The sequence below is a fragment of the Parachlamydia acanthamoebae genome (assembly GCF_000875975.1).
GTDB classification, from domain to species: domain Bacteria; phylum Chlamydiota; class Chlamydiia; order Chlamydiales; family Parachlamydiaceae; genus Parachlamydia; species Parachlamydia acanthamoebae.
Genome location: NZ_BAWW01000007.1, coordinates 1 through 57,671 on the forward strand (window position 1 = coordinate 1; position 57,671 = coordinate 57,671).

General features: G+C 38.1%; 44 protein-coding genes and 3 tRNA genes. 20 read left to right on the top strand and 27 right to left on the bottom strand.

Annotated features, from left to right (window positions below; all coding sequences use genetic code 11):
- Positions 1–523: 523 nt before the first annotated feature.
- Together AOM43_RS03505 and AOM43_RS03515 are read left to right on the top strand one after the other, a co-directional pair.
- Complete coding sequence (locus tag AOM43_RS03505; RefSeq protein ID WP_226987377.1) at positions 524–7,762, top strand: ankyrin repeat domain-containing protein; 7,239 nt, start codon at positions 524–526, stop codon at positions 7,760–7,762.
- Between the two features lie 542 nt (positions 7,763–8,304).
- Positions 8,305–9,108 (top strand): hypothetical protein, encoded by an 804-nt coding sequence (locus AOM43_RS03515; RefSeq protein ID WP_226987378.1) that lies wholly within the window; start codon positions 8,305–8,307, stop codon positions 9,106–9,108.
- Positions 9,109–9,270: 162 nt separating this feature from the next.
- On the opposite strand, the gene AOM43_RS14070 is transcribed toward AOM43_RS03515, so the two are convergent.
- From AOM43_RS14070 to AOM43_RS03525, 3 genes are all read right to left on the bottom strand, one after another.
- Complete coding sequence (locus AOM43_RS14070; protein WP_079978233.1) at positions 9,271–9,408, bottom strand: transposase; 138 nt, start codon at positions 9,406–9,408, stop codon at positions 9,271–9,273.
- Between the two features lie 315 nt (positions 9,409–9,723).
- Positions 9,724–10,632 carry a TIGR01459 family HAD-type hydrolase gene (locus AOM43_RS03520; protein ID WP_006341582.1) on the bottom strand — a complete coding sequence of 303 codons (909 nt, stop codon included), beginning with the start codon at positions 10,630–10,632 and terminating at the stop codon, positions 9,724–9,726.
- Positions 10,633–10,696: 64 nt separating this feature from the next.
- Complete coding sequence (locus AOM43_RS03525; protein WP_059359082.1) at positions 10,697–11,518, bottom strand: hypothetical protein; 822 nt, start codon at positions 11,516–11,518, stop codon at positions 10,697–10,699.
- A gap of 151 nt (positions 11,519–11,669) precedes the next feature.
- On the opposite strand from AOM43_RS03525, the gene AOM43_RS03530 reads away from it, so the two are divergent.
- From AOM43_RS03530 to AOM43_RS03540, 3 genes are read left to right on the top strand one after another with little or no spacing between them, the layout of a single operon-like run.
- Complete coding sequence (locus AOM43_RS03530; RefSeq protein ID WP_006341584.1) at positions 11,670–13,172, top strand: serine hydrolase; 1,503 nt, start codon at positions 11,670–11,672, stop codon at positions 13,170–13,172.
- A gap of 41 nt (positions 13,173–13,213) precedes the next feature.
- On the top strand, positions 13,214–14,149 hold the full coding sequence (locus AOM43_RS03535; RefSeq protein WP_006341585.1) for a M48 family metallopeptidase: 936 nt from the start codon (positions 13,214–13,216) through the stop codon (positions 14,147–14,149).
- Between the two features lie 6 nt (positions 14,150–14,155).
- The gene (locus tag AOM43_RS03540) at positions 14,156–15,415 is read left to right on the top strand and encodes a replication-associated recombination protein A (protein WP_059359084.1); all 1,260 of its coding nucleotides are present in this window, start codon (positions 14,156–14,158) and stop codon (positions 15,413–15,415) included.
- On the opposite strand, the gene AOM43_RS03545 is transcribed toward AOM43_RS03540, so the two are convergent.
- The 8 genes from AOM43_RS03545 to folK all read right to left on the bottom strand — a co-directional run bounded on the left by AOM43_RS03545 (position 15,412) and on the right by folK (position 24,511).
- Entirely contained in the window at positions 15,412–16,398 is a 987-nt protein-coding gene (locus AOM43_RS03545; RefSeq protein ID WP_226987379.1) for a class I SAM-dependent methyltransferase, read from the bottom strand. The two genes, AOM43_RS03540 and AOM43_RS03545, sit on opposite strands and share 4 nt — an antisense overlap.
- Positions 16,399–16,500: 102 nt before the next feature.
- Positions 16,501–17,898, bottom strand: a complete 1,398-nt coding sequence (locus tag AOM43_RS03550; RefSeq protein WP_226987380.1) for an F-box protein — start codon at positions 17,896–17,898, stop codon at positions 16,501–16,503.
- 286 nt (positions 17,899–18,184) lie between these two features.
- Positions 18,185–19,768 (bottom strand): hypothetical protein, encoded by a 1,584-nt coding sequence (locus tag AOM43_RS03555; protein WP_226987381.1) that lies wholly within the window; start codon positions 19,766–19,768, stop codon positions 18,185–18,187.
- Positions 19,769–20,245: 477 nt separating this feature from the next.
- Positions 20,246–20,974: an LPS export ABC transporter ATP-binding protein gene (gene lptB, locus AOM43_RS03560; protein WP_006341590.1), complete on the bottom strand. Its 729-nt coding sequence runs from the start codon at positions 20,972–20,974 to the stop codon at positions 20,246–20,248.
- 10 nt (positions 20,975–20,984) lie between these two features.
- Positions 20,985–22,427 (bottom strand): hypothetical protein, encoded by a 1,443-nt coding sequence (locus tag AOM43_RS03565; RefSeq protein WP_006341591.1) that lies wholly within the window; start codon positions 22,425–22,427, stop codon positions 20,985–20,987.
- Positions 22,427–23,140 (bottom strand): hypothetical protein, encoded by a 714-nt coding sequence (locus AOM43_RS03570; protein WP_006341592.1) that lies wholly within the window; start codon positions 23,138–23,140, stop codon positions 22,427–22,429. Before AOM43_RS03570 ends, AOM43_RS03565 begins: the two co-directional genes overlap by 1 nt.
- Positions 23,133–23,933: a 3-deoxy-8-phosphooctulonate synthase gene (kdsA, locus tag AOM43_RS03575; RefSeq protein WP_408633523.1), complete on the bottom strand. Its 801-nt coding sequence runs from the start codon at positions 23,931–23,933 to the stop codon at positions 23,133–23,135. The genes AOM43_RS03570 and kdsA overlap by 8 nt, the downstream gene beginning before the upstream one ends.
- Positions 23,934–23,986: 53 nt before the next feature.
- Positions 23,987–24,511, bottom strand: a complete 525-nt coding sequence (gene folK / locus AOM43_RS03580) for a 2-amino-4-hydroxy-6-hydroxymethyldihydropteridine diphosphokinase (protein WP_006341594.1) — start codon at positions 24,509–24,511, stop codon at positions 23,987–23,989.
- Between the two features lie 209 nt (positions 24,512–24,720).
- On the opposite strand from folK, the gene AOM43_RS03585 reads away from it, so the two are divergent.
- Complete coding sequence (locus AOM43_RS03585) at positions 24,721–25,005, top strand: hypothetical protein (RefSeq protein WP_013924736.1); 285 nt, start codon at positions 24,721–24,723, stop codon at positions 25,003–25,005.
- A gap of 158 nt (positions 25,006–25,163) precedes the next feature.
- Here AOM43_RS03585 and ligD read toward each other — a convergent pair whose 3' ends face one another.
- The 4 genes from ligD to AOM43_RS03605 all read right to left on the bottom strand — a co-directional run bounded on the left by ligD (position 25,164) and on the right by AOM43_RS03605 (position 29,863).
- On the bottom strand, positions 25,164–27,548 hold the full coding sequence (ligD, locus tag AOM43_RS03590; protein WP_059359093.1) for a DNA ligase D: 2,385 nt from the start codon (positions 27,546–27,548) through the stop codon (positions 25,164–25,166).
- Positions 27,549–27,551: 3 nt separating this feature from the next.
- A complete protein-coding gene (gene ku, locus AOM43_RS03595; protein ID WP_006341597.1) occupies positions 27,552–28,364 on the bottom strand; it encodes a non-homologous end joining protein Ku in 813 nt (270 codons plus the stop codon).
- Between the two features lie 3 nt (positions 28,365–28,367).
- Entirely contained in the window at positions 28,368–28,895 is a 528-nt protein-coding gene (locus AOM43_RS03600; protein ID WP_006341598.1) for a type 1 glutamine amidotransferase domain-containing protein, read from the bottom strand.
- Between the two features lie 62 nt (positions 28,896–28,957).
- Positions 28,958–29,863, bottom strand: a complete 906-nt coding sequence (locus AOM43_RS03605) for a GNAT family N-acetyltransferase (protein ID WP_006341599.1) — start codon at positions 29,861–29,863, stop codon at positions 28,958–28,960.
- A gap of 125 nt (positions 29,864–29,988) precedes the next feature.
- On the opposite strand from AOM43_RS03605, the gene AOM43_RS03610 reads away from it, so the two are divergent.
- Complete coding sequence (locus tag AOM43_RS03610; RefSeq protein WP_006341600.1) at positions 29,989–30,552, top strand: histidine phosphatase family protein; 564 nt, start codon at positions 29,989–29,991, stop codon at positions 30,550–30,552.
- Positions 30,553–30,593: 41 nt separating this feature from the next.
- Here AOM43_RS03610 and clpX read toward each other — a convergent pair whose 3' ends face one another.
- The 6 genes from clpX to AOM43_RS03640 form a co-directional block, all read right to left on the bottom strand.
- Entirely contained in the window at positions 30,594–31,841 is a 1,248-nt protein-coding gene (clpX, locus tag AOM43_RS03615) for an ATP-dependent Clp protease ATP-binding subunit ClpX (RefSeq protein WP_006341601.1), read from the bottom strand.
- A gap of 36 nt (positions 31,842–31,877) precedes the next feature.
- Entirely contained in the window at positions 31,878–32,486 is a 609-nt protein-coding gene (locus tag AOM43_RS03620; protein WP_006341602.1) for an ATP-dependent Clp protease proteolytic subunit, read from the bottom strand.
- Positions 32,487–32,602: 116 nt separating this feature from the next.
- Complete coding sequence (tig, locus tag AOM43_RS03625; RefSeq protein ID WP_100067522.1) at positions 32,603–33,889, bottom strand: trigger factor; 1,287 nt, start codon at positions 33,887–33,889, stop codon at positions 32,603–32,605.
- A gap of 71 nt (positions 33,890–33,960) precedes the next feature.
- Positions 33,961–34,032, bottom strand: a tRNA-Gly gene (locus AOM43_RS03630).
- Between the two features lie 16 nt (positions 34,033–34,048).
- Positions 34,049–34,120: transfer RNA gene (locus AOM43_RS03635), tRNA-Gly, on the bottom strand.
- 37 nt (positions 34,121–34,157) lie between these two features.
- Positions 34,158–34,230 (bottom strand) — tRNA-Gly (locus AOM43_RS03640).
- A gap of 665 nt (positions 34,231–34,895) precedes the next feature.
- Between AOM43_RS03640 and AOM43_RS03645 the strand changes: the two genes are divergently transcribed.
- The 5 genes from AOM43_RS03645 to AOM43_RS03665 all read left to right on the top strand — a co-directional run bounded on the left by AOM43_RS03645 (position 34,896) and on the right by AOM43_RS03665 (position 44,703).
- A complete protein-coding gene (locus tag AOM43_RS03645; protein ID WP_059359095.1) occupies positions 34,896–38,396 on the top strand; it encodes a DEAD/DEAH box helicase in 3,501 nt (1,166 codons plus the stop codon).
- Positions 38,397–38,471: 75 nt separating this feature from the next.
- A complete protein-coding gene (locus tag AOM43_RS03650) occupies positions 38,472–39,527 on the top strand; it encodes a rod shape-determining protein (protein ID WP_050784570.1) in 1,056 nt (351 codons plus the stop codon).
- Positions 39,528–39,570: 43 nt separating this feature from the next.
- A complete protein-coding gene (locus AOM43_RS03655; protein WP_059359097.1) occupies positions 39,571–41,388 on the top strand; it encodes a phosphoenolpyruvate carboxykinase (GTP) in 1,818 nt (605 codons plus the stop codon).
- A gap of 30 nt (positions 41,389–41,418) precedes the next feature.
- The gene (locus tag AOM43_RS03660; RefSeq protein ID WP_059359153.1) at positions 41,419–42,768 is read left to right on the top strand and encodes a LysM peptidoglycan-binding domain-containing protein; all 1,350 of its coding nucleotides are present in this window, start codon (positions 41,419–41,421) and stop codon (positions 42,766–42,768) included.
- Positions 42,769–42,945: 177 nt separating this feature from the next.
- Positions 42,946–44,703 carry a hypothetical protein gene (locus tag AOM43_RS03665; RefSeq protein WP_059359099.1) on the top strand — a complete coding sequence of 586 codons (1,758 nt, stop codon included), beginning with the start codon at positions 42,946–42,948 and terminating at the stop codon, positions 44,701–44,703.
- Here AOM43_RS03665 and AOM43_RS03670 read toward each other — a convergent pair.
- The gene (locus AOM43_RS03670) at positions 44,700–45,464 is read right to left on the bottom strand and encodes a hypothetical protein (protein ID WP_059359102.1); all 765 of its coding nucleotides are present in this window, start codon (positions 45,462–45,464) and stop codon (positions 44,700–44,702) included. The two genes, AOM43_RS03665 and AOM43_RS03670, sit on opposite strands and share 4 nt — an antisense overlap.
- Before the next feature lie 82 nt (positions 45,465–45,546).
- On the opposite strand from AOM43_RS03670, the gene AOM43_RS03675 reads away from it, so the two are divergent.
- Complete coding sequence (locus tag AOM43_RS03675) at positions 45,547–47,478, top strand: hypothetical protein (protein ID WP_013924728.1); 1,932 nt, start codon at positions 45,547–45,549, stop codon at positions 47,476–47,478.
- On the opposite strand, the gene AOM43_RS03680 is transcribed toward AOM43_RS03675, so the two are convergent.
- On the bottom strand, positions 47,475–48,008 hold the full coding sequence (locus AOM43_RS03680; RefSeq protein ID WP_006341613.1) for an F-box protein: 534 nt from the start codon (positions 48,006–48,008) through the stop codon (positions 47,475–47,477). The two genes, AOM43_RS03675 and AOM43_RS03680, sit on opposite strands and share 4 nt — an antisense overlap.
- 194 nt (positions 48,009–48,202) lie before the next feature.
- Between AOM43_RS03680 and AOM43_RS03685 the strand changes: the two genes are divergently transcribed.
- Positions 48,203–49,279 (top strand): hypothetical protein, encoded by a 1,077-nt coding sequence (locus tag AOM43_RS03685; protein ID WP_013924727.1) that lies wholly within the window; start codon positions 48,203–48,205, stop codon positions 49,277–49,279.
- A 29-nt stretch (positions 49,280–49,308) separates the two neighbouring features.
- Here AOM43_RS03685 and AOM43_RS03690 read toward each other — a convergent pair whose 3' ends face one another.
- Positions 49,309–50,055 carry an adenylate kinase gene (locus AOM43_RS03690; protein ID WP_013924726.1) on the bottom strand — a complete coding sequence of 249 codons (747 nt, stop codon included), beginning with the start codon at positions 50,053–50,055 and terminating at the stop codon, positions 49,309–49,311.
- Positions 50,056–50,204: 149 nt separating this feature from the next.
- Here AOM43_RS03690 and AOM43_RS03695 point away from each other — a divergent pair, with 149 nt between their 5' ends.
- Together AOM43_RS03695 and AOM43_RS03700 are read left to right on the top strand one after the other, a co-directional pair.
- The gene (locus AOM43_RS03695; protein ID WP_059359104.1) at positions 50,205–51,881 is read left to right on the top strand and encodes a hypothetical protein; all 1,677 of its coding nucleotides are present in this window, start codon (positions 50,205–50,207) and stop codon (positions 51,879–51,881) included.
- Positions 51,882–51,950: 69 nt separating this feature from the next.
- Entirely contained in the window at positions 51,951–52,694 is a 744-nt protein-coding gene (locus AOM43_RS03700; RefSeq protein ID WP_059359106.1) for a hypothetical protein, read from the top strand.
- Here the strand turns inward: AOM43_RS03700 and AOM43_RS03705 are convergent.
- From AOM43_RS03705 to AOM43_RS03715, 3 genes are read right to left on the bottom strand one after another with little or no spacing between them, the layout of a single operon-like run.
- A complete protein-coding gene (locus AOM43_RS03705) occupies positions 52,691–52,927 on the bottom strand; it encodes a hypothetical protein (protein ID WP_059359108.1) in 237 nt (78 codons plus the stop codon). The genes AOM43_RS03700 and AOM43_RS03705 overlap by 4 nt on opposite strands.
- Positions 52,908–53,438, bottom strand: a complete 531-nt coding sequence (gene tadA / locus AOM43_RS03710; protein ID WP_059359111.1) for a tRNA adenosine(34) deaminase TadA — start codon at positions 53,436–53,438, stop codon at positions 52,908–52,910. Before tadA ends, AOM43_RS03705 begins: the two co-directional genes overlap by 20 nt.
- 6 nt (positions 53,439–53,444) lie before the next feature.
- Positions 53,445–54,128, bottom strand: coding sequence for a hypothetical protein (locus tag AOM43_RS03715; RefSeq protein ID WP_006341621.1), 684 nt, complete (start codon positions 54,126–54,128; stop codon positions 53,445–53,447).
- Positions 54,129–54,202: 74 nt separating this feature from the next.
- On the opposite strand from AOM43_RS03715, the gene AOM43_RS03720 reads away from it, so the two are divergent.
- The 4 genes from AOM43_RS03720 (at position 54,203) to AOM43_RS12955 (ending at position 57,545) form a co-directional block, all read left to right on the top strand.
- The gene (locus AOM43_RS03720; protein WP_006341622.1) at positions 54,203–54,457 is read left to right on the top strand and encodes a hypothetical protein; all 255 of its coding nucleotides are present in this window, start codon (positions 54,203–54,205) and stop codon (positions 54,455–54,457) included.
- A 121-nt stretch (positions 54,458–54,578) separates the two neighbouring features.
- Positions 54,579–57,017 carry a tetratricopeptide repeat protein gene (locus tag AOM43_RS03725; RefSeq protein ID WP_059359113.1) on the top strand — a complete coding sequence of 813 codons (2,439 nt, stop codon included), beginning with the start codon at positions 54,579–54,581 and terminating at the stop codon, positions 57,015–57,017.
- 157 nt (positions 57,018–57,174) lie between these two features.
- The gene (locus AOM43_RS13500) at positions 57,175–57,348 is read left to right on the top strand and encodes a hypothetical protein (RefSeq protein WP_006341624.1); all 174 of its coding nucleotides are present in this window, start codon (positions 57,175–57,177) and stop codon (positions 57,346–57,348) included.
- Between the two features lie 35 nt (positions 57,349–57,383).
- Positions 57,384–57,545 carry a small basic protein gene (locus AOM43_RS12955; RefSeq protein ID WP_006341625.1) on the top strand — a complete coding sequence of 54 codons (162 nt, stop codon included), beginning with the start codon at positions 57,384–57,386 and terminating at the stop codon, positions 57,543–57,545.
- Positions 57,546–57,671: the final 126 nt, after the last annotated feature.

Genomic DNA, 57,671 nt, shown 5'->3' on the forward strand with positions numbered 1-57,671 from the left:
GGGAAGAAGTCTTTAACGTGAAATACACAGCTTAATTTTTAAAAAATTGGATGCGCTATTAGATGCTCAAAACACAACATTTGACAATATCTCTGAAAAATATCGGAAGAGGATTTATTGAAATAGTTCCTGGTATGGGATTCCTCATGTACTTCATTGATAATTCGCGAGTCCGACAGATTCAAAAAAAGATCATAAAACAAATAGATAACAATAGAAACTACTACAATAATTACCATGTAGTTTTTTATAATGGAGAACTCCATTCTTTAACACGTATTATTACCATATAAAATTTAATTCCCTAGCTTTTGTTAAATTCACAGTCGATAGAGTTTTGGCTTGCCCATAATCTAGGCAAAGCACACTCTATTTAAATCTCATTTAATTCATATTTTAATCAAATCATTAATTACATTTTTTAAAAAATAGTTTCAGCATTTGATATCTAATCCATCCATTCCTATAATTAAAAATATATCTATAAGACCAATTTTGACCCCGCTTATTATAGGATATGCAAATGACTTCTCCGATTGGCAAAAATCCTCCCTATTCTTGTCATTGGGTTAAACAAAACTCAGATGAAATAATTATTAAAGAAATAACCGACTCTCCTAAAATCTTAAAAAAAATTGCTAAAGACTTATTAATACATACAGACGAAATACACACATTTCAACGAGTTATGTCCTGTATCAAGCAATCTGAAATAGTAGAAATAGATCAAAAAATAGCACATTTATTTTTAAATTTTGCTAAACAACAAAAACTAATTCCCAAAGTTGAAAGTTTGGTTAATTTAAAAAAAATCATCCCTGCGCAATTTGAAAATTCTCTATCATATCTATCGCTAAAATATGACGAAATTACAGAGATTCTTCTGTATGCCACAGCTGAAACTATCCACGAACTATCAAAAAATGATTTATTTAATGATCCATTCCTTGTCGATAAATCGCTGATTTTTCTCTGCTCTAATCCTTCTAGCAATCCGGATCTAATCAAACATTTTATCTCGCGGCAAGGAAATGTCAACTATTCAAATGGACTCATACAAGGCATTAATCAAACGCCTTTATTATTCGCCTGCAAAAATAATCCGGCTCTTATTCCCACTCTTTTAGAAAACAAAGCGGAAGCAAATTTTTATCATTATATTTTGGCTTGCGGCCACCCGAAAACGCTTCCCAAAACATTAGCAAGCTTAATAAAAGAATTAGAAAAAGAATGTCCCAACAAAAATTTCATTAATTTTTTCGATCGGAATGGAATGACGGGTTTGCATTATGCCTGTCAGTCAAATCCTGCACTTATTGCGGTCTTACTTCAAAAAAAAGCGAGTCCTTTTATCAAAAACAAAGAGGGGCTGCTTCCTATTCATCTCCTTTGCTTACAAAACTTTTGCACAGAAGATCACTTAGTAAAGCTAATTGAGGCCGGTGCCGATATCAACCAAAAAGATTCTAGAGGCTTCACGCCTTTAATCCACGCATGCAACACACAGCCGCTCAATCTCCCATTAATAAACATATTGATCAAATTGGGAGCCGATGTAGAAGTAAGAGACAGTGAAGCAAATACTATTCTACATCATTTATGCAATAACTCTTCCGCAAAACCAGAAGTTGTTGAAGCGATCCTCGAAAAGGTTCAAAATAAGAAAAATTTCATTAATTATCTTAATAAGTTTAAAGAGAACGCTCTTCATCGCGCATGCCAAAGCAAAATACATCCTTCCATCCTCGAATTACTGCTGAGTGAAGGATGCGATTTTCATGCATTTGACTCGTCAAAACGCCTTCCAATTACTTATGCTTGCTCAAATCCCTCATTCTCTGCACAAACCATTCAATCCCTCTTCCAATATTTGGACACCTCCTATATCAATTACCAAGATTCTCAGGGACAAACGTTATTGCACCACGTTTGTTCGGCCAACAATGTCCGCCTCAGCGCAATTGCAATTCTCCTTCTGAAGAACGCAAGCGTATTTATTGTCGATCAAACAAACCAATCCCCACTTTATGTTGCTTGTGCCAATCCAAGAGCCTCTTTAGCATCGATAGAAATCTTAGCAGAAGCAGCTGCAGAGCAGGGAGATTTAAAAGTCTACCTCAATCAAAAAAAAATAGGCTCCAATACACCCGCTATTTTTGAGGCATGCTTAGCAAACCATGATGCAAACGTGATTGATTACTTAATTTCTCAGGGGGCCAATGCGACCTTTATTCATTCTAAATATGGCTCTCTTTTACATATCCTGTGCCTTCACCAAAATGTTTCTGAAGACTCGATCCGAAGAATCATCCAAGCTCTCAAAGAAGAAGGTAAAGATCTACAAGCTTTCCTCAATCTGAGAGCAGAAGGAAAAACTGCTCTGGAAATTGCTTGTGAATCCAAAGTAGGTCAACAAATAATCGAAATGTTAATCGATTGTGGAACAAGAATTGATTCGCACAACATGCCCTTTTTTCAGCGCATTTGTGAAAATCCCAGCATAATCTCTTTAGTTTTACAAAAATTCATCGAGGTAGCGCGAAATGGAATGGCAATTCAAGACTATATCAACCAAGCGGCATCCGATGGAGAAACGGCCATCGAAAGGGCGTGTAAGGTCAATCCTTTAAATTCAGACACCATCATCACCTTAGTCAAACTTGGAGCAAAGCCACGTAATGGCTCCGTTTTGCATCACCTATGCAAAAATACCAGTCTCACACCCGATCTCTTGCAAAAAGTGATCGAACATGAATTGGATGTCAATCTAACGAATGATGAAGGTCTAACTGCAACTCAAATCGCTTGTGCTTGCAAACCACCTCAATCTGCCGTCATTCAAACTTTGATCCATTATCGAGCAGATATCATCTGGAACAACACATCCATTCTGCATGCCTTATGCTCAAATCCCAGCCTAACTCCGGAACTTTTAAAAGTTTTTTTAGAAGAAATACATCCATCTAGTGATTTAACCCATGCATTAAACCTAAAAAATTCTTTAGGAGAAACACCTCTAGCAGCCTATGTAAAAATTTCCCATAATCCCGAAATCGTACAGCTCTTATTCGATTATGGGGCAACTGTCGAACATGCAGATCTTCTACCACTTCACTTAGCCTGCCAAAATTCTCAAATGCTTCCGGAGACCTTACAACTGATCGTGGAAGCAGGAATGCATGAATTAGAGGCTGGTGAATATGTGAGCTTACTAGGAGAAGACGGAACAAATGCAATTGAAAAGGCTTGCCTTGTATACCCTTTGAATGGAGAACTTATTAAGCTTTTAATCAAGCTTGGTGCGCGGACAAATGATGGATGTGTGCTTCACCATCTATGCCAAAATACAAGCTTAACGCCTGAATTACTAGTCGATTTGATCAAAGACTGCTCTTTAGAAGAAGACATCCATCTATTAAACAACGATCGCTTAACAGTTATTCAAGTTGCATGTACGTGTCGCCCGATTAATCCAGCAATCATCAAAATCTTGTACCAACTCAACGCATCTCTTTATTTTCAGGAAGGAGAGACGATCACATCGATCCTTCACACAATTTGCACCAATCCAGATGTGACCCCCAAGACATTACAGGCTGTCATCGACATGATGGCGTCAGATGAAGATGTTAAAGACTTCATCGACTTACAGAATGAATTTGGCGAAACGGCTTTAGCCATGCATGTACAAAATGGAGGGAATCCCATCATCATAGAACTTTTAACCGATTACAACGCAAATATTTTGCTCCCTAATATGGAAAACAATACACCTCTTCATCTCGCCTGTATGCATGAAACTGTAAATCCTGAAATTTTGAGACATTTAATCAGTGCTGCCTTATTACAAAATTCCAATGATTACGTGAATCAGCAAAATGAAATTGGGCAAACCGCCCTGCATATTCTTTTAAATGCACATAATCTACATGAAGAAGCGATTCAACTCTTACTTGAATCTCATAGTGATGTTCGTTTAGGGGACATGAATCAACAAACACCTCTTCACATTGCTTGCATAAATCCTTTTATCACAATTACATGTCTCAATCATTTATTTGAGACTGCTTTTCGTCAAAACGAAATAGCTCCATTTGTAAACATGCGTGATAGACACAAGCGAACCGCTCTTCATTATTTTTGCCTCTATGGAAAACTAGAACACGCTATTTTTAATCTCCTCATTAGTGAGGGAAGTCGAGTGGATGATTTGGACGCTGATTCAAACTCTACCCTTCATCTGGCCTGTCAAAATCCTTTCGTTACCCCCACAATCATTCACTCTATTCTTACACAAAATTCAAGGCCCCATCGATTCATCAACCTTCCTAATCAAAGAGGAGAAACAGCCCTTCACCAGGTCTGTTTAGCCAATGATCTAAAAATAGATCTCATCGAAACTTTAATTAAAAAAAATGCAGATGTCGGAGCTTTAGATAAAAACAAAAAAAACACTTTGCATTTCATTTGCGAGCATCCTCAGGCATCGGTCGAAATCCTCCTTCTCCTAATCGACAATGTGGAACATAGAAAAAACTATATCGATCAAAAAGATACAGATGGCTGCGTAGCGATTCAAATTGCATGTTCCACAACACTTCTAAATGAACGACTCATAGCCGCTCTCATTGATTTAGGAGCCGATTTAACTGTCGAAGACAAAAAAGGTGATTCGCTTTTACACCTAGTAAGCAACCATTCAACTGTTTCATTAAGAATTTTGGAAAAAATTGTCGCAAAATCGCCTTTACAAATTTCTCAAATTAATCAGAAAGGGTTGACTCCTCTGCATTATTGTATAGCCAATGGGTGCCATCCGAAAACGCTTAAATTCTTTGTCGAAAATGGCGCTGATATTATGCAACAGGATAAATCTCACCGTTCATGTTTAGAATATCTGATTATGCATGCAGATACCACCTCCAAACGCCTATACAAATTTCTATCAAAAGAAGACCTTAAAAAATTTGGACAACTCAAATTCCATGGAAACAATACCCTTCTTCACATCGCCTGCTTATATAACACCCCTCTTGTAAAAAGTTTTTTGGAATTAGAATATGACGTCGAAGCCCTTAATCTCGATCAAATGAGTCCCCTTCATTTTCTGTGCCTTAATTCTCGAGCTTCCCCTAAAAATTTCGAACAGTTAACCGCCAAACTTACCCACTTAATGATATACGAGTACGTCAATCAAGAGACTTCTAATGGAGATTCACCGCTAAAAATTGCAGCTGCACATAACCCTCATCTAGTCAAAATTTTGATTTTGAATGGTGCGAAAGCCATATCTCTTCACGAAGCTTGCAAAAATAAAGAAATGAAGCTGGACACTTTTAATTTGCTCATTCAGCAACTGATCGAATACAAAAGGTCTCTGGATGAAAGAAATGACAAAAATCAAACAGCTCTACACATTGCCTGTGCTGTTCATCCACAGTTCATTGCAACTTTAGTTAAGCATAAGGCCCGCAGAGACCTATTGGATCATAACGGACAAACACCTCTCCATCTTGCATGCCGAAATCAAGAAATCACAGTAAGTGCGATAAAAAGCCTGATTGAAAATGAAGGAATCCAACTGATCAATCAAGAAGATGAAAATGGAGTCACCCCTTTTTTATTGGCATGCCAATTTGCCCGTTTTGAGATTATTCAAAAACTTCTGCCCCATGCAAACCTCCATCTAAAAGATGCTAAAAAAAGATCACCTCTACTCTATTTATGTAAGAATACACATCTTGATCTGAAAATGCTTCACACAATTATTCAAGCAGGGATTCCTCTAGAATCATTCAACCACTCTGAATTTACTCTCACTACATTTTTAGCCCTCATAATCGAATTCAGAGACCACAAATTGCTTGTTGGAGCTATTCAAAATGGATTAAGCATTGGAGAAGTACATGAAATCCTGAACACATCAGAGTGTTTTTTTCACAATGTTTATTTTCTCCTCATTAAAAAGCATTTGATAAGCTTACTAAAAACAGATGTTGTGAATCTGGAAGAAATTGAAAGCGAACTCGAATTTAAAAAAGTACTTAAAACGCATGTCTCCCGTATTTTCAAAAATGCTCAGTTTTCAGGAAACCCATTAGAAATTCCTCTTCTTCTTCAAGATCGACAATTGCTACGCTTTTTTGAAAGGGAAATCCGTGCACTGTGGGGTAAAGAGAGACTTCAATCCCTCCATCAAGAGCTATCGAATCAGCAATATGCTTTAGCAGATTTAAAAAACATGGAGTACTTTGTAAATCCTTGCCATTTTACAAAAACACTTTCAGAACACAAAAAAATCCCTACGGCCCCGGATTTTGATCTACAGCTACTCGAAAAACTATTTTTAGAAATCAATTTTACCGATCCTTCTCTGCCAGGATATCGAGATCCAACAAAGCTCACGAGCGATGGGTCTCCAACAACACCGACAATCCTCCACTTAGGCTTACAGCAGGATGGAAATGGAGGCATCAGGGGACTCATCAAGAGGATGCAAGAAAGACCTAAGAACTTCGCAGGAGTTCCACAGGAGGATTCTGCCCATCAAAAACATTATGATGATTTTGAAAATATTCTTAAGCATTTAGGTCACCTTCTTCCACAATTAGATGTCGATTCTAAAACAAGCGTTCTCCTCGACATCTCTGTCATGGGTCTGTTCTGTGGAGGTAAAATTGCAGAAGCCAAAAGAATGTATGAACTTTATTGCACATCTTCTTTCAAGGGCCTTTATACCCTTGAAAATTTGATCTGCAATCAGTTACAAGATCATAGACATGGAATTATAGAAAATTGGATTAAAAGTATTCCTGGCATGATCTATGAAACGCATCGCTACAATCATCTCATGTTTCTTGTCGGAAAAACTTTAAATTTACCTTTTGCTGACACATTTTCTGTTCCAGATCCCTATGCAGGTATTGAAATGGATGCTAAGGAGATCCTACAAAAATTCCGGTATGAATATACCCCTATGGAAATTTTCGAAAATGTGAAGAATCATCTTTTAGAGTGTTTGCAAAATCCGCAATTGAGAAATTATGTTCTGGATTGGTTTAAAGACAATGTCCCTTCAAATTTTCATAAGCAAAAATATGATCGGCTAAAACGAAAAATCAAACTTTTAGAAGCCTCAGGGAATTCAAGAGATGAAATAAGAAAGAAGCTTGCTGAAGAAGATGTGATTCAATTGCCCCCTGATCAAACGATTGAAGAAGCGATTGCGATGCACCGTCGAAAACATTACTTAAACAATTACAAGCATATTCCCCTTGAAGAATGGAAAAAAGATGTTTATGAACCCATTTTAGATTGGGTTAAGAACATGCGACATAAAGGAGATTCTCCTGAAAAGATCTATCATGAATTGGAAAAACACGCCATTGTTCTAAAGCAAGTCTACGAAGATGAAGAGGATATGCCCCTGGATATCACACCCGAAAAACTTGTTCTAGAGCATCGAAGACAGGATCATTTTTTTAGTGAAATTCTTGAGAATGATTGGGAAAAGGATATGTATGACACTATTTTAAAAGAAGTTGTAGCGATGAATCGTTCTGAAGCTACACACTATCTGCAAGACAGAGGCATAACTTTAGAAAACCAAGGATCTTTAATCTCTCTTTTAGAACAAGAACGCGCCATTGAATATCAACAATCCGTTATTCAATTTAACAAAAAATTTATAATCAAAAGCAATAGTGCTATCTTCCGAATGTTAAGAAAAATGAAAATTTTAAATAAAAGCTTAAAAGATTAAGGCTTGTCGTCAATTAAATGATTGACTAAATCATATAGCTATCGAATAAACTAAACGATTCCAAGGAGTTGTTTATGAAGCGATATGCTCTGATCAGTTTTGCTTTAAATCTAGGACAAGCCCCGAATCTAGAGTGAGCAGATTTATTACTTTTTGAAATGCAAGCGAAGATTGTGATAGCTGATAAAGTATTTAGGACTAAGGAGAAAGTGATTATTCATTTGAAGAAAGCGGGAAAGGGCATCGTCATTCTATCAAGGAGGAATGCTAAAGAACCGATGAAATATGATAAGCATCATTATAAAGCGAGGCATCTAATTGAGAATTTTTTTGCCAATTGAAGCAATATCAAGGAATAGCCACTATGACAAGACTGCTCGGATTTTTTTCTCCGCTGTTTATCTAACAACCTCCATGATATGCTTAATTGCCCCCCAATCAATCTACCTCCCGGAGAAGAAGGGAGGTAAACATTTACATAGAAACTTTTCTTTATGAATGTTATAATTGGTACCTTACTTATCTAATAAAGATAGATCGCCATGTCCATATCATTCAAAAGTAAACAAGATTATACTAAAATGGTTTTAAATGAGAATCATTTAGTACCCATTGATAAAATTCCCGAGTACTCACCTGGTTCAGCATCTATCTTCAAAAAATTCTCCAATGCACCTGAAGCACTTCGACATTCCCCTTTAAGAGATCGTGCTAACGAGTTAGCTAAAGTGACGAAAAAATGGCATAAGACTAAAGATAATGAGGTGAAAGATAAAATTTTTGCCATATTTCGAACAGCTCTAGGGATTACGATTATAGCCGTAGGAGTTTTTGGATTAGTTGCTGGAGCCATAATCGCCCCACCTGTGGCGGGAATCACGGTGAGTGCTGGTGTAGCTTATGCGTGTCTTACAGGCTACAATATGTACCACGCAAAGACTCCTTTAACTTTTAAAGGAATCCTTACCGCATGCGCACTCGGCCCTTTTCTACCTATATATAAAGCATTCGGAAATGTTAACCGCTTGCAGAAAATAAGAATAAGCATTCAAGATTCTGTTGAACTCGATTTCGATGAACTTACACGTTTTTTTAATGCTGAACACACGCGTATTGAAGCAAAATTGACTGAAGAAATAGCCAGACTAGACAAAGCTATATATGAAACACGCGTGCCATTACTGCGGGCCGAAAAATTCAAAGTCGATTCTCCGGATCCGTTCAATTCTCCAGAGATGAGAGAATCTCGAAAACGTGAACGTGATTTTTGGTTGGAAAAGTGCTATCATGAAACTGCTTTAAAAGAGCTCCAAGATGCAGCAGCATTCTACGCAAAATATAAGTAATCTCATATGAAAATGGGACTTGTAGGTTAAGTCGCTCTTCGATCGACTAAAATTATTTTTCTCTTCCCTTTTTTAGACCAATATGCGCAGCTTCTTTCTTAAAATTGTATTAAGTTCCTCAAAAACTCCCGTAGATTTTCAGCGCTGAAACTGCGCAGCTTTTCAATCAGGGAAATCACGCCAAGCACAACCGGTTCTTAAAATATATAAGATAGCGTTTAAAAGTTCTCTTTTAGAGTGTACAAAAGGTCTACTACTTTTTGCATAATCCATTTCAAATAAGCGCTTTATTTCTGCCATTCAGAATCAGTTAAATCGCTTGAGTATTGCTTTCTCATGTTCTCCCAAAATTTATTGATTATCCTAATAAAGCTAAATTTTGGGTTTTATCAACAAGCTATAATAAGTAATGTCATTTATGATAACTAAGCCCATATTTTCCGCGGAGGGGTTAAAAACAGTCATTACATTTTAAGGTGCAACAGTTGATGAAATTGAATATGCTTTTAAAACTTGTATAATGACTGCTTAGAATCTCATCAAGCAACTAGGAATTACAAATAAAGATTATTTTTAAATTTTACTATGCTCGCAAAAATGAATGATTATGCTTTTTCAAATATCGCCTAATCGGCCAATAAAGAAATTTGGATGATCAGAAAGATTTTTTATAGCATTTTCCAACCCCTGCGATGCAATGCGATCTCTCATCATTCCGGTTTGAAGAATTAACGCAGAAGGAATGCCACATTGACGAGCCCCTCGAATATCGGTTTCAGGGGTATCTCCTACCATTAAAATTTCTGAAAGGTCGTGGATCTTATTTTGCGCAAAACAATCTATTGCTTTCGCATAAGCTGTTGGATAAGGCTTACCAATATAGAAGACTGATCCTCCCAACTCTTCATAGATCGCAGCAATGCTACCTTGTCTGACAACTGGCTTGGGAGGATTGCCTTCATGAGCAAATCGATCGGGATTCGAACAGATTAACGTCAATTTTTTCTTGATCACTTCTTGAATTTTCTGCCGGAAAATTTCAGGATCTTCCTGATCCTCTCCTTCAATGTGTGGAATACCAGTATAAATAAAATCTGCTTCGTCAAGATCAGATGTTTCCCTATAAGCTGTTCCTTGAAAAATCAATTCATGTGAAGAGAAGTGAGGATGAATGCCCCCAAATACCCAAAATTTTTTATAGTTGGTCTGAAAGGGCAAGGCTTCATTTAAAAAAATTTCTCGAGTAATTTCTCCTGAAGTCACAAGAAAGTGAAAGTGTTTACCTTCAAGAATTCCATGTCCCTCCAATTTCTTTATTTCCTTTGAAGCGAGTTGCGTAGAATTTGATAAAACACCCACCACTTTTCCACTGGCAACTAAATGCTCCATCGCTTCTTTAGCACCAGGAATAAGACCGGTGGAATTGCCGCCCCAAAAAACACCATATGCGTCTAACAAAACGCCTCTAAAATCGGAAACGATGTGAGAAAGGCTGGGATAGATGGGGAAAGGCATTTCATTCATAGAGGGGTCTCCTTAAAAAAAATCAGTTTAACAAGACCCCCCTGACACAGCAAGCTTTAATTTTTTAGCTGCCTTCTCTTTTGGCCATAGAAATGTTATCCCCATCAATCTGAAGGTTTTTTGCTTTGGCTGTTTTTTTTAATTCCACTTCTGCTGTTTGTTCTTTTTGTTCTTGCGCTTCGATACTTGCGCGTTCTTGTTTATCAACGATTTGATCAAATAAGGTGCCTTCACCAACCGCTTTTTCTGGTAATGGAACTTTCTCTTTTTCCATTTCCATTTTTGGGTGGTCTTCTTCTTTCTCCTGATTTAATAGAGCGCGTTCCCGCATTTTGCCTAGCCGCTGCTGAGATTTTTGATAATCGCTTGCAATAGACTTTTGCTGCTCTTTATAGCTGTCTTGTGAATTTTGATGGTTCCCTTGAAAAAATAACGTTAATTCTTCTAAAAAGTGAGCATCCAGTGCCCTCATATCTTCTAAAACATATTTTTCTGTTTGAACAGCATTGCTATGATATCCTTTCGTTTGATCTCCTAGGGAAACTGTAAATTCATGCACATGCTGGTCATGGATTAATCGGTTAATTTCTTTAGAAAATTTAAATACAGGTGTATTTGCATGAGAAGTTTGAATCATCACAGCCGTATTATTTTTAATAGCTTCAACGAATTCAAGTAAATCATGCGTCATCCGAATTTCAACATGATCGGTTTCACCAAGCTCAATTTTTTTCAAATTTTCTAAACTTAATATGCCTGTTAAAAAAGGGAGGTTATTAGATTGAGATTGCGCCATCAATCGATCAAATTCCACACTTTGTGAAGGCTGATTAAAAGGGATGGAAGGATTGGAATGATTACTAGGTAACTGGCTATTAATATCCATAATCTCAACTCCTTATGGTTTTAAATCTATTATATCAAACAAATATTTTATCAATGAAATAAAATATTATCGTTTTATTTTTACTTTGCTTGAATAAAAAAAATGTTTTTGATACTTGTACAGCATAATAGAAACCTTACTAGGAAGAGCAATGCTTCACCGATTTATTTTATTTGGATCGATTCTTGTTTCGGCTTTCTTTTCTTTATCTGCCGCATCTCCCGCTGATGAAAAAATGGTTGCTCTTCTCAAAAACTTTGAGAAGTATGCTGAAGAACAGAGGGTCCTTTGGAAAATTCCCGGTATGGCCATTGCGATTGTAAAAGATCAAGATGTGGTTTTAGAAAAGGGATTTGGTCAACGAGGAATCAAAAATACTCAACCAGTGGACCAAAATACACTTTTCCAAATCGGTTCCTTAAGCAAGGCATTTACTTCTACATTGCTCGCGATTGCGAATGATCGTGATTTATTAAAATGGGAAGATAAAGTGATCCATCACTTGCCCTCTTTTCACTTGTACGATCCATGGGTCACAGCAGAATTTCAGGTCAATGACTTGTGCGCACAACGAAGTGGATTGCCTCCTTATGCAGGTGATTATCAAGCGACTCTAGGATTTTCTGCAGATGAAATTTTTCACCACCTCGCCTATATCAAACCCCTCACTAGTTTTCGTGCTGATTATGCCTACCAAAATAGCTTTTTCTTAGTCGCTTCCAAAATCTTGGAAAATAAGCTATCTGCAACCTTCCCGATTCTTCTGCACAGAGAAATCTTTGTTCCGTTAAACATGAAAAATTCAAACGCTTCACTACATGAATACTTAGCTTCGCCCAATCGAGCAGAATGGCTGATGCGTTTAAAAAATGGGTCCACCGAAATAGTGAAAGAAGATTTTCCTTTTCTTAACTGGAATTATACTCTGGGACCTGCTGGAGGGATCAATTCCACGGTTAGTGACATGTCGAAATGGTTAATTTTACAAGCCAATCAGGGGCAATTTGAAGGTGTGGAGCTTGTCTCCAAAAAGAACATGCGTTTTTTAAGACGTCCTGGCATTTATGCAGGGGAATTAGAAGAACATAACATGTTTTATGCACAAGGCTGGCTCCATATAGAAAATACCCCCTATCCTGTCATTCTACATGACGGATCCACTTTGGGAGTTTACAATGTCGCCGCCTTCATTCCAGAAGAAAAATTAGGCATCGTGATTTTAACCAATGTCAGAAACACCCGTTTAGCTTTAGCCCTTGCCTTGCAATTTTTTGACCAGTACTTTGGCAAGCCAGACAAAAATTGGAGTCAACACTTTTTAGAGCAATCTCAAAAAGCTGAACCTAAAACAGAAGCTCCTCAAAATATTTCGCCTCCTCTTCCCCTGCATTTATATACAGGAACTTATATCAATCCTATCTATGGCGAGCTTCTTGTAAAAATAGAAAATAAAAATTTGGTTCTTTCATTAGGCAAAATAACGCAAACTTTCACTCTCTCCCATTGGGACCGAGATATTTTTACTTTAGAAGACCCTTTTAGTGGAGAGCTCCCCTCCAAGGTTTCGTTTTTGTTAAATAAAGACGGGATTGTCTCCACTGTGCAGTTAGAGTTTTTATCTAAAGAAGGGGCGGGAGATTTTATAAAAAAATGAATTTTAGATGGTTCTTGAATAAATGATGAAGGAGAAGAATCATGTCATTTGATCCAAATATGCAATCCCCTCAGCAACGAGGAATTGGTAGCAGACTCATCGTTGCAGGCTTAATTATCCTTTTTGGCTTGTTTATGTTCATGAGCCAAAGTCAAGAAAATCCAGTGACTGGCGAAAAGCAGCATGTTTCTATTACTCCTGCGCAGGAAGTGAGCTTGGGGCTTGAATCTGCTCCTGAGATGGCCCGAGAAATGGGTGGCGAACTTCCAGTAAGTGACCCAAGAACGCAAGAGGTCCAAAAAATGGGTAATTGGATTGTCAATCATACCCAAGCCAAAAAAAGTCCTTGGAAATTTGAATTTCATCTATTGGCTGACGCAGATACAGTGAACGCTTTTGCTTTACCTGGTGGACAAATTTTTATCACATGGGGACTACTTAAAGAGCTCCAAACAGAGGCGCAACTTGCCGGAGTTTTGAGCCACGAAATGGGACATGTCATCGAAAGACATGCCGCCCAGCAAATGTCAAAGAGTCAACTGGGGCAATTTTTCATTCTAGCTGTTGGGACAGCTGCTAGTGACTCACAAGGGCAAGGTGGGGGCTACAATGCTACAATGCTAGCCTCTTTAGTCAACCAAATGATTCAGCTGCGTTACAGCAGGCATGATGAATCTGAAGCTGACCAATGGGGGTTAAAATTAATGGAAGAGACTGGCTATGATCCTAGAGCAATGATTGAAGTGATGGAAATTTTAAAGAAAGCTGGTGGCAAAAGCCAAACACCCGCTATATTTCAAACGCACCCTGACCCGGATCTTCGCATTGAACAAATTAAAGCCTACTTAAAAGAACATCCTCCAGGTCCAAATGTGACCGAAGGAAAAAATCTAAAAGAGCTATTTCGCAATTCAAGTGTGCAAGAACAACAACGTCAACCTAGTTTATTAGAGCTTCTTCAACAACTTCAAAGATGAGAGACAATGCTGCCCCCGCTATCTGAACGTTTACGTCCTTCTTCATTTACAGAGATTGTGGGGCAGCCTCATCTTTTAGGTCCAGATGGTTTCATTACCCGCACAATCAAGCAAGGAAAGCCTCTTTCAATCATCTTATGGGGTCCTGCTGGTACAGGAAAAACATCAATCGCCCGTTTATATGCCCAAGCTTTTAATATTCCATTCCAGTCGCTAAGCGCCATTTTTAGCGGCGTGGCCGACTTAAAAAAAGTGGTCAAAGAAGCGGAAGAACGTCCTTTATTTAAAGGCACACTGCTTTTTGTGGATGAAATTCACCGTTTTAATAAAGCCCAGCAAGATGCCTTCCTCCCCTTTCTTGAAAAAGGATCAATCGTCTTAATTGGAGCAACTGTCGAAAATCCTTCCTTTTATCTAAATGATGCCCTTCTTTCTCGCACACGTGTCCTAAAACTTAATCCCCTCGATGATATTGCTTTGGAACAACTCTTACAACGCTATGAAACACGTGTAAAAAAGTTAAATTTAGATGACCAAGCACGCCGTTACCTGATCCAACTCTCTCAGGGAGATGGACGCTATCTTTATAATCTCTTAGAAAACATTGAAAATGTGGAAAGCATAGAACCTATTGATGTACAGCGCTTACAAACTATTTTGCAGGCCCGCTCCCCTGTTTATGATCGAGCTTCTGATCAACATTACAATTTAATTTCTGCCCTTCATAAAGCAATCAGAGGGTCTGATCCAGATGCAGCGCTCTATTGGTTTGCGCGGATGCTAAATGGGGGGGAAGATCCGCTATATTTAGCTAGGCGACTTATCCGAGTCGCCTCTGAAGATGTAGGTCAAGCTGATCCACAAGCCCTCCCTCTCACAATTGCCGCACGAGATGCCTATCAAATGCTGGGATCGCCAGAAGGTGAATTAGCACTCGCTCAGATTGTCATTTATCTGGCCCTAGCCCCCAAAAGTAACGCAACATACATGGCCTTTAAGCATGCTAAACAGATCGCTCAGCAAACGTCCCACCTTAATCCTCCTGCCACCATTTTAAATGCCCCAACGCGTGTCATGAAAGAACTCGGCTACAGCCAAGGTTACATGTATGACCATGACACTCCGCATGGTTTTTCTGGTCAAAACTACTTTCCAGAAGAAATGGAAAGACAAAGCTTTTATGAGCCCGTAGAAAGAGGATTTGAGCGAGAGATGAAAAAACGATTGGATTATTTCGGTAATCTTAGAAATAAATTGTCATCTTAAGCAGACTTGACAATTTTCCAGCAGCGATGAATTTTAGGATCATGAAAATCAATTGGCAATGTCTTCGAAGAAATCTCAAAAATCTTACAGCCAGCAAAATTCGACTCATCAAAAACGAATTTGCGTGAATTCGTGCTAAAATAAATCACCCCTTCAGGAGAAAGAAGCTTTAGAGACTTAGAGATCAAATAAATGTAGTCGACTTGTACATCAAAGAGCTGATCCATTTTTTTTGAACGGGAAATAGTAGGAGGATCGATCACAATGATGTCATATTTCTCTCCTGATCGGATTTCCTGATCTAAAAATTTTAGGCAGTCAGCACGTACAACTGGATTATTTTTAAGAGAAAATTTGTTTAATAGAAAATTCTTTTCTCCCCAAGCCGTGTAAGTATTTGACATATCCACGCTTTTCGTAAAACTTGCGCCTGCAGCGGCAGCCTGGACACTAAATGAGCATGTGTAAGCAAATAAGTTAAGAAGACGCTTCCCATTAGCTGTCGCAGCCACAAGCTGACGCGTTTCCCGGTGATCGAGAAAAAGACCGGTATCTAAATAATCCAATAAGTTGATACGAAATTTGACTCCATATTCTAAAACGCTAAAAAATTCTCTGGAATCATCTTCTTTTTCATACTGCCGTGTTTCCTTGTGCTTAGCACGCGTTTTCCAAAAAACCTTATCTGGATTGATTGCAAAAATCTTTGATAAAACTTGGACCACTTCCACCTCTAATTCAGCTGGAAGCTCTTCTTTTTCACGTGTGCGCGAAAAATAGTGCACACAAAAGCGTCCATCATAAAAATCAATCGTTAAAGGATATTGAGGAATTTCTCGATCATAAATGCGAAAGCAATCCGTATTGGTACGCTTAGCCCATTTGCGAATATGGCGATAATTTTTGCGAATGCGATTTCCTAAAATGGAACTTTTATCTTCCCCATCCGCAATATTGGGAAGGGATACAATGATTTCATTCATACTAACACTAAAATAGATAAGAAAAGATAGAATAGCATAACCTTGGCAAACCCCACAACAAAAGAAAAGTGTTTGGCCGTAGCCAAACACTTCCTCTCTCGATTATTTACCTGCTAAATGTGCCAAAACAGACTTAATTCTTCCTGGGGGACTTTTCAGATTTACCTTAGCTAGAATAGTCTTTTTTAACTTTTTCGATTGGATTTTTTTTGCAAATGCACGTGCTTGAGAAAAATTTTCAATCTCAGCAAATTGCAATGCAATAGAAGACAGTAAACTATCTACATAAGAGATTAGCTCATCTTCCTGAGGCTCCATTCCCTTTGCAATTTTCACAAGAGCTGAAATTTCATCAATTCGACTTCGGCTGACCAATTGATTAGCAAGACCATTTATCACTTTCTTTTTGATGTTTTCATCCTGTATGGATTCCATTAATTTTAGAATCACAGTGAAGTCTTTTACCTTCCTTCCTTCATCTAAAATGGTAAGAATGGCGTTTGAAGATGTTTCGATTGGCTTCATGTTAGCCAATAAAACCGCTCTTTGCAAATCTCTTTGCTTCATATATGCGTCAAAAATGCTTTCAATCATTAAACTTCGAAAACCTGAAGTAGGGATGTTATTAACAATCCGTACGATTTTCTCAACATCGCCCACATTTAATTTATTTATAGCAATGTATTCACCCCACTCTCGCAAAGCCGAATACTTCGTTTTCATAATAATTTTGAGGGTAATATCAATCGTGATGGATGGATCGATTTGCTCGTCTTGCATTAATTTTTTGACTAATATATTTAGCTCTTTTTCACTCGTTTCTGGGTTTGTAATGTCATGTAATGTTTGAATAATAGGATTTAGATGATAAAAATTATTCGATTCGCCTGTCTCTTCAAGAGATTTAAGTAAATCATCTAAGTCATTAAAATGAAGCATTTTTATGCTTCTGTAAAAAGCTAACTGCAGATGTTTGTTAAATTTAGCCTCTAACTCCAAAAATTTTAAATAATCTTGGCAATTATCAACTTGATCCAAAAATTTCTCAAGAAAGATTACTAAATTTTTATGCTTGCCTAATTCATTTTCTAGAATGCTAACAAGCCCCTCAACTTTTGCTTCAGTTTCTGCAGCCTTTTCCAAAAAGTTCTTGGAAAAACTTTTAAAATCTCTTTTATCTACCCAATTTAATTGGGGTAAAAGGACTTCAAAATCTTTAGCATTCTGCTTAAAATTCTCTTTTATAAAAGTACGCTCTTCCAAATACTGACCGAAGATAGATCTCAGTTCAGATGAACTTTTGAATAGCCCAAGAAAAATCCGAGTTGCATTTTGATTTTTTCTTATTTTAATTTTACCAGTATCTTTGTATGCGGAGTTCCATCGTCTATTTACTAAACGAGAATTTACAAAGTTTTTATCATCTAAATTATAGATAATTATTTGAAGAACTTCATAAGGAATTAAAGTTTCCATTAATCCATTTTCTTCATTTTCCAAGGAAAAGTGCTTCTGATTATAAACTTTTCCGGCCCCACCGTTAACGTTCATAATTATTCCATTTTTAATATATTTTTTATAGAAAGCTAGAGAATGTGTTTTTGAATAAAAAGAAATGAAAGAGTCGAGAGCGAATATAAAAATAATATATTAAACATGATTTAATATCAATATTTTTTTATATAACTGCCTAAGCAGTAGGCTTTTGGAAAGTAATCGGATGATGTATTTATTAAAAAATAAAATAGGAGCTGCTTTTGTACAATTTAAAAATCTATAGGGAAATTCATACTTCTTCAGTCGTATTTAGTTCTGCTTGCACTATCCTTCCATACTCTTCCGGAAATTTTTCGATAATGTAGGCGAGCATTTTTTCATACACCTCAGGAGAAGAAATTGTTTTTATATATTTGTAGGCCTCCTCAAATTTACCTTTTCTAAATAAAAAAGAATTTATTTCATTAATAATTGATATTTGTATTTTTATATCTTTTACTAAATCTATCATTTTTCTTGCTTTGCCCATCTCATTCTCTGCTACAAATGAAAATGCAATTGTTTCCAAAGATGCATCTCTTTTGGTTGAAAGTTCGGAGATATCAAGCGCTATTATAAGAGCCAGGTCTGTTTGGCTGAAATCAAGACAGACTTTTGTGAAGGCTATACGCGCAGCATCTTTGAAAAATCCTTCTTCGATTTTTTCGATGTGTTCACGAGCTTTGCCCCAATCTTTTTTTTCGGCATAAATTTCGAAAAGACTATACAAATCAAACCTTGTAAAAAGGGTATTTACGGCATCATCCAGTTCGTAATTATCAGGCCACTGCTCTGGGATGGATGAAAAAAACTTTTTATTTTCTTCTACAGAATGTGCTACTTTTTCGGAGGAAAAACCATCAAAACTTGTTTCATAATTTACGTAGAGATTTGATGTAGATTCTTTTATAAAATCTAGGGCATGATCCAACTGGTTTTGCTCGTCTAAAACATGAAAAACATCTTTAAACATGCTTAATGCAATTGCCTCATCTGAAACCATATTTCCGACCTCAATGGCTTCTTTAATGAGTCCTTTTTGAGCCAATAAAATAGTTATGGCTTTTAAAGAATGATTCCCTTCAACAGAAGAATTTGTATGATAGTTTGAATTCGTCAGCTTTTTAATAATTTGAAGGGAACCTTTCTTGCTAATTTTTCCGACACGGAAACAGAGAGAAATTTTCTCCAAACTTTCTTTAAAAAGATCTTCATTCTCCTTGAGATCCGACTCGTAAAGCTTATTCATAAGTAATGCAATAATAAAAAAATCGTTAAAGACTAATGTCTTTTTAAGTATCCCTCCAAAGCAACTATCCAGTTCATTTAAGCAGTCGAACGGAATCGTTTTGATTAGCTCAGCTAATTCTATTTTTTTATCGAATATATTTTGCAAACTAACTTGATCTAAATCAGTTGAAAATAAGCTGTCTTTGAATAGATTCAGGGGAGATTTAGAGTCTTGTTCGTTCAAAAAATGAATCAAAGAAATAACAAATCTTTTAACGGTTGAGCATTCATTATTGATTATCGTACGGTGCCACTGATGGTTTATTTTTAAAAAATTTGGAGAATCATCTTCTAGATACTGCAAAATATGTTCAAATGTTTCTTGAGGCATTTTCCCCCAAGTTTCATTAAATATGTCTTTAGCTGATGCTTGATCGGGAATATCGTTACCAAAAACAGGCTGGGGTATATTCAGATTGTTTAATGATTTTATTTTTTGAATAATCGCACCGAAATCACGCTCTTTGCCTTTCACATGTTTTTGGCCTTTGAGCTCGATTCTTTTTACAATATTAATTAAAATCTCTTTATCATGATTTGTCAAAAATTCTTGATTTTTCTCAGCGAGTAGATACACAACATTTGCGACTTTTAAAGGAGTTGTTTGTGCAATATGAGCTTTAAAGATGGAATTAATAAAATTCTTAAACCAATTTAAAATTTTTCCATTTAATTTTTTACTTCCAGTCAGCTTAGTCGTCAAATAAAAATCATCTTTCTCACTAATCGCTTTAATCCCTGTTAAATTTTCATGAAATTCATCCGAATTAATAGCAATTAAAGATGGCATATAAACTCTCTGTTTGAAATTTTTAAAAACCGATTATGTTATACACTCGATTATTTTTACAGAAATTTATGTACATATTAGCACAAATTAGAAGTTCTAGGTGTGGATTTATTTTTACGGTAATAAAGTAGATCTAATGATTGAAAACAATATCCTAAAATTCAAATAAAAACTTTAAAGCAAAGTTAACAAATGAACTTTCGATGTGTCAAAAAAATAAAGTTTTGAAATTTACAGTTTAAACTGCTCACCAAAATATCCTTTGCGAGCCTCTGGATTTTGCACGAGCTCATCAACTGTTCCAGAAAGCATGACTTTACCTTCAAAAACAAGGTAACTGCGATCCACAATAGAGAAAATCTCCCGTGCATTGTGATCTGTGATTAAAATGCTGATATTTTTATTTGAAAGATGGGAAATCATTTCTTTGACTTCATCTACAGAAATGGGATCGATGTTTGCAAAAGGCTCATCCAGCATCAAAAAGGTTGGATTTGTAACGAGAGCACGCGTAATTTCTAGACGTCTACGCTCGCCCCCTGAAAGAGCAATGGCTTTCTTCTTCGCTAAATGCTCAAGATGTAATTCAGCAAGAAGTTGTTCTAATCTGAGTTTTTGATCTGCTCGACTTAGCTCTAGTCCTTCCAGAATACTCAAAATGTTTTCTTCAACGGTTAAATAACGGAATACAGAGGGTTCTTGCGCTAGATATCCCATCCCCATCCTGGCACGCAAATGCATGGGTTGACGAGTGACATCCTGCCCTTGAAAGATAACTTCTCCCTTATCCGGTCGAATTAAACCAACTGTCATGTAAAAAGCTGTGGTTTTACCGGCTCCATTAGGTCCGAGCAATCCCACAACTTCCCCCTGGTTGACTTCAAATGACAAACCATTGACAACGGTTCTTCCACCGTAAGACTTCACTAATTTTTTAACTTGTAAACAGGGCGTTGTCATTGATTCACCATTATTTTTTATCCAGTAAAAACCGGCTTTTTAATTTATCAAATTCATGCTCGATAAAACTAAAACGAACGTCCCCATACCCTTGCACGGTGTCCCTCTTGCGCATGTTATCACGCTTGATTTTAAGCGAAGGAGCGCTTACTTGCAAATTGTCAATTTTATCATAGAAAAGAACTCGCCTTCCATGATTAGCTGAAAGGTACATTTCTTTCGTTTGAGGATGATATTCCACTTTATCGGCTAAAACATATTCCTTTAAAAGGTTAGCCGCGTTCCCATCCCCACATTGATTGCAAATATACACATTTCCCTCAAAAACAATTAGAGAAGGAACGACTGTTGCTTGTTTTTGCGTATAAGAAATAGTGATTGAATCCGCGTAGATTTCACCAATAGAATCTACGTAATGGATTTGATTTTCACGCAAAACATTTCCTTTGCTATCTGTGGGACTTTTAAGAAATGTTTTGAATGCAAGACGATCGATTTCCAGATCCCCATAGCACATCAACGTGTGGGGAAACGCATTCTTCTCGCTATCTTCATGAATCAACAGACATTTGCCAGGAACTCGAATTGTGCGAATTTGCCACTTTCCATCAAAATAAGCACGTTGGAGCATGACCTTATGATCCGTTGTCATATGTCCAATTCCCTGCTGATTGATTTTAACATCCCCATCAAGAATGAGTAGATGCTGAGAGTCATCCCAATGCATAAAATCCGCAGAAAAAACAACAATTCCTTTAGCGATTGTTTTCAATTCACCTTGGGGTTTTGTAAAAAGTGAGCATTTTTTTTGCATATCAATGGTCACGTGCTGTGACCTGATAAAATCTCCTTCTGCAGTCAGAAGACGACATTCCTGCTCAGTTGTTACCCCTTGAAGAGAAAGATTTCCTTGCATTTTTTTTGACTTGAATTGGAGGGGCCGATCGTAGATTAAGAGCTCTCCAAATGCAGTAAAAACGTCATTGTAATTAACTGAAACCTGCTCTTGAGCTTGAATTTTGTCAAATTTCAAATCCTCATTTTCACGCGTTAACTCAACTGTCATTTTGCGGCTTTTAACAGTTAAGTATATGTCTTGAGCTGTCTTTTCTGTATAGATAACTTCAGGTTGACTATCCGTTGCTTTAAAAACCCCAGTCAATTGCTCGCATAGAATCTCTGCATCTCCACATTCGAGTTGTCCCCCACCTTTTAAGTGGATATGAACATTCTCATGCATGTTTAATGCATACAATTTTTGATCTTGTATTAAATCAATTTGTTGCGCGGAGATGCGCCCCAAGGAATGCTCAACAATTGCATTCCCCTTCAAGAAAATTTCCTTACCATAACAAGAGGCGGTTTCCGATTCTACGATGAGAGTATCTGTAGCTGCTAGAGATCCGCTTATCATTAAAAAAATAAGTCCAATTTTTCCTTTGAGAAAACGCATTACAGATCCCTCTCAGGTAACTCAAGTCGCCCTTTAAATTGGCTTGCATCTAAGTTAAGCTTTTTATTTTTTAATGAAAATTCCACTTTAGCAGCAAAGGCGGTCATGCTTGGAGAAGCTTCGGATAGGGGCTGCATTAAAATATGGGAAGGGAGTGTGTACCGAAAGACTTGCACTTGATCTGCCATAAACTTTTCATGACGAAAAGTATAAACGGCAGAATCAGCTTCAAAATAATTGATTGTTTGCATTGGCACCGCCCCAGAGTCTTTAAAGGGGATCTTTTGCCCATGGACTTCCAATTCTTCCATTTGAAAAAAATGATTAGGAATGCCAAAGGCTAGACGACCGTCTGGCAAGACGTAATACAATTTTTCTTGCATTCGACCAATCACATCATACATTCTTTCCTGGATTTCACCTTTTCCATCTTTTTCGATAAATAAAATCTCTGCATCCTGACATTCTAAACGAAGTTTACGCAGTTCAGCGCCTTCATTAAAGAGAATTTCTTTCACGACGCCTTTACGTTGCTGCTGAAGATGATAATCATTCTTACTCACATTTTTTTGCGATCCTGTCAAATTGTGATAAAAAGCTTCTGCTTCTGGATCAGGAATAACCAAATAAGCCATCAGCAAAACAAACATCACAAAAAAAAGAGTAAATAGCAATCGAGAAGCTTTTAAGAAAGAAAAGGGGCGCTTACTCATCTAAATCCTGTCGCATGAGTTGATACAGAGATTCCAGTAATCTAAGTAGTTTCGGCAATTCTTTAAAATCCATAACTGTTGCTGCGTCGCTTTTAGCATGCTTAGGGTCTGGATGTGATTCTATAAATAGACAATCTACCCCAGCCGCCACTGCCGCCTTAGCTAAAACAGGGATAAATTCACGCTGTCCTCCCGATACACTTCCCTGTCCTCCAGGCAACTGGACAGAGTGCGTCGCATCAAAGCAAACAGGTACACCAAATTGTTGCATGATCGGAATGGCACGCATATCGCTAACTAGATTATTGTATCCAAAAGACGCACCTCTATCCGTTAGAATCACCTGATGGTTGCCAGTTGAATGGATTTTTTCTACCACATTCTTCATATCCCAAGGAGCCATAAATTGCCCTTTCTTCACATTGACTATTGCCCCAGTCTTTCCTGCAGCAATAATCAGATCTGTCTGTCTGCATAAAAAAGCAGGAATTTGGATAATTTCGCACACCTGACTTGCTGCAATAGCTTCTTCAGCAGAGTGAATGTCTGTGACAACAGCCAATCCCGTTTGTTCGCGAACTTTTTGAAGAATACGCAACCCCTCTTCTAATCCAGGTCCACGAAAAGAATGTACAGAGGTTCTATTTGCTTTATCATAGCTCGATTTAAAGATGAGTTTGACTGATTTAAAAGGTTCAAAGATTTTTTGAAGTGTTTCTGCAGCTTTAAGTGTATGCTCTTCACTTTCGATGACACACGGTCCTGACATAATCACAAGATCTTTTTGGCCAATGTAAAAGTCTTTCACTGCCAATTGAGATTTTTCTTTTTTCATATTGTACTCACTTAAATCGCTATTTTTTCTTGAAGAAAGGACACTGTTTCTTGGTGCATATTCGGAAATTCACGCAAGAGCTGGGGTAAATTGACACGTACAAGCTCTTTTTTGTCGAGAGAGGGAACGTCTAATTCATCGACTAAGTCTGCTAAAGGTGTCAAAACAAACAAACGCTCTTTCCAACGAGGATGGGGAACTTGAAGCCGAGGGGTCACATGTACTTCCGTGTCAAAAAAGAGCAAATCTAAATCAATGATGCGTGGGGCATTCTTCGGCTTGTCTACTTTTCCCAACAATTTTTCAATATTTTGGAGATAAGTCAATAGATCTGTGGCCGAATAAGCTGTGTCAAAACAGCAAACGGCATTTACAAAATGATCTTGTAAAATAGGTCCAACAGGAGTCGTTAAATAAAATGAGGAAACTTTAAGTTCAAAAACACCTGAAAGTTGTTCAATGTGCTTTAGTGCTTGTCCTAGGATTGAACAGCTATCTCCAATGTTTCCTCCTAGACCTACAAAAGCTTTTTTCACGTGGATCTCTCCTTGAATGCTGGTCAACTATTTAACGTAAATAATTGATTGCTAAATGGATTAAGTAAAATTCAGATCCATCATACCCCTGCCTACACATATTTATCCAGAAAAAATCTTTCAGACTGTGCCGTGTAGAAATCACTTTCAATTAATATTTTTATTTGTCATTATTTTTACAAACCCCCCCCTTACCAAAAGGAATAATGATGCTTTACACCAAAAGAATGATAAGCATATTGTTAATCTTCTTATCTACAGCATGCTTTGCTTCTACACAAACTACAAAAGTCTATTTATCTGCTGATCAAATTGTTTTTATCGACACGCATCTATTTGTCATGGAGGAAGGTCGCCTGCATTTTGTCAATATAATTGAACAAGATGAACATGGCTTTTTTTATCACAAACAAGCCTTTTACGGCTTCTGTCCGAATGGCCATCCCTATGGACCTGATGGCTCTTGTTTGGGATCCGGCTGCCCTTTCAACTAGAGCAAATGGAATGGAGACTTGAGAGATCAAAGACATCTTAATTCTGTTTTTTATGCTTTATTTCGATAATCATACGGTGGAGGAACTTTTCGAATAGAGAAAAGCTTGCTCATTCAGGTCAATAAGAGCATTTTTAAACACTGAACTTTTATTTTTTGTTAAATGAACATCTTTTTTAAACGGTTTAAGGCTGTCTGCATGTTGACACCACCCCCCAAAATTGGCTTAAAGATATCCCCCATTTTATCGAGACGTTTTAAAATGGTGTGTATATCAAAATCTTTTGGATCTAAACCCGGTTTTACCTCTTCCCACAAAAGGGGCGTAGAAACAAGTGCACCAGGTCGTGGACGCACTGAATAGGGAGCCACAATGGTTTGCAAAGCACGGTTTTGTAGATAATCCAAGTAAATTTTTTTTGGCCTGCTTTGAGGACTTCTCTCGACAGAAGTGATTGTAGGAAATTGCTTGTGTATACATAGCGCAATCACATGGGCAAATTCCTTGGATTGTTCATAGTCATACTTCGCATGCAAAGGGATAAAAATATGCAGTCCTTTTCCACCCGATGTTTTGCAGTAGTTTTTAATCTTCGCTCTTTCTAATAGCTCGTGTGTCGCACTGGCAATTTCTATCACTTTTTCAAATGCGATATCATGAGGATCCAAATCGATAATACAATAATCCGGTTTTTCCAAATTTTTGCAACGCGATGTAAAAGGATGCAAATCAATGGATCCAAGATTCACAGCATAAAGCAGGCTGCGTAGATCTGAAATCATGAGATAATGATCCACTTTCCCCTCGTGCTGAACAGGAAATGTTTTCAACCAATCGGGGTGAGAAAAATCTATATTTTTTTGGTAAAAGTCTTTGCCCTCAATTCCATCAGGAAAACGGTGTAAAGTAATGGGGCGATTTCTAAGGTAAGGCAATAGATAAGGAGCTACTTTTTGATAATACGCAATGAGATCCCCTTTGGTATATTTTTCCTTGGGCCAATACAGCTTATCTAAATTGGTTAGCTCCAATTCTTGTCGTTTACTTGTTCTCCCTTTTTTTTCCTCACTGGCTGTTGGGATTTCCTTTTTAACTTCCTTAGGGTTCTTATCTATTCTTAGGCCTCGAAAAATAGGCTGTCGCATAATGTCATCCTTTGTCCATTCAGCAAATGAAACTTCACATACAAGTTTAGGTTTAATCCAGGTCACAGGCATATTGGGTTTAGGTATATTTTTGAAAGGCGATTTTTTTTGACTCAATGGCAATAGCTGCTTATAAACATCCTCCAACAATTCGTCGGTAAATCCCCCTCCCACATGTCCAACATAATGTAGCTCTCCTTGATCATCATAAACGCCAACTAATAGCGCTCCAAATTTTTTACGGGATCCACGCGGCTCAGTGAAACCCCCAATCACAACTTCTTGTCGCAAGGCTGTTTTAATTTTTACCCAATCTTGACTTCTTCTAGATTGATATGTGCTGGTCACCTTTTTGCCAATAATTCCTTCCAGCTTATTTTTTACAGCTTCTTTATAAAAATCCTCTCCATCCTTCACGATATGATCGCTATAACGAATTAAGGGAAGATTTAACTCCTTTAACAACTTTTTCAAAAGGTTCTTGCGTTCAATAAGGGGAAGATTGCGCAGGTCTTGACCATCTTTATACAGAAGATCAAACACATAATAGTAGAGTACCCCTGCATGATCTTTTTGATAATTTTGCATGAATTGAAAGTCAGATTTACCTGCAGAGTCTAAAACGACTAGTTCACCGTCAAAAATGACTTTGTCCTTCACTTTTTTCAAGCTATCCACAATAACCGGGAAGCGATCATTTAAAAGAATGCGATTGCGTGACTTTAACTGCACATTGTTTGGATCTATAAAGGCTAAGGCCCGATAGCCATCCCATTTGATTTCAAAAAGCCAATCTTCGCTACTGAAAGGATGATCAGCTAATGTGGCCAGCATAGGAGTCACAAATTCTGGCATTTTGACTTGCTTAGCAGGCTTGTCGTGGTCTGTTTCTGTCGCAAAAGCATCTTCTTTTTTAATTAAAAGCCATGCCGTGTCTTCTGCATCTTGCTTGAGCTTTTGAAAAACAAATTCTCCTTGTAGTTTTTCACCATGCAAAATGACGGCAAAATGCCCTTTTTTTAAACCTATTGTGAGATATTTCTCAATTTCCTCTCGCGTGGTTACATGGGGCACCGTATATGTTCCTCGATCCCATATTTCCACTTTACCAGCGCCATAATTGCCTTTGGGAATAGTTCCTTCAAAATATTGATAATCAAGAGGATGGTCTTCCACTTGGATGGCTAGCCGTTTATCATACGGGTCAAGTGAAGGCCCTTTTGGCACGGCCCAACTTAAAAGAACTCCTTTGTATTCTAAACGAAAGTCATAATGTAAGCGCCTTGCGGCATGCTTTTGAATGCAAAAGTTTAAAGCATCAGAACGTTTATTTTTTCCGGCAGAGGGTTCTTTGCTTTTGTTTAGATCTCGTTTAGAGCGGTATTCTCCCAAGCTCATCGATTACATCGCCTTTTTATGCGTTTTTCTAGGCGTTTTTTTTGGCGGATTTTTTTTGCTTTCTAAGCTTGCTTGAAGGAGAGACATGATGTCGTGTACTTTGGTTGATTTGGGTTCTTCCGTTTTAGGGTGTACAGGACGTCCCTTGGCTTTCTGTTTGATAATCTGCTTGATTTCTTCCATGTAGGTATCTTTGAAATCTTGAGGTTCAAAAGGAACGGTCAAGTGATCAATGAGCTGAATGGCGATGTCGATTTCCTTTCCCGTGGATTTCCCCACTGCTGGAATTTTTAGGTCTTCCACTTTGACTAATTCATTTTGGTAGCGCAGCTCATTGAGTATCAGCATATTTTCGTAAACTTTTATCACGGCTAAATGCTCACGATTGCGCAGGATATATTTTGCTAAGCCCACTTTTTTAGATTTTTTTAAAGCTTCACGTAATAAACTGTAGGCACTGAAAGCATTTTTGTCTGGCTCTAAAAAATAAGGTTTCGAGTAATAAATGGTATCTACCTCGTTCTCATCGACAAAATTTACAATTTCAATGGTTTTCGTCTTTTTTAGATTGGCTTTTTCAAAGTCCTTATCATCTAATACAACGTAATCCCCTTTTTCATATTCATAGCCTTTCACAATTTCATTCCAAGGAACTTCCTTGCCTTCAGCTTTACAGATTCTCGCATATCGAATTTGGGAATGATCCTTCTTATGAAGCATCACAAATGAGATCTCTTTGTCATGACTAGCTGTATACATCTGAATCGGGATATTTACTAAACCAAAGCTTAACGCACCTTTCCAAATGGCTCGCATAAATTATCCTTTTTTTGAGAGATATTCAATGATGGCTGGACAAAACTTAGGAAGGTCGTCAGGAGAACGGCTTGAGATAAAATGTTGGTCAACAACAACGGCTTCATCAACCCATTTAACACCCGCATTCACCATGTCATCTTTAATGGATATATAGGATGTACACTTGATGCCATTGATGATTTTTGCAGAGATCGGAATCCACCCAGCATGACAGATAAAGGCGATGAGCTTTTTCTGTTTGTGAAATTGTTGCGTAATTTCCAAAACTTTTGGAAGTTTTCTCAGTTTATCCGGGGCATATCCTCCTGGAATAACTAAGGCAGCATATTCATCCACGGAAACTTGGTCAAAAGCAATGTCTGCTTTGCAAGGATAGGAGTGCTTTCCTGCATAAATAGTCTCTTTTTTTTCTCCCGCAATGACAACCTCTTTTCCCGCTTCTTTTAACCGAAACTTTGGATACTGTAATTCTAAATCTTCGTATTCATCCGCAACAAAGATTAAAATCTTTTGATTTTTTGACTTCATGATGGATCTCTTTGTTTATTGTTTCTTAATTAGCTTAAAACTAAATAAACGGGTCAACTAAGTCAAATATTTTCTTTAAACCTTTTCCAGCTTTGCCGCATATATCCACACCCTTGCGCATAGGGAGCTAGTCGTTTGCGAGCAAACTGGACCCATGATGATTCTGAAATTTGGGTATTAATTTCGACAACCGCATAAGGGACGGTTGATTGCGTTTGAAGCCTGATAGAATCACACAAAAGCTTGATAGCAAATCCTTTGTGCTGATACTGATGTTGAATATAAAAAGCTTGATAGCGAATCATGCCCGGAGAAACACGATGCGTGACTAGCCAACCGACAATTTCTCGATTACAGTAAAGAGCTAAACTATTGAGCGGCTCAATCTTATCCGGTTCATGAAAAGGGGAAATGTAGAAAGGGTATGAACCCTGCTCTTCCAATTCTTTTAGATAAGTAATATCTTCTTTTGGAATATCTTTCCAAAAAACTTCTCGAAATGGCTTTGCAAAAGGTTCGGCGTAATGTTTTAACCAAGGCGGATCAAAAAGAGCTGAGTGGAACAAGTAAAACTGTGCCGAATGAATACTGGGATTCCATCCTTTGGCTACCAAAAACTTTTCGTTGGCTTGGTTTCTATCTGGATCAAAACGAAAAAACAATGAACAAGATTTGCAACCATTTGTGATTAAATCTTGCTCTGCAGACGCAAGTAACTGACTGCCAATTTTACGACCACGATAACTGGGAAGAACCGTAAACGAGTGAAGCTCGGCAAAAAGCACCAAGTTTGTATTAATACCAACAATACTTCCTACTGGATAGATCCCATCAAAGGCAACATAGATCCAACAGCTTTCCTCTTGCTTTTCGGTAAAATAGGCCCAATCCCGAACATCGATTAAAACATTCAATTTTTCAAATTGTTCAGGAGGAAGGGGGAGATCGAACTTTTCTATCCGATACATGTTCTTTCTTTGCTTTCAGGGTTATTTTAACTGATTAACATGTCATTTTTTTAATGGAAAGAGAATAGACTTGATTTACAACTTTTTTTATCTTACAACGCAAAATTTAGGGGAGGAAAAATAAGATGAAGTGGCTGTATTTTGCATTTATTTTGTGTGGTCTGCATATTGAATTAATGGCTGTCCCCGCCCAGATCATTATTATTCGACATGGTGAGAAAACGCCCTTTCAAAAGACCACCTCTTTGGCGCAAAAAGGCAAAGAACGAGCTGCCGCGTTAGTCCCTTATTTTCTTAAGGATCCCACCGTGACGCAGTATGGTCCACCTGTCGCGATTTATGCACAAAATCCAAGTTCGGCGTTTCCCTCACTTCGCCCCATAGAGACTGTCACACCACTAGCAGAGATTCTTCATCTTGAATTAAATAGAACCTATAAGAGTAATGAATTTGTGCCTATGTTGCGTGAAATCATGTCTGAACCTGCCTATGATGGGAAAATGGTCCTCATTTGCTGGCAAAGATATGCCATTCCAATGATTGCTGAATCGCTTGGAATCTCTTCAGCTCCAAAAGAATGGCGAGGAAAGGATTTTGACAGATGTTGGTTGATTAACTTCCACCATCGGGCAGGACCCTCTTTTCAAAATATTCCTCAAAAACTTTTATATGGGGACTCGGATAGATAACCTATCCCGAGCATTGCAACGGGATAGGTCTAAGAATTGAACTAGGCGATTTTTTCATCACCTGATGAACGCTTGATCATCGGCTCTTTTTTGCCCATGACCACATCATAATCAATAACAATCTCTGAAATGGTTGGATCGGACGGTACGTCAAACATAAGATCTCGCATGATATTTTCTAAAATCATACGCAGAGCACGCGCTCCTGTACCTGCTTCAATCGCTTTTTGAGCAATCGCGGCTAAAGCTTCTTCTGTAAATTGAAGATTAACCCCTTCCATTTCAAACATAGCCATAAATTGCTTAGCGATTGCATTTTTAGGTTTACTCAGAATCGAAACCAAATCTGAGACTGTTAATTCATTGCAGTTTGCAATGGAATTAAACCGCCCCACAAATTCTGGGATCATACCAAACTGAATCAGGTCTTCTGGTTCAACCTTCGCTAACAAATCGCTCTTTTTGGTTGGATCGACAGTTTCCTTATCTTTTGTAGTAAAGCCAATTGTACTTCTTCCCAAACGTTTTGCGACAATTTTTTCCATGTTCACAAAAGCGCCACCCACGATAAACAGAATATTTTCTGTATTGACCTTGATGTATTCTTGGTTCGGATGCTTTCTTCCACCTTTAGGTGGTACATTTGCAATCGTTCCTTCCACAATTTTCAAAAGAGCTTGTTGTACACCTTCTCCTGAAACGTCTCGGGTTATCGATACATTCGCGGTGGTCCGATTGATTTTATCGATTTCATCGATGTAAATAATACCTAGCTCTGCTTTGCTGACATCGTAATCTGCAGCTTGCAATAAACGCAGAATAATATTTTCAACATCTTCTCCAACGTAACCGGCTTCAGTTAGTGTCGTTGCATCCGCGATCGTAAAAGGAACATCTAAGATATTAGCCAATGTTTTTGCAATTAATGTCTTTCCAGAACCTGTCGGACCAAACAGCAAGACATTCGATTTGTTAAATTCGATTGCATTGTTGTCTGTGTTGGCTGAACGAATTCGTTTGTAGTGGTTATAAACAGCTACAGAAATCGTTTTTTTCGCATTATCTTGCCCAATGATATACTCATCAAGACGCTCTTTGATCTCTTTCGGCTTTAAAACCTTGAACTCATGGTTGGTTCTCGATTTTTTCTTTTCCAAAATCCCCGAACATAAGCTCACACATTTGTCGCAGATGTAAGCACTTGGACCAGATATTAATTTTTCAACTGCGTCTTCTGTTCGCCCACAAAAAGAACAAGAGATATTTTCTTTATTTGCTTTTTTTGCCATTCTTAATCATTTATGTTGCTGATTTTTTTAACACTTCTATTTTCTTGTGGTTGTCACAACTTCATCAATAATTCCGTACTCTTTAGCTTCCTGAGGGCTCATATAAAAATCTCTCTCAGAATCTGCTGCAATGCGTTCAACAGATTGACCTGTTGCACCCGCCATGATTTCATGCAATGAGCGTTTGAGAACCAAAATTTCTTTGGCTTGTAACATAATATCGGAAGAAGTTCCACCCACACCTCCAGAAGGCTGGTGAATCATAATACGACTATTCGGAAGAGCAAAACGCTTTCCTTTTGTCCCCGCCATCAGCAGCAAAGCTCCCATCGAAGAAGCTTGGCCAATGCAATAGGTATTCACATCACAAGTCATCCAACGCAATGTATCATAAATAGCCAATCCAGATGTGATGTAACCACCCATTGAATTGATATAAAGATGGACGTCTTTTTTGGGATCTTCCATCTTTAGAAATAGGAGCTGCGCCACAACAATATTCGCTACTTGATCCGTGATATCGGTGCCGATAAATACAATGCGGTCTTGAAGCAAACGGGAAAAAATATCCATCGAGCGCTCGCCTCGCGCTGTATCTTCAATGACATAAGGCGTTAGAGAGTTAAAAGGTCTTTTATCTGACATAGCGAATCCTTAGCGTGCTGTTTGAATGATGCCTTTGTTGTACATGAATTGACTATTTTTTTGCTACGATGCAAATTGAAAAGTTAAGATCTTCATTTTCAATTTGCTAAGCAAGATCAATTTTTCTGCGCTTGTTCAACAAGGAAGTCCTTGATTTTCTTTGACATCAAAAGCTGGCGAACACGGTTATGCATTTCAGGAGAATTGAGCAAACCACGTGCGTCTGTCAAAGAGCCTGAATATTTGTAAATTTGTGCAAATAATTCTCTAACAACTTCTTCATCAGATACTTGAACGTTAAATTTCTGAATGAGTTCGTTCTCCAAAAAGATCAAGCGGATCGAATCTGTGCATTCTTTTTCAATCTGTTCGCGCATTTCTTCAATTTTTTTCGAAGCTTCAGAAGAAGATAAACCTGTTTCTTTTAATTCTTCAGTTTTTTGAGTAATAATCCGTTTGAGCTCTTGTTTAACGATAGAAGCAGGAACTTCAAAAGGATATTTCTCTAAAAGAATAGGAGAAATCTGTTCTCGAAGCACAAATTTGGACTCTTCTTCAGCGTTTTTGTTGAGTTGGTCTTCAATTTTCTTGCGCATATCTTCTAGGCTTTCAGCACCGGATTTCTTGGCGAATTCATCGTTTAACTCAGGAAGAATCGCCGTTTTTATCTCTTTAATTGTAATGCGTACATGAACAGGAGGCTCTTGATCTGCCGCTTGCGCTTCAACGCTTTCACCGGTCTTATGACCGACTATAGCGGTTTTAAACCACTCAGCCATATTTTGTTCATCGACTTTAAAAGAAGCATCAGCATAATAAACTTGCTCTGGATTTTCGACGGAGCAAGCATCAACCACCACTGTATCTCCTTCTTGAACAGGACGATCTGTAACAACATTCCAATCAGCATGGTGGATACGTACATTTTCAAGAGCTTTATCAATATCTGCTTCTGTAATATCTTTTTTCTGAGCAGATTTTAGTTCTAAAGATTTTGGATCAACTTCAGGAATCTCGGGTGCAGATTCAAAATCAATGAGTAGGTCAGCTCCCGCTTCAAGAGAAACATTTTTAACTAAAGCTTTTTGAACACTTTCTTTTGTAAAAGGGTAAATCCGTGTGATATCCATGAATTCACGTAGGGCACGGTTTAACAAAATATCGCGCCATTCTTTTTCAACGTGCGGGTGGAAATTTTGCAAAATCATCGCAGAGGGGACTTTTCCCTTACGAAAACCTGGCATAGAGACTTCTTTGGATATTGCTTTAATTGCTTCTTGATAAGCAGCTTGAGTTGCTTGAGGTGTGACATGAACATCTAACTTCACCAGACATCCATCTTCTTTTTTCAGAGAGATTTTTACATGTTCATTGCTGACTTCTGTTTGATTATTAGACACCATAACCTCATATTTTGGAAGTTTGTTTGAAAGCACATCTTAGCAAGTGTGCTTGAATCATACTCTTAAGAGAAAGCGGGTGATGAGGCTCGAACTCACGACCCTCACGTTGGCAACGTGATGCTCTACCACTGAGCTACACCCGCATATGAAAAATCGCAAAGCGGGTGATGAGGCTTGAACTCACGACCCTCACGTTGGCAACGTGATGCTCTACCACTGAGCTACACCCGCACACTTTGCGTTATATTTGATATTGTATGGACCTGTAAGCGGGTGATGAGGCTCGAACTCACGACATTCACCTTGGGAAGGTGACGCTCTACCAACTGAGCTACATCCGCAATTACGTCTAAATCAAATCCTGGCAGTTATTTTCACAACTTGTTACTTGATTTAAGCGACGAGTATAGGAGTGCTCGATTTTTTCGGCAACATTTTTTGATCAACGTTTAAAAAAGAATGAAAAAAAGTGTCGGTTCTAAACCAAAGAATGGAGGAAACTTTGACCTAGAACCGACGGTGGGGAATTTAAGAATTTGCTTCTTTAAACTTCACCATAATGACAGTATTGATTATCTTTCAAGATTTTTTTAGATATTTTCACACATCACTAATATTCAATGTATTTTTTTAAATATTTTTCTAACGTATTTATCTTCATTTGATTATACAAAAGCCCCCCTAACTTATCCCCACCCCTCCAACAAGCATAAAAACTAAATTAAATTAATCGTAAACAACTTACATTCTTAAACTAATTTTGTAATCAATCATTCTACTTGAAATTAACTCGCACAAATTGAAGATTTACACTAAATATAAAATTGCCCATTCAAAAAAAAATCTCAGAAAAAGAATCGATATTTTTTTTACCCTCTTCGCTTTTTTTGATTGCGTTCACATGGGAAAAAAGCTAAAAGATAGTGAAAAACCGCAAAGTTTCACTAAATTTCCCATTGTATGAGCGCTTAAAGGCTCTTTTAACCTAAATTTTCAGAGAGTGACAATGCTAAATTTTCGCAAATTAAAAAAAGACTATTCGCCCAATATTTTAAACGAAGGAAAGGATTTGAACGCCAAGGGCATGGTTGTTTCTGCAAAAATTGTCAGTCTCAGCCCCCAAAACGTTCGAATTAGTTGTGGTGTCTTAGGCGCCTTCGATAATAAATATCAATGCGAAATTGAGATTAGCCGACACGACTCGACCACATTGGATTCCGATTGTGATTGCCCCTATAAGTATGATTGCCAGCATCTGGCCGCCGTACTTTTTTACCTCGAAGAACAATTCGATGGAATGGTTGTCGAATATTCTAAAGAAACAGACTTAGAAAAAGCACACACTTTTAATGAGAAAGAAAAAGATACCCTTCGCAAAACATTCAAAGAAGCCGCACAAAAAGAGGGCGTTAGAAAAGGAAAGAAACAACAAAAAGAGCTTTTAGAAGAGTATATCGGCGCTTCGCAAGTTTTAGGACAATCCCCTTTCTTTCTACCTGAAGAAGAACTAACTTTAGATAAAGCGGAATTGGCCGTTGTCTTTACAACAGCTGGAAATGCTGCAGATGCTTTCCATGCAGCCGAAATCCAACTCGCCTTGCGCCTCCCTTTCCGATCAAAACCTTTAATCATTCCTGTCATTCGCGATTTTTTAAATGCTGTGCGGTATAGCGAACCCCTTTATATTGGAAATAAACGCTATTATTTTACCCTACAATCTTTTGATGAAGAAAGCGCCTTTCTCCTTAAAAGCATCATGGATTTCGCCCGCTTTCCCGATGTTGTTGCCGATCGCGCACAGCGCCTTGCGACCCTCGACAGTGAAACTTTTGGAACAATTTTGGCACAGATTTATGAATCCGTTATGCAACGCTTAAGCACAACAGGCTCCGTCTTAGCAGATGATTCCAAGCAGAAAACCATGCCATGTCTCTATAGTGGAAGCTTAGAAGAGCCGCTTCGACTCTCCCCTGGCCCCGCAAACCTTCAATTTGAACTCGAATATTTTACTGCACCAGACCCCAAAATTCTCTTTAAACCAACCCTTCTAATCGACCAAGGAATCGTTACGCTACAAGAAGCTCGCCTTTTCGAATGCTGCAAACCAGGCATGATTTTAAATCATACTTACTATCGATTCCCTACCCTAATCAAGCGCAAACATTTGCGCAATATTTCAGTTGTCAGAGATATCACCATCCCAGAACCTTTATTCGGCACATTTGTAGAAAACTCCCTACCCGAACTCATGCGATTTACTCATGTCAGCAACGGTGAGATCATTGAAAAGTTTGTGACACTTCCTTTTACAGGAAAGCTTGTTGCCGAATGTGATATTCACTATCTCAACGGCGTTTTAGAGGCAACAGTCGAGTTTGTTTATGGGCAAACAAAGGTCCCTTCCTCTTCGAATCAACTCACCATTCAGGAGATAATGTCTTTCGTTAAGCCGGAAGGAATTTTGGCTCGCAATTTAACAGAAGAGCAAAAAATCCTAAATGATCTCTTCCAAGACTTTGTCTATGATGCCTCACAACACTGCCATGTATGCAAATCTGATAAAAAAATTGTCGAATTTATGACCGAAGTCATTCCACGTAACCAGAGTCGAGTTAAATTTAATTGCCCATCTAACTTACTTGACCAGTTTATCTACGACAACACCAAGTTTAAATTGCACCTTTCTGAAACAGAGAGAATGGATACCTATAAAGTTGATCTTAAAGTCGATGGCTACCTAAATGGCGTGACGATTGACTTACTTTGGGAATGTCTATCTTCTAAGAAAACATTCATCGAACTTTCTCGTGGGAAAACATCCAAAAGAAAAACGCATGCCGACGACGAGAGCAATTTCAAAACGCTTAAAATTCTCGTGCTAGATCTCGATAAATTGGCTCCAGTCGTTGAAATATTCGACGAGCTAGGCATCAATCTTCTCACGAATCACGAAGAAGAAAGACCTTTATGGAGTTTAGCAAGCTTGGATGCAAGCAGTTTTGAGGGGCTTCCAATTGCGTTTTCAATGACAGATAGATTACGTGAAGTTCAGCAACAAATGCTTGGAAAACAGTCATTTAACGCCCAACAGGTTCCAGAAGTCATCAATGCCAAATTGCGCGAATACCAAGTAGAGGGAGTCAACTGGCTTGAGCGACTACGCCACATGCACTTGAACGGAATTTTGGCTGATGATATGGGTCTCGGAAAAACACTGCAGGCAATTATCGCGGTGACTCAAAACAAAATTGATTATCCCGATTCAATCTCCATCGTCGTTTGCCCGACTTCCTTGGTTTACAACTGGCAAGAAGAATTTTCTAAATTTAATCCTCAGCTAAAAACTTTGCCTGTTGATGGCTCGCCAGCTCAACGCAAAAAGCTGATTAAAAACATGAAAAACTTTGATATCATCATTACATCTTATACCCTGCTACAAAAAGATATTGAGCACTATCAAAGCCTTAAATTTAGATATTGCATTCTCGATGAAGCCCAGCACATCAAAAACAGGGGAACGCGCAACGCGAAATCGGTCAAAATGTTGCAAGCCGCCCATCGTTTAGTCTTAACAGGAACACCGATTGAAAATTCATTGGAAGAACTTTGGAGCTTATTTGACTTCTTAATGCCTGGATTATTAAGTACTTTCGATAGATTCGTGGAACGCTATATTCGCAATCCACATACTAATCAGGGGAAAAATCTAGAAATCTTACGTCGCAAAGTTTCTCCTTTTATCTTGCGTCGTATGAAGCAAGACGTTTTATCTGAGCTTCCACCTTTATCCCAAATTGTGTATCATTGCCACCTTTCGGAAACGCAGCAACAACTTTACCGTTCTTATGCACAATCCGCACGCGAGGAACTCTCTCAGCTTGTCAGCAAAGAAGGATTTGATAAAGTCCAAATCCACGTATTGGCAACTCTGACACGTTTGAAACAAATTTGCTGCCATCCTGCGATTTTTGCTAAGGAGAAACCCGAAGGAGGCGACTCTTCCAAATACGATATGTTGATGGAACTTATTCCTACACTCATCGAAGGAAAGCATAAGACCGTTATTTTTAGCCAATACACGCGCATGCTTAATATTATCCGCGACGATTTATCCTCACAAGGTATTCCATTTGAATACTTAGATGGATCGAGCAAAAATCGTTTGAATATTGTAAAAAAATTCAACGAAGATGAAAATATCCCCATCTTCCTTGTTTCCCTGAAAGCTGGCGGTACGGGTCTTAACTTGATCGGTGCGGATACAGTTATCCACTATGATATGTGGTGGAACCCCGCAGTTGAAAATCAGGCCACAGACCGCGTGCACCGCTTAGGACAAAAGAAATCCGTGTTGTCTTATAAGCTGATTACCTTGGGAACCATCGAAGAGAAAATCTTGCAACTTCAACAACAAAAAGAAGGCCATGTCAAAAAAGTTGTCAGCTGCGATGAAGAAGCAATTGCCAAATTGACTTGGGAAGAAGTGTTGGAACTTTTGCAAGTTTAACTTAATCAGATTCACTCTTTGGAATAAATTATGAGTAAAAAAAATCAATCTGGATTGAAAGAGTCATTCGACACAATGTACCGCTCTGCTTTCGGGCAGCTCAATAAATTTAGAGGGGCATTTTCAAATGACATCGGGATCGATCTAGGAACTGCCAATACCCTTGTTTTCGTTAGAGGCAAGGGTATTGTGCTTGCCGAGCCTTCTGTTGTGGCAGTTGACTCTTCCACAAACGAAGTTTTGGCTGTCGGCCATAAAGCGAAGGATATGCTAGGCCGCACACCCCGACGTATTCACGCAGTGCGCCCAATGAAAGATGGGGTAATCGCAGATTTTGAAATTGCAGAAGGCATGTTAAAAGCATTAATTAAGCGCGTGACCCCTTCGAGAAGTTTATTTAGACCCAAAATTCTCATCGCCGTTCCTTCTGGAATTACAGGTGTTGAGAAACGAGCTGTAGAAGATGCCGCGTTGCATGCCGGAGCTCAAGAAGTAATTCTCATTGAAGAGCCTATGGCAGCAGCAATCGGTGTTGACCTGCCCGTTCATCAACCAGCAGCCAGCATGATTATTGATATTGGGGGCGGAACTACCGAAATCGCAATCATCTCTCTTGGGGGAATTGTAGAATCTCGCTCTCTACGTATTGCTGGAGATGAATTCGATGAATGTATCATTAATTACATGCGCCGCACTTACAATTTAATGATTGGGCCTCGTACGGCTGAAGAAATTAAAATGACCATCGGTTCTGCCTATCCTTTAGGGGAAAATGAGTTAGAGATGGAAGTCCGTGGGCGCGATCAGGTTGCAGGTCTGCCTGTCACAAAACGGATTAACTCTGTTGAAATTCGAGAATGCTTAGCTGAGCCGAATCAGCAGATCATCGAACATGTAAAGCTCACGTTAGAAAAATGCCCTCCAGAACTTGCAGCCGACCTTGTCGAAAGAGGGATGGTCATTACAGGTGGCGGAGCTCTAATGAAAGGATTAGATAAACTGTTAATCAAAGAAACAGGTCTTCCCGTTATTACAGCCCCCAATCCCTTGCTCTCTGTTTGCTTAGGAACAGGCAAAGCTCTAGAGTACTTGGATAAATTTAAAAAACGTAAAGCCATGGCAAACGCTTAATTGGACAAACCAATCTTCGTATAGGCAACTGTAAAGGAATGAAATGACTCTTAAAACCGATACTCTTGAGCAATGGACAACCAACCAAACCCTCATTCAGTGGATTCAAGAAGCTGTCCAACTTTGCCAACCTGATCACGTCCATCTTTGTGATGGTTCTGAAGAAGAATACGAAATACTTTGCCAAGAAATGATCGTAGAAGGCAAATGGCAACGATTGAATCCAGAGCGCCGACCAAGAAGCTACGTATGTAGCTCAGATCCTGCGGACGTGGCACGTGTCGAAGAACGAACATTCATTTGCTCTGAAAAGAAAGAGGACGCAGGCCCCACAAATCATTGGAAAGATCCCAAAGAAATGCACGGAATCCTACAAAATTTGTTTAAAGGATGCATGATTGGAAGAACGATGTACGTGATCCCTTTCAGTATGGGGCCTTTGGGCTCAAACATTGCACACATTGGTGTTCAGATTACGGATTCTCAGTATGTCGTTTGCAACATGCGCATCATGACACGCATGGGTAAAAAAGTATTAGATGTTTTAAGAAATGATCATTTTGTTCCCTGTATGCATTCGGTCGGCTATCCTTTAACAGATGGAAAAAAAGACATCCCATGGCCCTGTCATCCCACGGAGAAATATATCGTCCAATTTCCTGAAAAGCGTTCGATTTGGTCTTATGGGAGTGGCTATGGAGGCAATGCCTTATTAGGAAAAAAATGCTTTGCTTTACGCATCGCCTCTGTGATGGCTCGGGATGAAGGCTGGTTAGCCGAACATATGCTCATTATGAGCCTCACAAATCCTCAAGGAGAAAAAAAATATATCGCCGCGGCTTTCCCTAGTGCATGTGGAAAAACAAATCTAGCGATGTTAACTCCCACCCTTCCAGGTTGGAAAGTCGAAACTGTTGGCGATGATATAGCTTGGATGAAATTTGGTGAAGATGGACAGCTTTATGCCATCAACCCAGAAGCAGGTTTTTTTGGAGTCGCTCCCGGAACTTCGATGCAATCAAATCCCAATGCCATGAAAACCATTAGTCGAAACGCTATTTTTACCAACGTCGCTCGCACAGATGATGGAGATGTTTGGTGGGAAGGGATGACAAAAAATCCTCCTGCCCATCTAATCAACTGGTTAAATCATGAATGGACGCCCAATTCAAAGGAAAAAGCAGCCCATCCAAATGCCCGTTTTACTGTACCAGCCTCTCAATGTCCTATCATTGATCCCACTTGGGAAGACCCAAAAGGCGTCCCAATTTCTGCGATTCTTTTCGGTGGACGACGTTCATCAGTTGTGCCTCTTGTTTACGAATCATTTGATTGGAGCCATGGCACATTTCTTGGAGCAAGTGTTTCCTCTCAAACAACTGCCGCCGCGGCAGGTGAAGTGGGAAAACTACGCCACGATCCTTTTGCCATGCTTCCGTTTTGTGGATATCATATGGGCGATTATTTTGGTCATTGGCTCAATATGGGTCATTCCAAAAAAGCAAAAAAACTTCCTAAAATATACTATGTCAATTGGTTTCGCCAAAACGCGAATGGCGAATGGTTGTGGCCAGGCTTTGGAGAAAATAGCCGCGTTCTTAAATGGATATTTGAAAGAACATCCGGAAAAGGAAAGGGTGTTGACACTCCTATAGGAGTGACTCCAACTCCCGATGGTTTAGACTTGACAGGATTGAATATTTCAGACGAAACAATCAAAGCATTGTTGCATGTCAACAAAGACGAATGGAAAAAAGAAGTAACAGAACTTGCGGATTACTTTAAATTATTCGGGGATAGACTTCCAAAAGGTATTCACGATGAACTCCATGCCCTAGAACAAAGATTAAACTCTGCATAACGACACTTACATTTGGCTCTCTCTTTACCCATGTCCACGACTAAAAAATACTTAAATCAAATTCGAAGATTAAGCCAGGCACTCATTGTCAGTTTTGCCCTCAATATTGGCCTAACGGCCTTATTTGTCTATTGGTTTGTCAAAGAGCGTCCTCCCACCCCCTATTGTGAATTAAAACCCGCCGATTTGCGATCTGAGCAGCCTCCCTTAGCGATGGACAAAAGCAATGGGGAATTGATTCGACATTTCCAAAAAATGTCTCTACAGCAACTTTTAACAAAACTTGGAAATAATCAACTTGTCGAAAATGGATACACACAAAGAGATCTAGCTGTTGCCAGCCTTGTCACTTTTCATCATTTTGATCTCACTAAAGCTCTGTTAGGGCTTCCTCAACCCATGCAACAAAGAACAATTGTTTTTGATAATGCACCTGGAAAGAAAACCGGAAAAATTGATGTGTATCCAGGTCTAACCGATGTGCATTACCAAGCCATCATGCGCTATGCGCTCACGGAACAATGGCCGATGACCTCAGAAGGGCTGTTTCTTTTATTACAAAAAGCTAAAGGTAAGTATGATCCTTCTTTAGCTGATGCGTTTTACTTAACACAGGAATTCCTTGCCGTTGAAATGCTTTTCAATAGAGCAGAGGTCGTGATTCAAAAGAAAGAGTTATTGCAAATTTTGATTGAAGGCAACTGGTCTTTGCTCTCAACTTTTTTGCAGCAACAAAAAGTCTCTCAGGATCTTTCTGCCGCTCGTAGACAACGATTTTTGCTCGATTATATCCAGCAACACTCCTCTGCAGCGGCCCAATTGATTTTAAAAACAGATGGCCTATTTGCTCTGAAAAAACTGAACGATAGCCATGTATTAGAAATTTTACATTTGTTAAAAGAAAAAACTCCCCTAGCAAAGCAATTCGCACTCGCGCTTCTGACCAGTCCTAGAAGTGATGCTGTGTGGGAGCTTGCGGCTCGCCATCTCTATGAGCAAGCTGGAGAACCCATCCCTGAAAAGTATCAGCATCACGCTGCATTATCTCGTTTTATCCCTCAAAAAAGTATTATTCAAAATGAGGATGAAATAAAGACCAAAGAGCCCCCTGTAAATCCTATTCCCGAGAAAACAGTGAGCACTAAAGAGATTCCAGTGGCACCCCCTATCTCAGTAAAATATCCTTCTCCCCCACCCCATAAGGAAGTAGCCAAAAGAACAAAACCGATCCCGCAAAATCGTTTATACATTGTGCAAGAAGGTGATACTCTTTGGAAAATTGCGGGACGCTTTAAGATTGATGTTGAGACATTAAAAAAACACAATCGATTAAAATCCGATGCTTTAAAAGTTGGAGAGCCCCTAAGAATCCCCACTTAGACTAATGACACAACCTTTTTAAATTAATAAAAAAATTTAAATCAACATTTATTTAAATAGGCATTCTTCCTGAAAATACCAAGAAAAATAAAAAAGTAGGCAAAAAATATTAAAGTCAAGGTATACTGCGCTCATACAAACTACTTGTCATAGCATATGCATAGAGAGGTGAAAACGATGACAGTTTTAATCGACACAAAAAAATTCGATGGTTACCTAGACCAGGTTCAACAATATGCAATCCGCTTAAATAAAGAAGAAGGTGTTCTTGAAGAACTATTAAAATTTATCGAAGATCAACAGCTAGAATGGGCTGAAGACCACTCCTATCAGGAATTCTTTAAAGGAGAATCCGCATTCTTTAAGCAAGAATTTGATCAGGCCTTGAAACATTATTTGCAAGCCAGAGCAATTCCTCTCTTTCAATTCTTTTGCTATCGTGCTTCAGCCTTTGTATCGAAGTCTATAGGGAATCAAGAAAAAGCCATTAGCTTCAGTCGAAAAGCCCTTAAATTCTTCCCTAATGATTATCCCTTACTGACGCTTCTTAAGGAATTATTAACTTCCGATTCCCATCGAGAAAGTGCCCAAGAAATTCATCTGAAATTACAAGCTTTAGAAAATGGAGATTCCCCTTCATCTCTTTTATCGAATATAAATGAGCCAACAATCCCGATGGGAGAGAAAACCGTGCATGAACTCAATCATATTTTTGAAAGCCACTCGAGTAACTCAGAAGATTTATTTTTGGAAGAAGAAGAAAAACCTTTTAACTCTTTTGCCATTCCTGTTGGAGAAGTCACGACAGCCCCTTCAGTAGCTACAACAGAAGAATTCATGACAAAAAAAATAGAAGTGGATTCAGAAAAGGAGCAATCTTTGAGACATCACATTCAAACCTTTAACGATATGCAAGCAAAATCATTGAGCGACTATATCGAGTCATTCCATAGACGCCCGCCCGTTGAGAATTGCAGCCTATTTCTTTTAAGTGGAAACATACCTTCTATTCTTCCTTTTTTGACAACAGAGCCCCACCAAAAAACCGGCTTTTACTTGCGTTGGAATGATAAAGGAATCGTTGTTAATCCCGGCAAACATTTTTTAAATGATTTCCATGAGCAAGGCTTACACATTCGTGATATTGATTATGTGATAGTCACGCAGGATCAGCCTCTTTGCTATGCTGGTATCAAAGAAATCTATGACTTAGCTTATCAAATCAATCGTTTAGATGCAGAACCAAAAGTCATTCATTATTATTTAAATCAAAAAGCTTACCAAGAGCTTTCTCTTATTCTAAAACCTCACTTTAAACAAGAGCGAAACACACTTCATAGCCTTGAGCTGTTTGTGGATTCTTCGGATATAGAAAAAGTGGAGCTCCATCATGATATTGTGTTACACTACTTTCCTGTATCAAAAGGAAAACAAGACACTTCTCATGCATTAGGGATTCGTCTTGATTTAAGACTCTCAGAAACTCCCTATTCAGAAATCAAATGTGGATATGTATCAGGTGGTGCATGGTCTTCTTCTTTCTCAAACTTCTTGAAAAATTGCGATGTGATTCTAGCTGGTTTCGGAAATACGTCCTCTCCTGATTATGGAAAACAAGTCTTTAATGAAGATAGCCTTGGCTATTTTGGTAGCTCCACATTGTTAGAAGAAGCACAACCTCACCTTTTCCTATTGACAGAGTTTGAAGGTAAAGAAGGAGACATTCGATTAGAAGTCGTCAGAAAAATGCGTGCAGAATGTAAAAACCAAACGGTCATTTTGCCTGCAGATTGCAGTCTCGTTGTTCACTTAAAAAAACATCTCATCCGATGTTCTTTAAGTAAAAGATGGGTGATACCTAACGAAATTCGAGTCTTTAAGTCTCCCCATGCATTTGATAGACTTTCGTACATTTCTGATTGTTATTACCTTTAAGAAAGATTTCTGCCACTGGAATTTTCGAGTGGCAGAAAACGTTTTTCACAGAATTCCTTCATCATCTTTCTTATTAAGCTCAATATTAATTGTTGCTTTGAAGGTGGCATCTTCTCAAATATTCCTGAATCCCGAAGATCTTCTATTACAGCGCTTTGGATAGATTTACAACTTGGCTTTTCGAGAGAAGCATTCATTTTTTCAATTGCCATATTGTAGAGCTGAGTATGTGTTAAACAATGATATCGCCCCTCATTTTGCAGTAATCCTTCAACCTCTTGATAAAGCAAAGTTCCAACTAATCCATAGTGATTAAACATACGCGAGATTAAATGCCTTAAGCAAGATTCCTGCGGAAATGTCTCTAATATTTCAGAAAGAACTCCTAAATATTCATAAATTTCATGTTTTTCCCATCCTGGCACGTCTAAAAAAATGAGCCCTTCATAATTAATCGCAAAAATAAAATCTTTTCCTTCTTCAAAGTAATGATTTTTGGCCAAATGCAAAAGCTTTAATACACGCTCTTTGCGCTTATAGACATCACCTCCAAGCAGCCCATCCACGGCGAGGTGAAGAAACGTATCTCCTTTATATTCGTGAATATATGAAACATTATTCATTCTGAAAGCCAACATATCTGGACTAAAATGATCCGGATTTTTTTTCCATTTCTCCCACATATACGAAATATAAGAAGAGTGATCTTGTTCACAATAAAATAGTTGTATACGGGGATCATTAATCTGAAAAATAGACATAAAATCTCACTTAATAAATTAAAAATTAAATAAATGTTATAATAACTGTATCTATACCAACATTTTTAATAAAAGTTTGTTTATGGATACACATAATATTCATTCGAATGGTTCTGAATGGCTATATCCTTCAATTCAAAAAAAAGAAGGAGAGCCTTCTCATTTAATAGAAAATGAAAATTCGTTAAAAGATTTTGAGTTTCAAAAAGTCATTTCGATTGATGCTGGTTATTCTTTGATTGAGCGGATGCACGATCTTTTTTCTAAACAAGTACAACATTTGCCTCCAGAGCGTCAAAATGATGTCCATCACATATTTAAAACTAAAAAAGAGCAATTTCAATCACTTTTAGCCAATCAAGCTGAAAAATATAATACCGCTAGTGAGGCAAATCTATCGACAAGAAATTTTTACAAAAACTGGAAGCAAAAAAAAGCATTCGAAAAAGATATGGATAAAATGATTATCCATACATGCGAACAAGCCTTAAAAGCTGCGGGACCAGATGCTGCTCGACAAATCAAAGCCCAATTGGGCGCAACATCGAGTTCATTAAAAAAAGCCATTTCAGCTCAAATGGTTGCTTTAAGGACTGTGGCCGCTAGCGATTTAAATCGGAATAATCAAACTTTACGAGCAAAATTTGAAATTCCTCTGATTTCATCGCAAGGAGAAAAGACACAAGTTTTTTATGATGAAGCCAAACGAATCGATACGAGTTCATTTCTGATACGTCAAGCCGATTTGCAAGAAACGGAGCTCAAATCCCTCCTAGCAAAAGCATCTTCTCAAATGGAAAGAAAAAAAATTCAATCTCGTTTAAATGAGGTTCAGGAGAAAAAACAAAACTACATCAAATTATCTCAAGGAGATGCGTGGCGCTCTAGTGCGGAATCCAATATCGGTGTGCACGAAAAACTTGAAATGAGCACCAACCCTTGGATTGAAAAGATTTATCTTCCCCCTCAATCTTCTCACCCGCTGACGCCCTTTCAAGTGGGACGTTCAGGTGTTTTCGGTTTCAACGCAAGCCCAAAAACCAACATTCAAGAACTGATTCAAAAAAATGCACAAAAACCCTCTGAAAAACTTCAAAAAGAAATTGACCGAAGAGAATCTATGCTCCGATCTCAACTCGGAGCAATGCTTTCTGCCCAAGCTGAAACGCTTGCTGAAGGCATTCAAACGTCTCTAACAAATGGAACTCCTAATTTATTTTACGATACCAAAACGTTCCCCTATACCCAAATGTCCTTATTGCATTTTACCGGAAATGAACCAAATCTCCTGACAGATATGGAATGGATTTTTAATCAAATTGAGGGAAAAGAACTAATTTTTGATGGAAAATCTGGATTTGATACCGCAGGCAATCTACACATTCCCAATCCTGTCTATGATGCAATGAATACGCCCTTAAAATTAAAAATTCAGCCTTCCTTGTATAATTTTAATGTGCAGGGAGATACGTTTGCGACGAAAAAAACCAAGTATAAAGAAGTAAATGAAAAAGCATGGAGCAATACTCAAAAAAAATACAAAACATATACAAACTGGTTGTCTGGATTGCATCAAGCAGGGAAACTTTCGAATGCCCTGTACGAAGAACAATTAAGCTCCTTAAATGACCTCAAAACAAAAATAGAACTTCAATTGAATAAGCAAAGCTCAAACTATCAAATTGCAGCGGATATTTCTGAACTTGAGCGGATGATGAATTCTTCTTTAGGGATAAACTGTAAAAGTGGAAAAGACCGCACATCTTATTTAATTAATGTGCTGATTAATCGGCATATTGGAAAACATATCGAAAAAAATTACCCTTTGTACCCTGAAGAACTAGGTGAAATTAAAAAAAATCTAGCCGCTCAAGTGGCTCACAAAGGTGTCGGATTGCATATTACCGGGTTAAATATTGGATTTAAAGCCTTTAAAATTACGCGCTTCAGCGTGGAAGGAATGCGTCTGAATGAAAGGTTAAAGCTTTATCTACTCGCATTTAAATTACGTTAAACTAAAGACTTCATCATTGTGTCAAGGCCAACACACGTATTCTCCAACTCTAACGGATAATTCGCCTTTATCTCACTTGTCTCCCCAGGTCTTTTCGCTGTGGAGAATCGATTCACTGGAATCTCAGGGGAAAAGCGCTTTGTAAAAATGCAAAAATCTCTCACATCAGATTTCACTGCTTGAGAATGATTGACTTTGATCACCATTTCAAAGTTCTGATTAAAAGGAAAAAAACAGACAAATTTTGCACCTTGATTGGGTTGAACTCCAGAGACAAGACCTTTCATCTTCGCTAAAATTTCATCGGGAGATTTCGCCACCCGTTTCAAAACATGCTCCCTTAAATTCATTCCAGGCTCTAATATAGCCTTAGGAAGCATTTTTTCCCATAAGCTGTTATCACTTGCCAACCGCCTCCATTTTTTGCAAACCTCTGCACATCTTGCAATTTCAGGAATTGGTAAAAATGTTAAAATTCCTAAAGCCATTTCTTCTGGCAAATAGGTCAAAGGATCTAATCGAACAGTCATTTTTGATCATCCTGCAATAAGTGGATGGAAATTCTATGCTAACAATCGATTAAATTCAATCTTCGAACCTTAAACTTTTTGAATATCATTCTTAAATTCAAATACATGGTTACATTCGAGTATCTTTTTGAATATTTTCTTTTCAAATCCGTTGAAAAAAATTATAAACAGGCTAAGCATAAGGGAGGGATCTAATGACTTTCGAGAAGGTTGACCATACATTGGAAGAACATGTGCAAAAACTGATCGCATCTGATGAAAGTCATTTGACTCAACAGGCTTCTCATCTAACCTCCCAAGAATTGATCTATGCACTCTCTTTGCTAGGGGAAGGAAAAGAGGAATTTTGGAAACAAAAAACAAGAGCTCTAATCAATGGCCTATTCAGTCGCCAAAGTTTGGAACAAGCAGGACACGCTTTAAATGTAGAACAACTCCTAGACTTATTTCAACATCGACAGATTTTGGAGACGAAGGAGCTGTGGAAAATATCTCCTATCATTGTGGGAATTCGCCCCTCTGTTTTTCGAGAACTTTTAACAAAAGCTACTCCGCATGAATTACAGATATTCAAACAAGAAGGCATGACTGAGCCTGTCCAGCACCACATTACACTTTTAACCCAAGATCTTCTTTACGAAATTGACGATCTGCTGAGCCATTCCTTTCATTTGGAAATGGAAATTAATTCTTTAGATGTTTCGGCTGCTTCAGATGACCTTAATGCATTTATCGACCGCATTCAAAGAACCTCCCAAAAATTTCAAGGTTTTTTAAATTTATTAAATGCGCTTCTAGAAATAACCTGGAATACTTCGCGTATCGATTTAATTGAAAAACTAACTTTTGCTAAGACCTCAATCCAAAAAGTAATAAATCAGCTAGGTCAACCGGGAGATGACAACGCCCCCCAAACTGGCCTATTTGCTAAAGTCGTTCATCATTTCGAGAACATCTTTAAACCAGAACATGCGTTAATCACTTTAGAAAATTTTGATGAAGATATCCCCGTTTTGGAAGCTTTAACAAAATTTTCTATGTGGTATGTGGTGGATTATTGGGAATTAGGACTATTGCCTAACGTTAAGCAACGAGAACAATTAAACCTCGATCCCACAATCTATTCCGAAAAAGAATGTCTGGATTATCGGGAACAGCTTTTAAAAGAGATTTCGCAAAATTTAGAAAATAAGGGCTTAAGAACTGTGCGCGATCTCAAAAAGCATCGCATTTTTTCAAAAAAAGCCCTATTGGATTATCTGCATAGCTAATATTGATTAGCTATGCAGCGCTAGAGAACCTACTGTGATTTCAAAGTATTGACATGATTCATAAGATCAGCAAAAACTTGCTCAGGAGATCTTTCCCCATTTACTGGAATCAAGACGTTTCTTTTCTGATAAAACTCCACCAACGGAGCAGTTTGCTCATGGTAGACTTTTAATCTTTGTTGAACAACATTGGGATCGTCATCTGACCGACGAACAAGCTCGCCGCCACATATATCACAAATGCCCTCTTGCTTAGGGGGAGAAAAATAGCGATTAAAAATATGCCCGCCTTTAGTGCAAGTTAAGCGGCCTTCGGCTCTTTTAACAATCACTTCATCTGGAACTTCTAAGTTAAACACCACCATGCGCTCATTCGCTTTTAGCTGCTTTTCAAGAGTTTCAGCTTGAGCAATTGTGCGGGGAAAGCCATCTAATAAAACACCTTGTGCACTGTCCGGCTGGGAAATGCGCTCAAATAAAATTTCCATTACCAATTCATCAGGCACTAATTTTCCCGCTTGGATATATCCCTTTGCTTTTTCCCCCAAAGACGTTTCTTTTTTGATGTGTTCACGCAAAAGATCCCCTGTGGAAATATGGGGAATATGCAATTTTTGTGAAAGTTGCACGGCCTGAGTTCCTTTGCCTGAGCCGGGCGGCCCCAAAAGAATCCAAATGGTTCTGCCGGCTTGCACAGGTGGCACGGTTTGTGCGAGTGCTGTAAGAGGAATAAGAGAGATCATAAGAGAATAAAATCCTACCAAAAACATGTTCATAATTGTTGTCCTAAACTTTATACGTATACGCTAGTTAGGGGTCTTTAAAGAAAGATAATTTAAAGGATTTATGTGAATAAACTCAATGTTAATTCTTGGCATTATTATTGCTGCTTCTAATATGAGTTTTCTCTACAAGGAGACCCTGCATGCACCCTCTTTCTAGAGTCCCACAAAAAATCATCCCTACGGATAAAATTGCTTTCACCCAAAAACTTGACGGTCAATGGATCGCTTCCCAAAAAGGCGTTATGGGTGGTCGCTCAATTAAAATTGATCTAAACCTTAAGGATAAGCCTTCTCAAAAAAAAATTAAAGAATTAATGAAGCAGGCTTTTAAAGAAGGCAGTTCCCTAGCCCGACAAATAACCAATGAGGAGACCTCGGTCCAATATTCTTTAAAGAAGTATCCTATCGACATCTGTTTGACGATTGAGGGCCCGGCAATTCTAGCTCCCCCATATACAGCAGCAAAAATTCAAGATAGAAACGAAGGATTGCTCGCTCATCTTTATGCAAGATTCACTGGGGTCTTCAAATCATTCTTAGCTTCTTCTGATGGCAACGTCGCTTTAAGCGCAGGCCATCTGTCAAAGGGTGCCCATCCTTCAGAACCCGTCAAAATTGTACAAAATCTCATCGACAGCGAAATGCTTGATCTTCAGCTTCATTCCAATGCCCCCTCCAATTTCTTTGAGGCTCATAGTCAATATAATAAAGATATCTCCTTACTCCACCACCTCTTTAGTTTCCCATATAAAAAAAATCTGAGCCGGATGGATCGCCTAAAAGAGCATGAATGTGTGCTCTTTTCCATGCCAGGCGATGGGCATATGATGATGGCGATGGCCATTAAACAAAATGATGGACTTTTTACATTTTATCTCGCCAATTCTGGGCTAAAAGCTGACCATTATCACCATAAAAAATACAATGCAAGGGACGAGCGTATCTATCAACAAGTCTATGTAATAGAAGATATTCCCAAGGAAAATCTTAAAGATTTCATTAAATTTTACTTAAAAAGCAAAAATTCGAAGAGGGATCGCATTGTAAAAATGTACGAAGAAATGCAGAGATTGGGTGTGTCAAAAAACGTGGACGACTCTCGCTTTTGGAATACAGCTCAAGTAGGTGGATCTTGTGCGGGAGACGCAGAAAAAGCCATGCTCAGAGCAGTCCTGTCAAAAGAAAGCTACAGCAAGCTCAAAGTATACCTCGATACACACAACGCATTCAAGCTATATAAACTCATTTCCTCAAAAACGCAAACGAGCTATTCGACTAAGGTCAGCTTATTAGAAATAGTCAAGATTCTTCAGTCAAAAAAACTCAATCAAGAAATGGGGGATGCTTTAGAACAGATCAAACAAAAAACAGAAAAACAAATACACAAATCTAAAGCCCTTCACCTCCCATCAAAATTGAAAAAAATCATCTTTAAAGATTATGCCAATTTGGCACCCCCCTTCAAAGAACCTGATGATCTATTAAAACGCGTCTGTTTTCTGATTGCCGATGGAAAATATAATGAGGCTCATGCCATCATTTTACAACTTTATAGCCTACCTTTTGTTGAAGAAGCCAATGAATCTGAAAGGCAAGTTGTTCGAAATATTATGGCTCTTTATAAACATGATACGGTCAGAAGTCGTGAACTCCTTAATCTTTACTATGGTTTATCTAAAGTCATCGTAAATAGAGCGATCTATCTCGATGAAGAGGAATATGCCCTGGATCAAAGTATTGGATATGACTACACTCATGCAAAAATTCAGAAATTTTACCCTGAAGATCCCTGGGTTTTCTCAAATTCTAATAAATAACCTCGACTTAAATTTAATTTATATATATAATTTAGCAAGTTAATAAATTAAAATGCGAGATTATTTATAATGGAAAATAACTATTGCAACCACGTTGATTTTAAAAATCAAACAAATCCTAATTTATTCCATTTTTTCACAAAACAAAACATATCCACACATTTTACTACCAAACATTATCCAGAACTTAGCCATTTCCGTAGTAAACTCGATCACAATCGCTGTTCCTTCCAATTTCAACCTTATACAGTTCGCAAAAAAGCTGTTATTCGCTATAAAGCAACCTTTTTAACCCTTGGAGCGATCTTTTTCGTCTTAGCAAATGTCACCTTCTTTAAAACACTGACTTGGTCTTACGATTTACTTTTTGGCACATGTAATTTTTTTAAAGGATTTATTTGCTCTACGGCAGGTCTCCTTTCAATTATCGCTTTTAGCATGGGCTTCCTTATGCGCACAGAAAAAGAAACGATTCTTTATCAACTTTCGAAGGCAAAACAGCGCTTAAATGGAATGTATTTAAAAAAGAAAATAGAATTTGGAATTAAACACTTTTTCTCAGTAGAAGAAGAGCATTTGCGCCGTTCCATGTCTTTGAAACAGGCTTACCAAGAAACATATCGGAAAATTTTGGAATCTAAGGACGAAGCTCTTTTCCTGTCAGAAAAAATTGCAGTCGATCCCGATCTCACAGGAGAACAAAAAGAAAACTTATTTAACCAAACGGCTTTAGAGTTTATTCAACAAACAGACAGTGTCATCGAACAATTTCAAATGCTCAAACCACCCAAAGCTGTGGAAAAAACAAGCTAATTCGAAATCTCTTTTTTTAAAGCAGAAAGGGCAATGCGTGAGGATTGCAGTCCCGCTAATTGCCCTTCTTCGTATCGAAAATGGGGATTTACTTCCAGATCTGGAAAATCATTAGGCTGCAGGATATCATCACTCGTCAGTCCATCTACAAGCTGTCGTCCCTGTGCAAGTAGACACTTTTGCTGATACTCAATCATTTCATCTAAACAATTCTCAATCTGTTTCCAAATCACTTTGTAATGTCCCGTTGATTTTCGTATTTTCCTGCCTGCGTATTTGAAAAAATTGTTTCATCAATAAAGCACATGGATCTTTTAAGATACCACTTTTCACTTTAATTTGATGGGTTGGATGTGGAATATTTAACAGATTTACCCAACTTCCATTTGCCCCGTGACGAATATCAGGAGCGCCCCAAATCAACTCTTCTACACGGGAAAGCAGCATAGCTCCGGCACACATAGCACAAGGTTCAATCGTACAATATAGCTTGCACTGACTCAAACGCCAGTTGGACAGTGCCGCCTCTCCTGCTGTAATGCACAACACTTCAGCATGTGCTGTTGCATCATGCAGCAATTCCACTTGATTATAACCCCTAGCAATGATCTTTCCTTCGTGAACCAAAATAGCTCCCACAGGAACCTCTTTTGCTTGAAAAGCTTTCCACGCTTGTTTTAGCGCTTCAAGCATAAACTTTTCATCTTCATCTTGGGGAATAATTGCAAATGGAAAAGCTGACATAAAATCTTATTGCCCACCTAACTTACGTTGCAAAGCAGAAATCTGTTTTTTTAGGGATTCCACATCATGCACATATTTCTTTTGCATACCGCTCAATTTCTTTTCATACTTGTCTTGCATACGCGCCATTTGCTGCTCGTAGAAACCTTTAATAGCCTCAAGAGAACGCTCTTGCTTATCTAATTCTTGTTGTTTAAGGGTTTGGTCAATATGCTGATCTGCTTTTTTCCGGAGATCTTCATAAACAATCTGTGGGAAAACAACTGAATTTAAAATAGAAAACACATACGTACGAAATGAACCAAATTGATTTAACGCATCATCTAAGATTTCTTTCGATTGCTCTGGAGACAATTCTTGAATGTCTTGAAAATTAGGATTAATTTGATTAAGTTTGCCTTCAAAAAACTCATAAAGTTCAGCATTTCGCATTAACCAACGATTTGCAATAAACTCCGCAATTTCTTCCGCTCTTTCAGGCTCCACTTCCTCAATTGCTTGCGAATAAGCTGAAACGAAATCTTCTACTGTTAATTTATTGAAATTTTTTGATGCAAAATAACGTTTAAAAAATTCCCAATCGTTTTTTAGGTGGTCATTTTTGAGATCTTTTTTCAAAGGCTCAATAATTTGAGGCATCCAATTTTTTAAGATCGCAAATTTTTCCTTATATGTGGTATCTCTAAGCATAGTTTTTCCCTTTTAATATAGAGTTGCAAAAGACAAAACTTTAGCAAGTCAACCAGCAAAAAGCAAGTGGAGATATGGAAGATCAGCACGAACACCCCTTTTACGGTCAAGACATCTATCGCCAAAAAGAGCAGCTATACATCAAAAAACTCCTCAAAAAATATAGACATGAAAAAGTCTCAGATGAACTTAAAAAGAAAGTTTGGGAAGAATTGCAAATGGAGAAATATAAAGGAAATATCACCATTCCTTTTAAAGTCGTGACCCATTTAGACCCCACAGGACTTTTTCCCGAGTATATTGATGTCATTTTAGATACAAAAGTCTAAAATTATCGTAGTCTTCTTTGTTTTCTTTTCCTCAAAATTTTTATAGTTAGTATTAGAAAACTATAAAAATATTGGTTATCCATGCTATAATAAAGCCTATAAAATATATTAAGGGTTTATTATGTCGATTCACTTTACTCCTAGCTATAAAGACGGAAGATTATTTTTTGAGACAGAAGCTGATAAAAAGGGAATAAAAACTAACAGTTTCTTGCAAGCGGTTATAAAAAATATATTCAAAAAAATAGGAATTGGAAAAGGAACACTTACCGTCAAATCCCCAGATTCAAACCAATCATGGAAACTAAATAAAAATAGCGCAATTAAATGGATAAAAAATAATAACTCTGATATCAAACAATTAGAAAAATTAGATAATAATTCTCTGATTGAGAAAATCGCCTTTATTTGCGCAAGGAAATTAGCAACTCATGAAGATAAAGAATCCTTAGTAAAAGCTCTCGGCTATTTCAAAAAAGAAGCCAATCAAGCGGATAATGAAGAAATCCAAAATTTTCTGAAAATGGTGGTAGAAAAACTGGCCGAAATGAAAGACCCAGAAGCCTTAGCCATGTTAGGTAATTTTTATGCACAAGGAACCCATGGATACACCCAATCTGATGAAAGCGCTTTAAAGTACCTCACTCAAGTGATGGAAAAAGAAGGGGATGAAGCGAAAAAACTAGCCATTCCAGGTCTCCAAAAATTAGCTGAGAAAAAAGTTCCAACTGCATTAAAGATGATGGGGCAATTTTATATTGAAGGTGACTATGGAGTTGAAAAATCTGAAGCAAAAGCTCTGGAATACTTAACCGAAGCTTTGAAAGCAGAAGATACTCCCCTCCAAAAATCGGTCGCACAGGATATCGAAAAGCTGGCCAATACAGGAAACATTGAAGCCACATTAATTCTAGGTCAATTTTATCAAAAAAAAGAATTCAATCTCAAAGCTATCAAGTTTTTTAAACAGGCAGCTGAAAAAGATAACATTGAAGCCCAATATAGACTTGCGCAAAGCTATCTGGACGAAGAGGATTTAAAAAATGCTTCCTATTGGCTTTCGAAAGCTGCTCAGTCCGGGCACATATTAGCTCAGCATGAGCTAGGTTCTAGCTATGAAGAAAAGAAAGATTTTGCCAACGCTTTTCAATGGTTTTTAAAAGCTGCAAAACAAGGCCATTCAAAGTCACAAGTCAAAATTGGAGGGATGTATTACGAGGGCCACGGTGTCGAACAAAATTACCCCATGGCAGAAAAGTATTTCCTAGAGGTGACAAAAAAAGAAGACTCCCTATCTCCACAGGATAAATCCAGTGTTCAAAAAGCTTTTCATCACTTAGGCATAATGCATGAGGAAGGAAGTAGTACCACCCCATCACTTGAAAACGCCTATGCTTGTTACGAAAAAGGAGGACACAATTCCCTCTTAAAGGCAATAGAAGTTGCCCTTCCGATTGGCAAAACAGCTCTTTTGAATGGTGATCTTGCTAAAGCGCATCAATTTCTTTCAGTTGCGGTAAGAAACGGCAACCCTGAAGCCGAATATTATATGGGCCTTCTCTTTTTTAAAAAACATGATTTCAAACAAAGCATCTCATTTCTCAAGAAGGCCACAGAAAAAAATCAACTGGATGCTCAATATCTACTTGGACGCATTCTTTTACAAGGCGAACAACCCAGAGCAGCTTTGAAGCTGTTTTTAAAAGCTGCCAAAAGCAACCATGTCCCCTCAAAATTCTACGTTGGAAAACTTCTGCTTAGAACTAAATCTAATATTGATTCTTTAAGATGGCTTTTAGAATTTGAGAAAGAAAGCGAAAATCTTGAAGGATCTGACCAAAACCTAAGGGGTGAGGCTCAATTTTTAATTGCAAATATTTACGAAAGTCGCCCCAGCACTCAATCACAGGCCATAGAATGGTATCAAAAAGCTGCGGAATCAAAATACGCCAGAGCTGAATATAAATTGGGATTGCTTCACGAATTAGGTTTTGAAGGTTTAGAAAAATCCGAGGCCCTCGCTTTTGAATGGTATGCAAAATCGGCAGGACAAGGCTATCATCGCGCAATCTATAGCATGGGTCGCATATATGAGCACGGAATCAATGGACAGGAGCATTCCTATAATAAAGCATATCGATTTTATCAATTAGCAGCTGCAGCGGGAAACCCAGACGCCCTAAACATCTTAAAAAATTTAGAGGCTTGGATACGTCAGGGCTTACTTCAATCTAAAAAAGTGTTTTTGGAATCGATGCAAATAACCGATGAAAATATCTCATTTAAACAATTAAATCGTATCTATAAGACTAAAAACTTACAAAACCACCCCGACAGGAAGAAAAACACTGATACACAACAAATGAGTGATATCAATCAAGCTAGAGATCTTTTTGTAAAAAAGATTAACACACTTTTAAGACTAGCGAAAAATCCCGAATCCTTTAAAGATGAGGGCGAAGTTGATTCTGAGGGAAAACTTGTTTTCTCAGATGAGCCTTTTGGGGGGAAATTACTGGATATGGCCGATCGAGCTCTTCAGGGTCTACCCATTGAATAGACACCTCTTATAAAAGGAGTCATTAAACATAGAATTTAAAGACGCAAAACTCTCACAATTACCCTAAAAAGCTTGTGTCATTTAAGAAAGAAAAGGCTTGCCTACTTTAGGTATTTTGCAGTATAGTAATTGCAGTCAATGTATTTAGGAGAAAAAAATGGTTCGAATTAGTAAGCAACAAGAAAGACGCTCTCGTTTTCCTCGAAAGCACCGACCTCCCCAAGAAAAAACAGGTCCATTAAAAGATCGTTTAGCTTTAGGTTTTAAAGAACACGCTAATGCTCTCGAAGGAGATGTTGCAAAAACGGCGTTCATTCCTAAAATTAAGTAATTTTCTAATTTGAATATTCAACTGTAAGGTTTTTTATGTCTAGACACCCAAGCTTCGGCAGTTCAAGCAAAGCAGCCACTAAGCGTAACGTTCTGAAACGATTTGAAAGAATCGATGTTTTGCGTAAATTAGGCCGCTGGAAAGATGGTGAAAATAAACGTGTTACGGGTCTTCCCAAAACACTTATTCAGCAATAATTTTCATTTTCAAGTCTCCATGATAATTAAACCCAACGCTGTTGGGTTTAATTTTTTTCGTGCTCGCCCGATTTTATTCTATTTAATTCCCTTACTACCAATAAAATATTTGAGAACAATTCTCAA

What these genes read in the sequence shown, in the direction of transcription:
- lptB (WP_006341590.1), bottom strand. Translation starts at nt 20,974, where the DNA reads ATGACAACGCCCTGTTTACAAGTTAAAAAATTAGTGAAGTCTTACGGT.
- AOM43_RS03540 (WP_059359084.1), top strand. Translation starts at nt 14,156, where the DNA reads ATGCTGCCCCCGCTATCTGAACGTTTACGTCCTTCTTCATTTACAGAG.
- AOM43_RS03505 (WP_226987377.1), top strand. Translation starts at nt 524, where the DNA reads ATGACTTCTCCGATTGGCAAAAATCCTCCCTATTCTTGTCATTGGGTT.
- AOM43_RS03665 (WP_059359099.1), top strand. Translation starts at nt 42,946, where the DNA reads ATGACAGTTTTAATCGACACAAAAAAATTCGATGGTTACCTAGACCAG.
- AOM43_RS12955 (WP_006341625.1), top strand. Translation starts at nt 57,384, where the DNA reads ATGTCTAGACACCCAAGCTTCGGCAGTTCAAGCAAAGCAGCCACTAAG.
- AOM43_RS03685 (WP_013924727.1), top strand. Translation starts at nt 48,203, where the DNA reads ATGACTTTCGAGAAGGTTGACCATACATTGGAAGAACATGTGCAAAAA.
- ku (WP_006341597.1), bottom strand. Translation starts at nt 28,364, where the DNA reads ATGCGAGCCATTTGGAAAGGTGCGTTAAGCTTTGGTTTAGTAAATATC.
- AOM43_RS03655 (WP_059359097.1), top strand. Translation starts at nt 39,571, where the DNA reads ATGACTCTTAAAACCGATACTCTTGAGCAATGGACAACCAACCAAACC.
- AOM43_RS03675 (WP_013924728.1), top strand. Translation starts at nt 45,547, where the DNA reads ATGGATACACATAATATTCATTCGAATGGTTCTGAATGGCTATATCCT.
- AOM43_RS03660 (WP_059359153.1), top strand. Translation starts at nt 41,419, where the DNA reads ATGTCCACGACTAAAAAATACTTAAATCAAATTCGAAGATTAAGCCAG.
- AOM43_RS03725 (WP_059359113.1), top strand. Translation starts at nt 54,579, where the DNA reads ATGTCGATTCACTTTACTCCTAGCTATAAAGACGGAAGATTATTTTTT.
- AOM43_RS03565 (WP_006341591.1), bottom strand. Translation starts at nt 22,427, where the DNA reads ATGCGTTTTCTCAAAGGAAAAATTGGACTTATTTTTTTAATGATAAGC.
- AOM43_RS03585 (WP_013924736.1), top strand. Translation starts at nt 24,721, where the DNA reads ATGCTTTACACCAAAAGAATGATAAGCATATTGTTAATCTTCTTATCT.
- AOM43_RS03690 (WP_013924726.1), bottom strand. Translation starts at nt 50,055, where the DNA reads ATGAACATGTTTTTGGTAGGATTTTATTCTCTTATGATCTCTCTTATT.
- AOM43_RS03650 (WP_050784570.1), top strand. Translation starts at nt 38,472, where the DNA reads ATGTACCGCTCTGCTTTCGGGCAGCTCAATAAATTTAGAGGGGCATTT.
- AOM43_RS03700 (WP_059359106.1), top strand. Translation starts at nt 51,951, where the DNA reads ATGGAAAATAACTATTGCAACCACGTTGATTTTAAAAATCAAACAAAT.
- AOM43_RS03600 (WP_006341598.1), bottom strand. Translation starts at nt 28,895, where the DNA reads ATGAAGTCAAAAAATCAAAAGATTTTAATCTTTGTTGCGGATGAATAC.
- AOM43_RS03520 (WP_006341582.1), bottom strand. Translation starts at nt 10,632, where the DNA reads ATGAATGAAATGCCTTTCCCCATCTATCCCAGCCTTTCTCACATCGTT.
- AOM43_RS03645 (WP_059359095.1), top strand. Translation starts at nt 34,896, where the DNA reads ATGCTAAATTTTCGCAAATTAAAAAAAGACTATTCGCCCAATATTTTA.
- ligD (WP_059359093.1), bottom strand. Translation starts at nt 27,548, where the DNA reads ATGAGCTTGGGAGAATACCGCTCTAAACGAGATCTAAACAAAAGCAAA.
- clpX (WP_006341601.1), bottom strand. Translation starts at nt 31,841, where the DNA reads ATGGCAAAAAAAGCAAATAAAGAAAATATCTCTTGTTCTTTTTGTGGG.
- AOM43_RS03515 (WP_226987378.1), top strand. Translation starts at nt 8,305, where the DNA reads ATGTCCATATCATTCAAAAGTAAACAAGATTATACTAAAATGGTTTTA.
- AOM43_RS03570 (WP_006341592.1), bottom strand. Translation starts at nt 23,140, where the DNA reads ATGAGTAAGCGCCCCTTTTCTTTCTTAAAAGCTTCTCGATTGCTATTT.
- AOM43_RS03530 (WP_006341584.1), top strand. Translation starts at nt 11,670, where the DNA reads ATGCTTCACCGATTTATTTTATTTGGATCGATTCTTGTTTCGGCTTTC.
- AOM43_RS03720 (WP_006341622.1), top strand. Translation starts at nt 54,203, where the DNA reads ATGGAAGATCAGCACGAACACCCCTTTTACGGTCAAGACATCTATCGC.
- AOM43_RS03620 (WP_006341602.1), bottom strand. Translation starts at nt 32,486, where the DNA reads ATGTCAGATAAAAGACCTTTTAACTCTCTAACGCCTTATGTCATTGAA.
- AOM43_RS03535 (WP_006341585.1), top strand. Translation starts at nt 13,214, where the DNA reads ATGTCATTTGATCCAAATATGCAATCCCCTCAGCAACGAGGAATTGGT.
- tadA (WP_059359111.1), bottom strand. Translation starts at nt 53,438, where the DNA reads ATGTCAGCTTTTCCATTTGCAATTATTCCCCAAGATGAAGATGAAAAG.
- AOM43_RS03525 (WP_059359082.1), bottom strand. Translation starts at nt 11,518, where the DNA reads ATGGATATTAATAGCCAGTTACCTAGTAATCATTCCAATCCTTCCATC.
- AOM43_RS03545 (WP_226987379.1), bottom strand. Translation starts at nt 16,398, where the DNA reads ATGAATGAAATCATTGTATCCCTTCCCAATATTGCGGATGGGGAAGAT.
- tig (WP_100067522.1), bottom strand. Translation starts at nt 33,889, where the DNA reads ATGGTGTCTAATAATCAAACAGAAGTCAGCAATGAACATGTAAAAATC.
- AOM43_RS03695 (WP_059359104.1), top strand. Translation starts at nt 50,205, where the DNA reads ATGCACCCTCTTTCTAGAGTCCCACAAAAAATCATCCCTACGGATAAA.
- AOM43_RS03605 (WP_006341599.1), bottom strand. Translation starts at nt 29,863, where the DNA reads ATGTATCGGATAGAAAAGTTCGATCTCCCCCTTCCTCCTGAACAATTT.
- AOM43_RS13500 (WP_006341624.1), top strand. Translation starts at nt 57,175, where the DNA reads ATGGTTCGAATTAGTAAGCAACAAGAAAGACGCTCTCGTTTTCCTCGA.
- AOM43_RS03670 (WP_059359102.1), bottom strand. Translation starts at nt 45,464, where the DNA reads ATGTCTATTTTTCAGATTAATGATCCCCGTATACAACTATTTTATTGT.
- AOM43_RS03715 (WP_006341621.1), bottom strand. Translation starts at nt 54,128, where the DNA reads ATGCTTAGAGATACCACATATAAGGAAAAATTTGCGATCTTAAAAAAT.
- AOM43_RS14070 (WP_079978233.1), bottom strand. Translation starts at nt 9,408, where the DNA reads ATGGCAGAAATAAAGCGCTTATTTGAAATGGATTATGCAAAAAGTAGT.
- AOM43_RS03680 (WP_006341613.1), bottom strand. Translation starts at nt 48,008, where the DNA reads ATGACTGTTCGATTAGATCCTTTGACCTATTTGCCAGAAGAAATGGCT.
- AOM43_RS03610 (WP_006341600.1), top strand. Translation starts at nt 29,989, where the DNA reads ATGAAGTGGCTGTATTTTGCATTTATTTTGTGTGGTCTGCATATTGAA.